This is a genomic window from Mammaliicoccus sp. C-M13, assembly GCF_022386845.1.
GTDB classification, from domain to species: Bacteria; Bacillota; Bacilli; order Staphylococcales; family Staphylococcaceae; genus Mammaliicoccus; species Mammaliicoccus lentus.
The window spans coordinates 57,672-115,342 of the sequence record NZ_JAJNHQ010000011.1; the positions used below are offsets into that span (position 1 = coordinate 57,672).

General features: G+C 32.2%; 56 protein-coding genes, 2 pseudogenes, 2 riboswitches and 1 other annotated feature (2 of these 61 cut by a window edge). Of the genes and pseudogenes, 31 read left to right on the forward strand and 27 right to left on the reverse strand.

Translation table 11 applies throughout. The features are described 5' to 3' along the window. The 3 genes in view from LQ615_RS09845 to LQ615_RS09855 are tightly spaced (each overlapping or abutting the next) and all read right to left on the reverse strand, a layout consistent with a single transcriptional unit that may run on beyond the window. Nucleotides 1–492, reverse strand: partial view of a bifunctional homocysteine S-methyltransferase/methylenetetrahydrofolate reductase gene (locus LQ615_RS09845; RefSeq protein ID WP_218707036.1) — the beginning only. It extends 1,347 nt beyond the left edge of the window; the window shows 492 of its 1,839 coding nt (coding positions 1–492); its start codon is at nucleotides 490–492; the stop codon falls past the left edge of the window. Continuing rightward, the gene (metC, locus tag LQ615_RS09850) at nucleotides 449–1,621 is read right to left on the reverse strand and encodes a cystathionine beta-lyase MetC (RefSeq protein WP_239703883.1); all 1,173 of its coding nucleotides are present in this window, start codon (nucleotides 1,619–1,621) and stop codon (nucleotides 449–451) included. The genes LQ615_RS09845 and metC overlap by 44 nt, the downstream gene beginning before the upstream one ends. After that, the gene (locus LQ615_RS09855) at nucleotides 1,618–2,724 is read right to left on the reverse strand and encodes a PLP-dependent transferase (RefSeq protein WP_239703884.1); all 1,107 of its coding nucleotides are present in this window, start codon (nucleotides 2,722–2,724) and stop codon (nucleotides 1,618–1,620) included. The genes metC and LQ615_RS09855 overlap by 4 nt, the downstream gene beginning before the upstream one ends. Nucleotides 2,725–2,796: 72 nt before the next feature. Then, nucleotides 2,797–3,111, reverse strand: a binding site (T-box leader). Between the two features lie 181 nt (nucleotides 3,112–3,292). On the opposite strand from LQ615_RS09855, the gene LQ615_RS09860 reads away from it, so the two are divergent. The 7 genes from LQ615_RS09860 (at nucleotide 3,293) to rpsR (ending at nucleotide 7,619) form a co-directional block, all read left to right on the forward strand. Further along, nucleotides 3,293–4,126, forward strand: a complete 834-nt coding sequence (locus LQ615_RS09860; protein WP_070044817.1) for a ParB/RepB/Spo0J family partition protein — start codon at nucleotides 3,293–3,295, stop codon at nucleotides 4,124–4,126. Nucleotides 4,127–4,138: 12 nt separating this feature from the next. Beyond that, entirely contained in the window at nucleotides 4,139–5,023 is an 885-nt protein-coding gene (locus LQ615_RS09865; RefSeq protein WP_016999200.1) for a mechanosensitive ion channel family protein, read from the forward strand. Nucleotides 5,024–5,046: 23 nt separating this feature from the next. Further along, complete coding sequence (locus LQ615_RS09870; protein ID WP_016999201.1) at nucleotides 5,047–5,244, forward strand: DUF951 domain-containing protein; 198 nt, start codon at nucleotides 5,047–5,049, stop codon at nucleotides 5,242–5,244. A gap of 1 nt (nucleotide 5,245) precedes the next feature. Continuing rightward, a complete protein-coding gene (gene ychF, locus LQ615_RS09875) occupies nucleotides 5,246–6,346 on the forward strand; it encodes a redox-regulated ATPase YchF (protein WP_016999202.1) in 1,101 nt (366 codons plus the stop codon). Nucleotides 6,347–6,464: 118 nt separating this feature from the next. After that, nucleotides 6,465–6,758, forward strand: a complete 294-nt coding sequence (gene rpsF, locus LQ615_RS09880; RefSeq protein ID WP_016999203.1) for a 30S ribosomal protein S6 — start codon at nucleotides 6,465–6,467, stop codon at nucleotides 6,756–6,758. 30 nt (nucleotides 6,759–6,788) lie between these two features. Next, the gene (gene ssb, locus LQ615_RS09885) at nucleotides 6,789–7,322 is read left to right on the forward strand and encodes a single-stranded DNA-binding protein (RefSeq protein ID WP_016999204.1); all 534 of its coding nucleotides are present in this window, start codon (nucleotides 6,789–6,791) and stop codon (nucleotides 7,320–7,322) included. Nucleotides 7,323–7,376: 54 nt separating this feature from the next. Then, entirely contained in the window at nucleotides 7,377–7,619 is a 243-nt protein-coding gene (rpsR, locus tag LQ615_RS09890; RefSeq protein WP_016999205.1) for a 30S ribosomal protein S18, read from the forward strand. Nucleotides 7,620–7,845: 226 nt separating this feature from the next. Here the strand turns inward: rpsR and LQ615_RS09895 are convergent. Beyond that, nucleotides 7,846–8,745, reverse strand: a pseudogene (locus LQ615_RS09895) (Abi family protein). A gap of 251 nt (nucleotides 8,746–8,996) precedes the next feature. Between LQ615_RS09895 and LQ615_RS09900 the strand changes: the two are divergent. Then, nucleotides 8,997–9,836: a DUF2785 domain-containing protein gene (locus tag LQ615_RS09900; RefSeq protein WP_239703885.1), complete on the forward strand. Its 840-nt coding sequence runs from the start codon at nucleotides 8,997–8,999 to the stop codon at nucleotides 9,834–9,836. A gap of 20 nt (nucleotides 9,837–9,856) precedes the next feature. Here the strand turns inward: LQ615_RS09900 and LQ615_RS09905 are convergent, their stop codons facing one another. The 7 genes from LQ615_RS09905 to LQ615_RS09935 all read right to left on the reverse strand — a co-directional run bounded on the left by LQ615_RS09905 (nucleotide 9,857) and on the right by LQ615_RS09935 (nucleotide 15,275). Continuing rightward, the gene (locus LQ615_RS09905) at nucleotides 9,857–10,237 is read right to left on the reverse strand and encodes a YbgA family protein (RefSeq protein ID WP_064211272.1); all 381 of its coding nucleotides are present in this window, start codon (nucleotides 10,235–10,237) and stop codon (nucleotides 9,857–9,859) included. A gap of 53 nt (nucleotides 10,238–10,290) precedes the next feature. After that, nucleotides 10,291–10,764 (reverse strand): pyrimidine dimer DNA glycosylase/endonuclease V, encoded by a 474-nt coding sequence (locus tag LQ615_RS09910; protein ID WP_064211273.1) that lies wholly within the window; start codon nucleotides 10,762–10,764, stop codon nucleotides 10,291–10,293. A 211-nt stretch (nucleotides 10,765–10,975) separates the two neighbouring features. Further along, the gene (locus LQ615_RS09915) at nucleotides 10,976–11,764 is read right to left on the reverse strand and encodes a hypothetical protein (protein WP_239703886.1); all 789 of its coding nucleotides are present in this window, start codon (nucleotides 11,762–11,764) and stop codon (nucleotides 10,976–10,978) included. Nucleotides 11,765–11,890: 126 nt separating this feature from the next. After that, nucleotides 11,891–12,793 (reverse strand): type I pantothenate kinase, encoded by a 903-nt coding sequence (gene coaA / locus LQ615_RS09920; protein WP_016999210.1) that lies wholly within the window; start codon nucleotides 12,791–12,793, stop codon nucleotides 11,891–11,893. Between the two features lie 80 nt (nucleotides 12,794–12,873). Next, complete coding sequence (locus LQ615_RS09925; protein WP_214269661.1) at nucleotides 12,874–13,224, reverse strand: hypothetical protein; 351 nt, start codon at nucleotides 13,222–13,224, stop codon at nucleotides 12,874–12,876. A gap of 184 nt (nucleotides 13,225–13,408) precedes the next feature. Continuing rightward, nucleotides 13,409–14,221, reverse strand: a complete 813-nt coding sequence (locus LQ615_RS09930) for an alpha/beta hydrolase (protein ID WP_239703887.1) — start codon at nucleotides 14,219–14,221, stop codon at nucleotides 13,409–13,411. 181 nt (nucleotides 14,222–14,402) lie between these two features. Next, the gene (locus LQ615_RS09935; protein ID WP_239703888.1) at nucleotides 14,403–15,275 is read right to left on the reverse strand and encodes a hypothetical protein; all 873 of its coding nucleotides are present in this window, start codon (nucleotides 15,273–15,275) and stop codon (nucleotides 14,403–14,405) included. 202 nt (nucleotides 15,276–15,477) lie between these two features. On the opposite strand from LQ615_RS09935, the gene LQ615_RS09940 reads away from it, so the two are divergent. Then, on the forward strand, nucleotides 15,478–16,995 hold the full coding sequence (locus LQ615_RS09940) for a DASS family sodium-coupled anion symporter (protein WP_239713571.1): 1,518 nt from the start codon (nucleotides 15,478–15,480) through the stop codon (nucleotides 16,993–16,995). A gap of 127 nt (nucleotides 16,996–17,122) precedes the next feature. On the opposite strand, the gene LQ615_RS09945 is transcribed toward LQ615_RS09940, so the two are convergent. Both LQ615_RS09945 and LQ615_RS09950 read right to left on the reverse strand, forming a co-directional pair. Next, nucleotides 17,123–18,463, reverse strand: coding sequence for a sodium-dependent transporter (locus tag LQ615_RS09945; RefSeq protein WP_016999215.1), 1,341 nt, complete (start codon nucleotides 18,461–18,463; stop codon nucleotides 17,123–17,125). A gap of 221 nt (nucleotides 18,464–18,684) precedes the next feature. Then, nucleotides 18,685–19,344, reverse strand: a complete 660-nt coding sequence (locus tag LQ615_RS09950) for a nitroreductase family protein (RefSeq protein WP_239703890.1) — start codon at nucleotides 19,342–19,344, stop codon at nucleotides 18,685–18,687. A 95-nt stretch (nucleotides 19,345–19,439) separates the two neighbouring features. Here LQ615_RS09950 and LQ615_RS09955 point away from each other — a divergent pair, with 95 nt between their 5' ends. Beyond that, nucleotides 19,440–20,477: an NAD(P)H-dependent flavin oxidoreductase gene (locus LQ615_RS09955; protein ID WP_239703891.1), complete on the forward strand. Its 1,038-nt coding sequence runs from the start codon at nucleotides 19,440–19,442 to the stop codon at nucleotides 20,475–20,477. A gap of 173 nt (nucleotides 20,478–20,650) precedes the next feature. On the opposite strand, the gene LQ615_RS09960 is transcribed toward LQ615_RS09955, so the two are convergent. Together LQ615_RS09960 and LQ615_RS09965 are read right to left on the reverse strand one after the other, a co-directional pair. Next, on the reverse strand, nucleotides 20,651–21,307 hold the full coding sequence (locus LQ615_RS09960) for a GNAT family N-acetyltransferase (RefSeq protein WP_218729232.1): 657 nt from the start codon (nucleotides 21,305–21,307) through the stop codon (nucleotides 20,651–20,653). Between the two features lie 148 nt (nucleotides 21,308–21,455). Continuing rightward, nucleotides 21,456–22,796 carry a YsnF/AvaK domain-containing protein gene (locus tag LQ615_RS09965; RefSeq protein WP_239703892.1) on the reverse strand — a complete coding sequence of 447 codons (1,341 nt, stop codon included), beginning with the start codon at nucleotides 22,794–22,796 and terminating at the stop codon, nucleotides 21,456–21,458. Between the two features lie 256 nt (nucleotides 22,797–23,052). Then, a riboswitch (purine riboswitch) is annotated at nucleotides 23,053–23,155 on the forward strand. A 107-nt stretch (nucleotides 23,156–23,262) separates the two neighbouring features. On the opposite strand from LQ615_RS09965, the gene xpt reads away from it, so the two are divergent. The 4 genes from xpt to guaA are packed head-to-tail and all read left to right on the forward strand — an operon-like array spanning nucleotide 23,263 to nucleotide 28,176. Beyond that, entirely contained in the window at nucleotides 23,263–23,838 is a 576-nt protein-coding gene (gene xpt / locus LQ615_RS09970; protein ID WP_070044839.1) for a xanthine phosphoribosyltransferase, read from the forward strand. 1 nt (nucleotide 23,839) lies between these two features. Then, nucleotides 23,840–25,108 (forward strand): nucleobase:cation symporter-2 family protein, encoded by a 1,269-nt coding sequence (locus LQ615_RS09975; RefSeq protein ID WP_239713573.1) that lies wholly within the window; start codon nucleotides 23,840–23,842, stop codon nucleotides 25,106–25,108. A gap of 34 nt (nucleotides 25,109–25,142) precedes the next feature. After that, the gene (gene guaB, locus LQ615_RS09980; RefSeq protein ID WP_239703893.1) at nucleotides 25,143–26,612 is read left to right on the forward strand and encodes an IMP dehydrogenase; all 1,470 of its coding nucleotides are present in this window, start codon (nucleotides 25,143–25,145) and stop codon (nucleotides 26,610–26,612) included. A gap of 19 nt (nucleotides 26,613–26,631) precedes the next feature. Then, nucleotides 26,632–28,176 (forward strand): glutamine-hydrolyzing GMP synthase, encoded by a 1,545-nt coding sequence (gene guaA / locus LQ615_RS09985; protein ID WP_103268551.1) that lies wholly within the window; start codon nucleotides 26,632–26,634, stop codon nucleotides 28,174–28,176. A 79-nt stretch (nucleotides 28,177–28,255) separates the two neighbouring features. On the opposite strand, the pseudogene LQ615_RS09990 reads toward guaA, so the two are convergent. After that, nucleotides 28,256–29,361, reverse strand: a pseudogene (locus LQ615_RS09990) (Gfo/Idh/MocA family protein). Between the two features lie 279 nt (nucleotides 29,362–29,640). On the opposite strand from LQ615_RS09990, the gene LQ615_RS09995 reads away from it, so the two are divergent. Continuing rightward, a complete protein-coding gene (locus LQ615_RS09995; RefSeq protein ID WP_016999224.1) occupies nucleotides 29,641–30,231 on the forward strand; it encodes a type 1 glutamine amidotransferase family protein in 591 nt (196 codons plus the stop codon). Nucleotides 30,232–30,300: 69 nt separating this feature from the next. On the opposite strand, the gene LQ615_RS10000 is transcribed toward LQ615_RS09995, so the two are convergent. Next, complete coding sequence (locus tag LQ615_RS10000; RefSeq protein WP_103268550.1) at nucleotides 30,301–31,527, reverse strand: hypothetical protein; 1,227 nt, start codon at nucleotides 31,525–31,527, stop codon at nucleotides 30,301–30,303. Nucleotides 31,528–31,848: 321 nt separating this feature from the next. Here LQ615_RS10000 and LQ615_RS10005 point away from each other — a divergent pair, with 321 nt between their 5' ends. Continuing rightward, nucleotides 31,849–32,487: a hypothetical protein gene (locus tag LQ615_RS10005; protein ID WP_103268549.1), complete on the forward strand. Its 639-nt coding sequence runs from the start codon at nucleotides 31,849–31,851 to the stop codon at nucleotides 32,485–32,487. Between the two features lie 68 nt (nucleotides 32,488–32,555). Here the strand turns inward: LQ615_RS10005 and LQ615_RS10010 are convergent, their stop codons facing one another. After that, a complete protein-coding gene (locus LQ615_RS10010; RefSeq protein ID WP_239703894.1) occupies nucleotides 32,556–33,089 on the reverse strand; it encodes a hypothetical protein in 534 nt (177 codons plus the stop codon). A gap of 132 nt (nucleotides 33,090–33,221) precedes the next feature. Beyond that, complete coding sequence (locus tag LQ615_RS10015) at nucleotides 33,222–34,835, reverse strand: BCCT family transporter (protein WP_239703895.1); 1,614 nt, start codon at nucleotides 34,833–34,835, stop codon at nucleotides 33,222–33,224. A 241-nt stretch (nucleotides 34,836–35,076) separates the two neighbouring features. Between LQ615_RS10015 and LQ615_RS10020 the strand changes: the two genes are divergently transcribed. Together LQ615_RS10020 and LQ615_RS10025 are read left to right on the forward strand one after the other, a co-directional pair. Then, on the forward strand, nucleotides 35,077–35,652 hold the full coding sequence (locus LQ615_RS10020; protein WP_016999229.1) for an ArsR/SmtB family transcription factor: 576 nt from the start codon (nucleotides 35,077–35,079) through the stop codon (nucleotides 35,650–35,652). Further along, entirely contained in the window at nucleotides 35,652–36,899 is a 1,248-nt protein-coding gene (locus tag LQ615_RS10025; protein WP_026023626.1) for an MFS transporter, read from the forward strand. Before LQ615_RS10020 ends, LQ615_RS10025 begins: the two co-directional genes overlap by 1 nt. A 19-nt stretch (nucleotides 36,900–36,918) precedes the next feature. Here the strand turns inward: LQ615_RS10025 and LQ615_RS10030 are convergent, their stop codons facing one another. Further along, complete coding sequence (locus tag LQ615_RS10030) at nucleotides 36,919–37,500, reverse strand: alpha/beta hydrolase (protein WP_218729853.1); 582 nt, start codon at nucleotides 37,498–37,500, stop codon at nucleotides 36,919–36,921. Between the two features lie 36 nt (nucleotides 37,501–37,536). On the opposite strand from LQ615_RS10030, the gene LQ615_RS10035 reads away from it, so the two are divergent. The 5 genes from LQ615_RS10035 (at nucleotide 37,537) to LQ615_RS10055 (ending at nucleotide 40,779) form a co-directional block, all read left to right on the forward strand. After that, nucleotides 37,537–38,508 (forward strand): VOC family protein, encoded by a 972-nt coding sequence (locus LQ615_RS10035; protein ID WP_016999232.1) that lies wholly within the window; start codon nucleotides 37,537–37,539, stop codon nucleotides 38,506–38,508. 15 nt (nucleotides 38,509–38,523) lie between these two features. Continuing rightward, complete coding sequence (locus LQ615_RS10040; RefSeq protein WP_147640572.1) at nucleotides 38,524–38,886, forward strand: hypothetical protein; 363 nt, start codon at nucleotides 38,524–38,526, stop codon at nucleotides 38,884–38,886. 228 nt (nucleotides 38,887–39,114) lie between these two features. Continuing rightward, on the forward strand, nucleotides 39,115–39,438 hold the full coding sequence (locus LQ615_RS10045; RefSeq protein ID WP_016999234.1) for a PadR family transcriptional regulator: 324 nt from the start codon (nucleotides 39,115–39,117) through the stop codon (nucleotides 39,436–39,438). After that, nucleotides 39,431–39,991: an HAAS signaling domain-containing protein gene (locus LQ615_RS10050; protein ID WP_016999235.1), complete on the forward strand. Its 561-nt coding sequence runs from the start codon at nucleotides 39,431–39,433 to the stop codon at nucleotides 39,989–39,991. Before LQ615_RS10045 ends, LQ615_RS10050 begins: the two co-directional genes overlap by 8 nt. Next, complete coding sequence (locus LQ615_RS10055; protein ID WP_064211293.1) at nucleotides 39,988–40,779, forward strand: DUF4097 family beta strand repeat-containing protein; 792 nt, start codon at nucleotides 39,988–39,990, stop codon at nucleotides 40,777–40,779. The genes LQ615_RS10050 and LQ615_RS10055 overlap by 4 nt, the downstream gene beginning before the upstream one ends. Nucleotides 40,780–40,894: 115 nt before the next feature. On the opposite strand, the gene LQ615_RS10060 is transcribed toward LQ615_RS10055, so the two are convergent. After that, entirely contained in the window at nucleotides 40,895–41,227 is a 333-nt protein-coding gene (locus tag LQ615_RS10060) for a helix-turn-helix domain-containing protein (RefSeq protein ID WP_016999237.1), read from the reverse strand. A gap of 138 nt (nucleotides 41,228–41,365) precedes the next feature. After that, nucleotides 41,366–41,464: riboswitch (guanidine-I (ykkC/yxkD leader) on the forward strand. Between the two features lie 50 nt (nucleotides 41,465–41,514). On the opposite strand from LQ615_RS10060, the gene LQ615_RS10065 reads away from it, so the two are divergent. After that, nucleotides 41,515–41,838 (forward strand): DMT family transporter, encoded by a 324-nt coding sequence (locus tag LQ615_RS10065; protein WP_016999238.1) that lies wholly within the window; start codon nucleotides 41,515–41,517, stop codon nucleotides 41,836–41,838. A gap of 1 nt (nucleotide 41,839) precedes the next feature. Further along, nucleotides 41,840–42,154 (forward strand): DMT family transporter, encoded by a 315-nt coding sequence (locus tag LQ615_RS10070; RefSeq protein ID WP_016999239.1) that lies wholly within the window; start codon nucleotides 41,840–41,842, stop codon nucleotides 42,152–42,154. Nucleotides 42,155–42,161: 7 nt separating this feature from the next. Here the strand turns inward: LQ615_RS10070 and LQ615_RS10075 are convergent, their stop codons facing one another. After that, nucleotides 42,162–42,614 (reverse strand): GNAT family N-acetyltransferase, encoded by a 453-nt coding sequence (locus LQ615_RS10075; protein ID WP_103268547.1) that lies wholly within the window; start codon nucleotides 42,612–42,614, stop codon nucleotides 42,162–42,164. Between the two features lie 107 nt (nucleotides 42,615–42,721). Between LQ615_RS10075 and LQ615_RS10080 the strand changes: the two genes are divergently transcribed. From LQ615_RS10080 to LQ615_RS10090, 3 genes are all read left to right on the forward strand, one after another. Continuing rightward, a complete protein-coding gene (locus LQ615_RS10080) occupies nucleotides 42,722–43,618 on the forward strand; it encodes a TIGR01777 family oxidoreductase (protein WP_147640573.1) in 897 nt (298 codons plus the stop codon). 127 nt (nucleotides 43,619–43,745) lie between these two features. After that, a complete protein-coding gene (gene rocD, locus LQ615_RS10085) occupies nucleotides 43,746–44,957 on the forward strand; it encodes an ornithine--oxo-acid transaminase (protein WP_016999242.1) in 1,212 nt (403 codons plus the stop codon). Nucleotides 44,958–45,064: 107 nt separating this feature from the next. Further along, nucleotides 45,065–46,135, forward strand: a complete 1,071-nt coding sequence (locus LQ615_RS10090) for an NAD/NADP-dependent octopine/nopaline dehydrogenase family protein (RefSeq protein ID WP_103268545.1) — start codon at nucleotides 45,065–45,067, stop codon at nucleotides 46,133–46,135. An 82-nt stretch (nucleotides 46,136–46,217) separates the two neighbouring features. Here LQ615_RS10090 and LQ615_RS10095 read toward each other — a convergent pair whose 3' ends face one another. Beyond that, nucleotides 46,218–47,381 carry an MFS transporter gene (locus LQ615_RS10095; RefSeq protein ID WP_103268544.1) on the reverse strand — a complete coding sequence of 388 codons (1,164 nt, stop codon included), beginning with the start codon at nucleotides 47,379–47,381 and terminating at the stop codon, nucleotides 46,218–46,220. 177 nt (nucleotides 47,382–47,558) lie between these two features. On the opposite strand from LQ615_RS10095, the gene LQ615_RS10100 reads away from it, so the two are divergent. Further along, entirely contained in the window at nucleotides 47,559–48,488 is a 930-nt protein-coding gene (locus LQ615_RS10100) for a VOC family protein (protein WP_103268543.1), read from the forward strand. 218 nt (nucleotides 48,489–48,706) lie between these two features. On the opposite strand, the gene LQ615_RS10105 is transcribed toward LQ615_RS10100, so the two are convergent. The 4 genes from LQ615_RS10105 to gltC form a co-directional block, all read right to left on the reverse strand. Further along, nucleotides 48,707–49,474: a YibE/F family protein gene (locus LQ615_RS10105; RefSeq protein WP_017000867.1), complete on the reverse strand. Its 768-nt coding sequence runs from the start codon at nucleotides 49,472–49,474 to the stop codon at nucleotides 48,707–48,709. Beyond that, a complete protein-coding gene (locus LQ615_RS10110; RefSeq protein ID WP_017000868.1) occupies nucleotides 49,474–50,589 on the reverse strand; it encodes a YibE/F family protein in 1,116 nt (371 codons plus the stop codon). The genes LQ615_RS10105 and LQ615_RS10110 overlap by 1 nt, the downstream gene beginning before the upstream one ends. A 71-nt stretch (nucleotides 50,590–50,660) precedes the next feature. Further along, complete coding sequence (locus LQ615_RS10115) at nucleotides 50,661–51,272, reverse strand: DNA-3-methyladenine glycosylase (protein ID WP_064204267.1); 612 nt, start codon at nucleotides 51,270–51,272, stop codon at nucleotides 50,661–50,663. Nucleotides 51,273–51,287: 15 nt separating this feature from the next. Further along, nucleotides 51,288–52,175: a glutamate biosynthesis transcriptional regulator GltC gene (gene gltC, locus LQ615_RS10120; protein WP_103268542.1), complete on the reverse strand. Its 888-nt coding sequence runs from the start codon at nucleotides 52,173–52,175 to the stop codon at nucleotides 51,288–51,290. A gap of 144 nt (nucleotides 52,176–52,319) precedes the next feature. Here gltC and gltB point away from each other — a divergent pair, with 144 nt between their 5' ends. Then, nucleotides 52,320–56,813, forward strand: coding sequence for a glutamate synthase large subunit (gene gltB / locus LQ615_RS10125; protein WP_103268541.1), 4,494 nt, complete (start codon nucleotides 52,320–52,322; stop codon nucleotides 56,811–56,813). Nucleotides 56,814–56,828: 15 nt separating this feature from the next. After that, nucleotides 56,829–57,671, forward strand: partial view of a glutamate synthase subunit beta gene (locus LQ615_RS10130; RefSeq protein ID WP_064211300.1) — the 5' portion only. The gene runs 615 nt beyond the window's last position; 843 of the gene's 1,458 nt are visible here — the first part of the coding sequence; it begins with the start codon at nucleotides 56,829–56,831; its stop codon lies off the right edge, out of view.

Consider the following 57,671-nt stretch of genomic DNA (forward strand, 5'->3'; position numbering starts at 1 on the left):
AATCGGTAAGTCATATTTTGCTCTAGTATCTTTTAATACAGCGAGTAATTCTTCTAAGTCGTAATATGTTTCAAAAAGTATGCCATCCACACCTTCATTTACTAAAGTCTCAATTTGTATTTCTGTATGGTATTGAATGGACTCAATGGATAAGTCACTTTTTCTTATGTTTCGAAAACCACCAACAGTTCCTAGTATGAATGTGTCTTCATTGCTTGCTCTTTTAGCGATGCGTACTGCTTCTTTGTGTATATCTTTGACGCGGTGCTCTAAATTATATATTTGCAATTTTTCAAAGTTAGCACCGTATGTGTTGGTTTGAATAACATCAGCTCCTGCTTCTATATAGGAGCGATGTATTTTTTCTATCTTTTTTGGATGTGTTAAGTTATAGCTTTCTGGACAAGTATCTAATCCTTCTGAATAAAGGATTGTACCCATTGCTCCGTCAGCTATTAAGATACGGTTCTTCAACGCCTCTTTCATCTTCATATATAGCCTCCTTTAATGCCCAATCGATATCTGTAATCAATTCTTTGACATCCTCTAATCCGACTGAGAGTCTGAACAAACCGTTAGTAATACCACGCTCTGCTCTAATTTCTTCTGGTATTGCAGCGTGACTCATTGTAGCAGGATGAGAAAGTATCGTTTCGACACCACCTAAACTAACTGAAACAAGTGGAATATTGAGATGATCTACAAATGACTGTGCTTTTGACTCGTCTTTAAGTCTAAATCCAATAACAGCACCACCATTTTTAGCTTGTCTTAGGTGTGTGTCATTAGTAATTGGATAATAAACAGTTTCAATCACTTCATTTGTTATTAAATATCTATATATTTGTTCAGCATTATGAACACTTTGTTTAAATCGAATTGGTAATGTTTTTAAATGCTTCGCAAGTGTCCATGAATCGTACACACTTAGACCTGATCCTGTTCCATTTTGAATGAGATAAATATCTTCTTTTAATTTAGGATCATTCACGACAACTGCTCCTGCAATCAAATCACTATGGCCGCCTAAAAACTTAGTAGCAGAGTGAACAACGATGTCAGCGCCTAATTTAAGAGGTGACTGTCCAAGTGGTGTCATAAATGTGTTATCAACTGCCAATAGTGCATCGTTACGTCGTGCTATCTGTCCAACTCCATCAATATCTGTCACTTTAAATAGTGGATTGGAAGGTGTTTCAACGTAGATGAGCTTTGTATTAGGTTGAACTGCGTTTTCAACTTGGTTTAAATCAGTCTGGTCAACTGTTGTAAATTCGATTTTAAATTTTTTAAGAATTTGTTCGGTTAGTCTAAAAGTACCGCCGTATACATCATCTGGCAAAATAACATGGTCTCCAGGTTCTAATGTGAGAAACACTGCAGTGATAGCTGCAATTCCTGAACTAAAAGCAAATCCATACTGACCGTCTTCTAATTTAGCTAATTTTTCTTCTAGCAACTTTCTATTTGGATTTCCACTTCTTGCATAATCAAATTCTTGATTTTCACCTAGTGTATGTTGGTGAAATGTTGATGAATAATATAATGGTTGGTTACTTGATAAATGTTCATGTCCGCGAGTTGAGTCTAAAATTAATGAAGTTTCTTTTGAATAGCTCATAATGACACTCCTTCTTTTTTTGATTTTTTCAGAGCTTGAAGTATGTCTTGGTAGATGTCTTCGTAATCTTCAATTCCTATTGATAGACGAAGTAAGTATTCATCAATGCCACGTTTGTCTTTTTCTTCATCAGCCATATCAACATGCGTTTGCGTATACGGGAAAGTGATGAACGTTTCTGTACCACCTAGGCTTTCAGCAAAAATACATAAATCTATATTTTGTAAAAATCGATCTACGCTATAGTCTTGTTTCAATCTGATGCTTAACATGCCTGTTCTTCCTGAATAAAGAACTTCTTCTATGCTGTTTACTGATTGAAGTGACTCAGCTAATTTTCGAGCGTTTTCTGTAGCACGGTCTAATCTTAGATGTAAGGTTTTCAAACCACGTACTAGTAAATAACTATCGAACGGTGAAAGTGTAGCGCCGATCATATTGTGAAATTGTCCGAGTAATTCACCTAAGTTATCATCTGCTACTGTTACAACACCTGCTAATACATCATTGTGTCCGCTTATATATTTAGTAGCAGAATGTAAAACGATATCTGCACCATCTTTTAATGGAGCTGATAGATACGGTGTTAAAAATGTATTATCAATGATTGTTAAAATGTTATGTTCTTGGGCTATTGCATACAATGGATCTAAATCAACCGAGAACATTAAAGGGTTTGATATTGGTTCGATAAAGAATGCTCTAGTATTTTCAGTTAAAGAAGCATTTACTTCATCAATATTTGAAAAATCAATGTATTTAAATTTAATATTGTATTGTTTCTCATAAAATTCAAAAAGTCTAAATGTGCCACCATATAAATCAAAAGAAACAAGTATTTCATCATTTGGTTTAAATAAGTTACAAATCAATTGAATGCTAGCCATACCACTTGAAGTTGCAAATGAGTATTTTCCACCTTCAAGTTTTGCAAAAGCTTCTTCAAATTGTGAGCGAGTTGGGTTTTTAGTTCTTGTATAATCAAATCCAGTAGAACAACCTAATTTTTCGTGTTGATAAGCTGTAGAAAGATAAATTGGATTTGTTGTTGCTCCCGTTCGATCTTTTGTTAATGAAATTTGAGCGAGTTGAGTAGATTTCATAATTGCCTTCCTCCCTAATTAAATATAAAAATAAAAAAAGCTTCCGTCCTTTAAACCCGAAATGATTCGGATGTAAAGGACGAAAGCTTAGCTCGCGGTACCACCTTTGTTTGTAATGACATTGCTGACATCACCTCTATAAGTACGCCATCTCTTAATAAAATATACAGTGGCAGAAAAGGAATAGTACAAAAAATTTCCAGTACGCCATCAATATAAGAGATTTTAATACTGTATCGCTATAACGGGCGATCCCGTTGACACCTCAATATCGATGTCACCACTCCAAGGCCATTTTCAATCTTTCTTTCAATATTCCCTTTCAGCAAATAGGAACTCTCTGTTAATTGCAGTGCTAAGATTTACTTTCCTTTTTATCGTGCTTTTAATTATTATTTCGTTGTTGATATATTACACATTACTATGCGCTTATTTTTTTGTCAACAACTTTTCTGAATATTTTAATTTATCCGTTAATTTTTCTTTTGTGCATAAGGTGTTTAAAATTGTTATAATTTAGTGTGCATGTTTTACGTGAAACAAATTAAAGGATAGACGCGGTGATGAAATGAAAGAAAGAAATTATGAATTAACTCAAAAAATTTCTTATAACCATAGTAGTGATCAAATTATTGAAATTCCATTAGATAAATTAAGAAGAAATCCTTATCAACCACGACAGTTTTTTGATGAAGTAGCATTACAAGATTTAACCCAATCCATTTCACAGCATGGTGTGTTACAACCTATCGTCGTCAGAGAAACGATTAAAGGGTACGATATTGTTGTAGGTGAAAGGCGTTTTCGGGCTAGTCAATTAGCCGGTAAGCAGACTGTCCCAGCAATTATTAAAGACTTAACAGATGAAGAAATGCTAGAATTAGCCATTATCGAAAATCTGCAACGAGAAAATTTAAAACCTTTAGAAGAAGCGAAAAGTTATGCGACGATGATGGAAGAATTAAACTTGAGACAACAGCAAGTTGCTGATAGATTAGGTAAGTCACGATCATACATCGCAAATGTCTTAAGGCTACTTAATCTGCCACCAAGTGTTAAAAATATGATTAATGAAGATCAGTTATCTAGTGCACATGGAAGAACGCTACTAGGTTTAGAAAAAGAACATAACATTGTTGAGGTCGCCAAAAAAGTCATCAAAGAACATATGAGTGTTAGGGCGTTGGAAGAGCATGTGAAACTCTTAAATGAAAAAGGAAAACCAAAAAGTAAAGCTCATCAAAATAAGCCGCAATTTATTATGAAACATGAGTATCAATTAAAAGAAAAATTTGGAACTAATATTGATATTCATAAAACGAAAAAGTCTGGCAAGATATCACTTGAATTCAATTCAGAATCTGAGTATAAAAGAATAATAGAATTATTGTTAGAACAGTAAAGAGGTGCAAAATTGAAAAAAATAAACAACATCATCCATAAATTAATTGATCCATTTATGAACCCTGACAATTGGCAGAAATGGATAGAACAGATATTTATTGGCTTATTTTATATTATACTCGCGTTTATAATCATTAAAATATTGCATAAATTAATAGAAAAATTCTTCACTACTAAATATGGAACGAAGCGGGTAGGGAAGTCTAACAAACGTGCAAAAACAATGGTAAACTTATTACAGAATGTAGTTTCATACGTAGTTTGGTTTATTGTTGCTACAACTATCTTAAGTAATTTAGGGATTAGAGTAGAAAGTATCATTGCCGGAGCTGGAGTAGTCGGTTTAGCAATCGGTTTTGGTGCACAAGCATTAGTAAAAGATGTCATAACAGGATTCTTTATTATATTTGAAAATCAATTTGACGTCGGAGATTATGTAAAAATTAATACGACTGGGACAACAGTAGCAGAAGGTACTGTACAATCTATTGGTATGCGATCAACAAGAATCTTATCCTTTGAAGGAGATTTAACAATCTTACCAAATGGAACTATGAACGAAATAGTAAACTTCTCAATTCACAATGGTATGGCTATTGTAGAAATACCTGTTTCTATTAAAGAAGATCTAGATAAAGTAGAACAAAAATTAGAAGTGTTTTTACCAACTATAAAAGAAAAATATGCAATTTTTGTTAATGAACCTGAAATATTAGGAGTAGAAACTGTAACAGCAGGTGAAGCTACTATAAAAATTGCAGGAGAAACAGAACCAAACGCACATGGTACAGGTGCACGTATTTTAAGAAGAGAAATAAAATCATTCTTCGATAAAGAAGGCATACAATCACCAATACCAACGATGGTTTCATATAATCCAAATAATATTCAATAAATATCTAAAATGGAGGCTGTTTCATGATAAAATCATATGACTTAAATGATATTGTAGAAATGAAAAAACAACATGCATGTGGCGTCAATAGATTTAAAATCATAAGATTGGGAGCAGACGTTAGAATTAAATGTGAAGGTTGTTCACGTAGTATAATGTTACCAAGGCAAGAATTTGATAAAAAAATCAAAAAAATATTAGAAAAAGGACAAGGTGAATAAAATGGCATTAACAGCTGGTATCGTAGGTTTACCAAACGTTGGGAAATCTACATTATTTAACGCAATAACAAAGGCGGGAGCATTAGCGGCAAACTATCCTTTCGCTACAATTGATCCAAACGTTGGTATCGTAGAGGTGCCGGATCATCGTTTACAAGAATTAACTAAATTAGTTAAACCAAAGAAAACAGTACCAACTGCTTTTGAATTTACAGATATAGCAGGTATCGTTAAAGGTGCTTCTAAAGGTGAAGGATTAGGGAATAAATTCTTATCACACATCCGTGAAGTAGATGCTGTATGTCAAGTTGTACGTGCATTTGAAGATGAAAATGTTACGCACGTTTCAGGTAAAGTAGACCCAATCGATGACATAGAAGTTATTAATATGGAATTAGTGTTAGCTGACTTAGAGTCAGTAGAAAAACGCTATGAAAGAGTCGCGAAAATGGCGAAACAAAAAGATAAAGAAGCTGTTGCCGAAGAAAAAATATTAGCAAAAATTAAAGAAACATTAGAAAATAATGAACCAGTAAGAAGCATAGAGTTTACAGCCGAAGAAAAAACTATTTTAAAACACTTAAGCTTATTAACAGCAAAACCTATGTTATATGTAGCAAACGTAGCTGAAGATGAAGTAGCAAATCCTGAAGACAATGAATATGTGAAACAAATCAAAGAATACGCAGATAATGAAGGATCAGAAGTTATTGTTATTTCAGCGAAAATAGAAGAAGAACTTGCAACATTAGATGATGAAGACCGTGAAATGTTCTTAGAAGATTTAGGTGTAGAAGAAGCAGGTCTAGATAAATTAATACGAGCTTCATATAACCTATTAGGATTAGCAACATACTTTACAGCAGGTGAACAAGAAGTAAGAGCTTGGACATTTATAGAAGGTATGACAGCCCCACAATGTGCTGGAATTATTCATACAGACTTCGAAAGAGGATTTATTAGGGCAGAAACAGTAAGTTATGATGACTTATTAAGTAATAATGGCATGGTTGGAGCTAAAGAAGCGGGCAAAGTTAGACTTGAAGGTAAAGACTATTTAATGAAAGACGGAGACGTCGTTCACTTCAGATTTAACGTGTAAAAAATGATTGTAAAAAGTAATGCTGTGTGCTATAATTCTTGATTGTGAGTAATGAAAATTATTCCTTGCTTAATACAAAAGATATTAAGCCGCATAGACCACAAGGAGGTGTAAATTGATGAGAACATATGAAGTAATGTACGTAGTACGTCCAAATATCGAAGACGAAGCTAGAAAAGCTTTAGTTGAGCGTTTCAAAGGCGTTTTATCTTCAAACGGTTCAGAAATCATCGAAGAAAAGGATTGGGGTAAACGTCGTTTAGCTTATGAAATCCAAGACTTCGCAGAAGGTTTCTACAATATCGTTAGAATTAAGGCTGAAAATGATGAAGCAATCAATGAATTTGATCGTTTATCAAAAATCACTGGCGATATCATTCGTCACATTGTCGTACGCGAAGATGAAAAATAATTTTAATTTTTAAGATATGGGGGAGATTAAATGATTAATCGTGTTGTATTAGTCGGTCGGTTAACTAAAGATCCGGAATACAGAGTAACACCCTCAGGCGTTCAAGTTGCTACTTTTACTTTAGCTATTAATCGTACTTTTACGAATCAGCAAGGTGAAAGAGAAGCTGACTTTATCAACTGTGTCGTTTTTAGACGTCCCGCAGAGAATGTAAACAATTACTTATCTAAAGGTAGTCTTGCAGGTGTTGAAGGTCGTTTACAATCTCGTAGCTACGAGAACCAAGAAGGTCGTCGTGTTTATGTAACTGAAGTTGTTTGTGATAGCGTTCAATTCCTTGAACCTAAAGGCGCAAACCAACGTCAATCAGGTAATGATAACCAATCATACAACCAGAAAAATAATAACGAATTCCAAAACTATGGACAAGACTTTGGCGGTAACCAACAAGGCCAAAAAGCACCTTCAAATCAACAACAGTCAAATAATAATCAACAATCAAGTAACCCATTTGCAAATGCTAATGGACCAATTGATATCAGTGATGATGATTTGCCGTTCTAAACAGTTGATTTAAACGTTTATATATAAACTTAACGAGAAGGGAGGAACACAATCATGGCAGGTGGACCAAGAAGAGGTGGTCGTCGTCGTAAAAAAGTTTGCTATTTCACAGCAAATGGTATTACACATATCGACTACAAAGATACAGATTTACTTAAGAAATTTATCTCAGAAAGAGGTAAAATCTTACCACGTCGTGTAACAGGTACTTCAGCGAAATACCAACGTATGCTTACAATAGCTATTAAACGTTCACGTCACATGGCTTTATTACCATACGTTAAAGAAGAACAATAATATTTAATGTATACAAAACCCTCTAGCAATCAGGCTAGAGGGTTTTTTGTGTTCGGATTTATGGAAAAAAGGGCAACGTGTGAGAAAGTTGATATTTTAAGCATAAAAAAAGAGGCAACCTCTCGGTCAACCTCTTAAAACGGAAAGAACAAAGTTCTTTCATAATAAACAAGAGATTTTAAAAAGTATCTCTTGGAGACAATTGTCTCATTCCTTATATATAATACTAATTGTTCTTGACATAATAGTCAATCATTTTGTTGAGGGATAGAAAAAAATAAGAAAGGGATGGTACATTTCTATAATGCTTATATTTTCTATTTTTACGTTATTTGAATGCTAATAATTCATTTTTTCTATTGTTTTTAATACTATCACTACAATACTTCGAATGTAATATAAATAATGAGAGTATATCTATAATTGGTAATACTTTTAGATTGATTTCTGAGAGTCCTTGTTTTTGACCAAGTTTTTTTAGTTCTCTTTCAGTTTTTAATTTATATCTTGGGATTAAATTAAGCATTAAGGGCTGGCTATGGGCACATTTATTCCTAACATTTTTAGTGAATTTAATGAACTTACCAGCTTTTCGTAATTCATCGTCATTAGTTCTAGCGGAATAAAATTCTACAAATGCAGAAAATTGTCCGAAAGGCATTAATTCTAAACATACCCATACTGGAGGATCATTGTAGTATTTTTGAAAACTAGGCATAACTGTATTATCTCTTTTTATAACAGTAGTAAAAATTTTATTTAGATCGCCTTGATGATTATTGATAAAATCTTGCATAATTTGGTAACCATCTTCTTTATCATCATTAGTTATTTTTTCAAGAATATCAGTTTTTAGAGAATGTTCAATATCTAAACACATTGGTAATAACATGTAACGTAACCTCATATCTAAAGTTGCGAGATCTGATAGTGCGGAAAATTCAAAATTATAATTTCCACTACTATCTTTAGGTATGTTTTTTCTGAATGAAGATAGTTTAAAAAAGTATGTGTTATTTTTCAATATTTCTTTAGCTTCATTCTCTTTTATTTCGTTAAATAAAATACCTAAAGATTTTAATTTTTTGATTTGTTCTTCATAGTTTAACTTTGGCTTTCTACCCATTTCAACTTCTTATCCCCTCTAATTTATTCATCATATCTTCTGCCATTTTATCCGTAATATATGGCTACTGTTGCTTTATAATCACTATGCCTTACTCTATCTCGATTGCCAATAAGGCATTTTTCTATTATTAAGATAACTCTTAGATAATATTATATCTAAAATAAGAGCGCATCCTTTATAAATATTATAATATAATGGATTTATAAAGCTATAAAATATATAATTATTTTGTCGGGTGGGGATGAGAATTGGATATAAAAGAGGTATTAAAATTATTTGAAAGTAATTTGTTACATGAGAACATTTCAGATTCAGTGCTAAGTGAATTAATGAATAATGTAGGCAACACAGATTCTGATATTCGTGAAAAGACTACTGAAATAATTTGTTTATTAATTTTAAATAATAAATTAACTGATATTCAAATAGATAAAATATTGTATATGAGCTTGAGAAATTTAAATATAAACTTGGGTAATGATGATTCTGATAGTGTATTTTTAAGAAGTTTTAGTTCTTTAATACTTGCTTCTATAGTAGAAAATGATATTAAAAGTAAAACTTTTGAACGAGATACTTACAATAAAATTTTTAATGCAGCGATTTTTTATTATGAAAAAGAGCAAGATATTAGAGGTTATATACACAATAAAGGATGGGCGCATAGTATTGCACATGGGTCGGATTTAATAGTTGCTTGTATAAAATCTGATTTTTATTTAAAGAATTATAACAGTATGGTTATGAATTTGATTAGTAATAATCTCTTCAAGTTAACAAAAGATTCTCTACCATATATTGATGATGAAGATGAGAGGCAAGTATTCATAATTGAATCATTATTAGAAACAGGGTTCTCTGATATAGATTTAAGTAACTGGATAAATGATATTCAAGTTAAATTAAATCAATTAGACTATACTGGAGTAAAATATTATAGAGCTCAAAAAAATATAACTGATATGTTTAAAACTTTATATTTCAGATTAAAGTTTAACAACCAATGTGAAAGAACACGAATGACAATTGAATCAAAACTTGAAGAAATATTTCTTAAAACTTACTTTAAAGATATTGAGAAGAAGTAGAATAATAATAAATTATAACACTATATTTCTAATTCACTAATAATAGTCGAATTTAGAATATAGTTGGTTTGGTATTTTTCGCTTAAAAATTTTATAAAATGAAGCAATTCTTTTGGTTCTATATTGCCGTTAAGAAATTGATCTTTTAATAATAAATACGTTGTTTTTTCTTCTTTATCTGAGATTTTCTTGAAGTATCCCCACATATGGTCATACGTGTTTATTATAGAACCTTTAGTTGGCGTAATCTGTTTAGCTTTATTTATTTCACTTTCTATTTCGTCTAAAGTGACAGGTGATTTTAGCATTTCTCGAATGCTTAAATAGTATTTTTGACTGTGCCACATGACTTCATATTTATGCTTAGCCCATAATAATTCACTGTTTTTATTATTTTTCATAATGATTAACCACACCTCTTTTACCTGTAATTAAATCATTCATAATAATTCTCCTAAACATTAATCAAACAGTTGCATCTTGCCGGTATCTTGTCATTTTGCCATTTATAATATAATAATTTAATATATTCTTCGTAAGCTGTGTCTCCGTATATTTTATCATTACCATAGACGTAAATAGGAGGTAAGTTTTCATCAGAAAAATGACTACGATTTTTATCAATGATTAGTGCTAAATTTGATAAATCTTGTTTAAATGACTCTGATCTTTTTCCACCTCTACGAATATGTTCTTTATTCATCTCTTTTAACAATTGGAAAGTATCTATAATATAAGGATTACCATCATTATAAACATGTTGAACAATTGGATGGTGTATATACTTTGTGTTTCCTTCAATTAGTTCCATATGAGCCAAGCATACTCTAATAATTTGATATAGCTCCAGTATCTGTTTAGATAAGCGTCTATTGTCTAGATATTTTGCACTGACTTCATGATTCGGACTTACTCTAAATATTTGCATATTAATCACCTAATCTATAAATACCATTTTGAGACTTTTATTTCGTGGTATTTTTAAACTAATACCACAAAATTATAACTATTCGATACCCTATAATAATGGGAAAGAAACTTAATAGTGAATTTCATAGCTATTACACAAAAATATATAAGACGGAAGGACCTCTTGTGAAAGTTGGTAAATATGACTTTTTAGTTGGATAAAAGTATATTTATTTTTGCCGGTAGATATATTTGTCATATTTCCCCCAATTGTATTCAAGCTCCTGTTTGCTTATGATTTTATATGGATTAAATATAGTTTGGCCGTTTTTATTTAAGTAAAAATTATTTTCAATTTGATAAGCAGCATGGACGACTGCTTGCTCAGAAAAGTAAATTACTACATCTCCTACAGTACTAGAATTATCAGTTCTTACATAGCCTAGTTGTCTAAGAGTATGTAAAAATGAATCTCCTTTTATCCATTGATTTAAAATATTTCTAGATTTAGTAATCGCATATAATACTGTTGATAAACAATTCGAGCCCTGATATAAGGGGAATGTATCAACTAAAGATTCTATATGCTCTGGTAGTTTTATATGTATTTCATCAGATTTATTGTCTTGATAATCATGAATTTTTGTATTAAAAAATTCTTTTTTAGTATCAGAATTCATTGTTTTCCATTTGAAAGATGTAATTAATTTGTTATTAATAAAAAGTGGGTTATTAATTTTTTGTTGTTCGTCTATAAGAGTGTTCTGAGTAGCATTGCTTAAGGATTCAAACCATCCAGCGTATGCTTGAATCACATATTTATACTCATATAAGTTCCATATTTCGTATAAATTATTTGTTTTAATGTTAAACAAACTACTCTCTTTGAATTTTTCTTTAGAGGTTATTAAGATTGACTCATATTTAATTGGTAATGAAGTAACGAAAAATAAATCAAAATCGTTAAAGTAATGTTCTTCCCAGTACTTAATGGTTTGTGAATTGGGATATATATACATTTGCAACCTCCGATATTAGAAATATATAAAATCAATATATATAAATAATCGTATAAAAAAACAGCATTGTTTTATTTATACGATTAAGTATTGGTTTTATTATATATAATATTTTAATTTACTTATCTAAAATTTATTAAATCTTAAGTTTTCAATTACATGATTTTCACTCTTATACAATACGAGATCTGATCTGTTTTTAGTTGGTAAAATATTTTTTATTAAGTTCACTTCGTTTATATCTTCCCAAATTTCTGTAGCAATTTTGATTGCTTCTTCTTTAGGTAAATCACGGTATCTGTAGAAATGAGAATCTGGTTTTTGGAAGGCTTCTTCTTGTAGTAATAAGAAGCGATTGAGATACCATTTTTTCATGTTATCTATTGTTGAGTCTAAATAGATTTTATAGTCGATATAGTCGCTTACAAGTTCTTCTTCGTGTGGATTCACTTGGAATATGTTTACCCCTTCGATTATAAGGATATCTGGACAATCAACGTAATGATATTGTTCTTTAAGTCTGTCATATGTGATATGTGAATATGTGTATGTTGGTATATTTGGTTCATTTTCTTTTATTTGTTTTAAGTGATCAATAAGTATTTTTGTATCATAACTTTCAGGGAATCCTTTTTTAGAAAGTAAGTCTTTATCAATCAGTTCTTGTTTGGGCATAATATACCCATCTGTTGTGATAAGGTCGACTTTCCAATCAGGATTATATTCTTGGAGTAGGTGTAAGAGTAGTCTTGAAACGGTACTTTTACCTACTGATACGCCACCTGAGACACCAATTATAAATGGTGGTGTATTATTTTTGTTGAGTAATTTTGTATTGATGTTCTGTGAGTAGTCTTTGTGAAATTTAACTTTGTTTGTCAAAAAGTTAATTAACGGCAAATATACTTCGTCTATTTCTGTAGTAGTTAAATTATCATTTAAGCTGATGATTTCATCTAAGTTTAAATGACTGACATCCATGTTTAATTTGAAATCTGTGTTACGCCATTCTTCTTTTGTGAATTTCATAATTTTTTCCTCTACTTTAAGAATTTATCGATTTTTTTACAGTACTCGTATAGGTTAACATAAAATTTACAAAAATTAACCTATTTATTTTTTAAATCTGCATATATAAAAAATTGAGCAATCTTCATTGCGTGTATATGCTTTTGTAATCGTTTGTATGTCGAGCTTTCTTTATTGTGTTTGATTTGTGCTTTAGATGATTTGTTGATAATAGATTCTATCGGTGGTAAAGCTTCTTCTAGCTGGATTTTATCGTAATACTCAGTTGATGTTATGACACCTTTAGAAGTTTTCAAAGCTTGTATTCTGTTAATTAAAAGCGAGTGTTGAGATGTATTTTCATCAAATTTACCGAGCATCTTTTCGCAATTTGTAATAGTAGCGTTTATTGTATTTAAGGCTTCAGAGATTTCGGAAGTTGAGTAAGCCATCATAGATATCCTCGCTTTCCTTTATAGTAATTATATTTAGGATAAACGACATAGAATAAAAATCAAGTTAAAAAGACATAAAAACAGGCTAGGACATAAATAAATGTCCTAGCCTGATTCTTTATATTGGCAGTAGCTAATTAGAATACAAATGCACTTATATTAAGCTTTTTCATCTCTAGTCTTACGTCATTTGATTTCCTTCAATTATTCGATTTACAAGCGTTATTGTTCCGGCTCGTTGAAGGGGAGCGTGACCTGATTTTAAATTGTTGTAGAGGATAAATTTTATATTAGCACTATCTATATCATATCTGTCCAACATATTACAAAAAGGATTAAACTGATTTTTCATATCTGATGAGCATAACCTATTTTGTACATAATAGATTTCTGGAACATAGTTTTTTTGTCTAAACAAACTAGTAATAGATAACCTAATAGCATATTTCTTCTTGATTTCTTCTGTTGAATAGTCAGGAAATATAGATGTATAAAGCTTATTTACATTGGTTTGATCATATTTATCAACATAACATTGAGGATTGTTAACAATGGCTTTAGTATCTTTATGTAACGTGGCAAGATACATGGACATAAAACCTCCTGCTGATGAACCATAATAATAGGTGTTTTCAGGTTGGATACTTAGCGTATTTGCAATCATTTGGGCAATATCACTATAATCCATTAAATAATGTCTATCTTCGCTGCCAACACCCCAACCGATTCTCAAGTTATTATTATGAACAGTTCTATCATCAATAAAAATACAACTTGCATTAAAGTCTTCGTGCCATGAATATCTCATAAAAACTGGTGGCTTACTTTTATTAGGATCGATAGCACCGTTAGAGAAAATAATTAATTGTTCGTTGTTTTCTTTTAAATTCAAATGAATATAGAAGTCGATATTGTCTTTAAGAATTTTAACAGTTTGATTATTGTTTATTATCAAGTCATTGTACTTTATGTTTTCAAAATATAATGTTTCCACTTAATGGAGCACCCCTAATCGTATTTATCTGTGTATGATTAGCTTTTAATATATCAAAGTGGAAATTTGATTTACAATAAAAGCCCATAAATTTACAAAAACTTAACATAAGTCAAAATGATTTAGTAAATTTTGGAACAAAAAACCCAGAAGATATATGTCTTCTAGGTTTTTTAAAATATTATATATTGAATAATCTTTGGAAGAAACCTTTTTTCTTTGGTTCTTCTTTTGGAGATTCTTCTGATTGATTGCTTTCTGCTGTAAGTGGTACAACTGTTTCATCGTTTGAAGTTTCAGAAGTAGTAGACTCTTCTTTGTCATCTTTAGCTTCTTCTTTAACTTCTTCTTTTTCTGAAGACTCTTTAGCAGTTTCTGTAGTTTCTGTTTTAACTTCTTCAGATTGCTCAGATTTAGTTTCTGCTGAAGCTTGCTTATTATCGTCATCTTGTTCGTTGTTTTCTTTTGATGCTTCTGCAGCAGCTACAGTTACTTTAGAAGGTGTCTCATCTATATCTTCAGTTTTAACAGATTGAGTTGTAGTCGCTTCAACTTCTTCTTTAGGAGAAGTTTCAGTTTGAGTAGTTTCTTTCTCCGCTACGTTAGTATTCTCAGTTGGCTCACTATTTTGAGTTTCTTGTGGCGCTTGTAAAGCTAAAGTTTGTTCTAATTTTTGTTGTGTAATATGTACTTGTTGTAGCATTTCGCCTAACATTTGTCTTTCTCTACGCATATGTTGTACTTCAGTTCTTAATTCATCAATTAATTGTTGAAGTTCAGGCGTTTGTTGAGTAGGTTCATCTTTCACAAGAACTTGTAAGAAATCTTTTTCTTTTTCTAAAGTTTCAAAAGCTTGATCATAACTGTTAGTTTCTTTCACTTTTTCAGCAATTTCTTGGAATAATTCAATATCTTCTTCTTGGAAATCTGTAGCTTCTCTTCCACGATATTCCGTCTTAGAAAGCTGATAACCTCTATCTTCTAAGTGCTGTACAATTTTTCTAACTTGCTTTTCGCTAAGACCAACCTTAGCTGAGAATTCTTTTGTTAACATTTCTATGCCTCATCCTTTATATAACAGTGTTTTCTATAGGTCGGGTTGTCTGCCGACAGACAACCGTCACGCTTCCCTTAATACATTACATGTATTTGTGATAAAGTTCAAGTATTAGTTAAATAATTCGTTATATCCCAATAAGAAATATGTTACTATTTAGGAAAATAGAATAATAAACAATAAATTGGAGCTGTTGTCGATGTCAAAAAATGCAGAGAAAAAAGCTTTTAAACCAATTTGGATTATCATTAGTTTTATTGTACTAATCACAATATTATTATTACCAACACCTAGCGATTTACCTATTATGGCTAAGTGCGCACTGGCAATATTAGCTTTTGCCGTCATTATGTGGGTTACAGAAGCTGTTACATATCCAGTATCAGCTGTAATGATTGTTGGTCTTATTGTATTATTAACTGGTTTTAGTCCAGTTCAAGATTTAGCTGATTCATTAGGTAATCCCGCGGTGGATGGTAAAGCTGTTGAAGGAGATGCTTTATTAGGAACGAGTAATGCTTTAAAAATGGCCTTAAGCGGATTTTCAGGATCTGCAGTTGCGCTTGTTGCTGCAGCGCTTTTTCTCGCAACAGCCATGCAAGTGACAAACTTGCATAAACGTTTAGCATTGCAAGTTCTGTCAGTTGTAAGAAATAAAACTAATAGAATTGTTATTGGAGCTATAGTTGTTTCAATAATATTGGCATTCTTTGTTCCTTCAGCTACAGCACGAGCAGGCGCAGTCGTACCTATACTATTAGGTATGATTGCAGCATTCAATACGTCTAAAAACAGTAAGCTAGCTGCTTTACTGATTATAACGGCAGTCCATTCAGTATCAATATGGAATATTGGTATAAAGACTGCAGCAGCACAGAATATAGTCGCAATCGGATTTATAAATAAATCTATGGGGCAAGATATATCATGGGGCGAATGGTTCTTATATGCAGCACCATGGTCTATTATAATGTCAGTTGTCTTATACTTTGTGATGATTACAATTATTAAACCTGAAGAAAAGGAAATCGAAGGCGGGACAGAATTAGTTAAAAAACAATTAAAAGAACTAGGTCCTATATCAGCAAGAGAATGGCGACTCATCACTATTTCCGTTTTATTACTATTATTCTGGTCTACAGAAAAATTACTGCATCCTATAGACTCATCTTCCATTACAATCATCGCTTTAGCAATAATGCTTACACCTAAAATAGGAGTATTTACTTGGGAAGATGTCGAAAAGAAAATCCCTTGGGGAACTGTTATTGTATTTGGTATAGGAATATCTTTAGGAACTGTTTTATTAGAAACAACAGCAGCACAATGGTTAAGTGATAAAACATTCGGTTTGATGGGATTAAATCATATGCCTTTAATTGCAATCATTGCTTTAATATCACTATTTAATATTCTTATACATCTAGGGTTTGCGAGTGCAACGAGTCTTTCTTCAGCACTGATTCCTGTATTTATCGCTTTAACACAAACGCTAGATTTAGGAGATCAGTCGATTGGTTTCGTATTAATCCAACAATTTGTTATTAGTTTTGGTTTCTTATTACCAGTGAGTTCACCACAAAATATGCTCGCATATGGTACAGAGACATTCACAGTAAAAGATTTTATCAAAACAGGTGTACCAATTACCGTCATCGGGTATATATTAATAGTTATAATGAGTATGACTTATTGGAAATGGATAGGAATACTTTAAAATAAAAAGCATCTCACTTAACTGATTATTTCAGTTTGAAAGTGAGATGCTTATTTTTTATAAAATCGTGACAATTACACATTTTAGTTCCTGAAAATGACTATCTATTGATTTTAATATGTTCATCCTATAATAATTGTCCGATGAATACTGCGATGATAATAATTGGTAAAACAAATCTAACTAAGAAATACCAAGTGTTAACGAAGAGTCGTCCTTTTTTACTATCTTGCATATTCAACTCTTTCATAATAGTAGTTTTATCAAAAATGTGACCAACAAATATTGTGACACCGAAAGCTCCGATAGGCATTAAAATGTTAGCTACTAAATAATCCATGTTATCAAAGAATGTACCGACACCAAATGTTAAGTTTTGCAACAATCCATTTGATAAAGCGGAAGGTATTCCAAAAATAAACACAAGACCGCCAATAATATAAGCCCATTTCTTTCTATAATCATTATTGTTTTTTGTGATGTTTGATATATTTAATTCGAGCAATGATATTGATGATGTAATTGCTGCGAACAAGAACAATAATAAGAATAATAAATAGAATAATGAACCTAAAAACATTTGATCAAAAACTTGAGGTAATATGATGAACAATAATCCAGGACCTTGGTTTGGTTCTAGACCAAAAGCAAAAATAGCTGGGAATATTGCTAGTCCTGCTGCTATTGATACACCGATGTTCATCCATACAATTGCATTAGCACTTTTAACGATATTCGTTTTTCTGTCTAAGTATGAAGCGTATGTCATCATTCCGCATGTACCTAGTGATAAGGCAAAGAAGGATTGACCAAGAGCATATAACACACCTTCAGAGCTTAAATCAGCTATTTTAGGAGTAAGGAAATATTGGATACCCTCTAAAGCGCCGTCTAAAGTTACAGATCGAATGATAATGATTAAAAATGATAAAAACAATAGTGGCATCATGATTTTTGATGCTTTTTCTATGCCTTTTTCTACACCTTTACTAACAATAATAACGGTGATAAATATAAACGCAAATTGACTTGCTAATGCGAAGAGTGGATTTGAAATATAATCATTAAAGATATTTCCGTATTCGTTGGAATGCGTTAAACCAACGCTATCCAATAACGTCCTAATAATATATAAAATAATCCAACCGCCGATAACACTATAGAAAGAAAATAATACAAACACGGTTAAATTACCAAGCCAACCGATTAAATTGAAAGAAGACTTACCAGAAACTTTCTTGAATATATTTGTTGAGTAAGTCTTTCCATATCGTCCTAATATAAACTCACTTAATAGTAGTGGTAAACCAACTAGTAGTGTAAATATGATGAAGATGAATAAAAATGCACCCCCGCCATAAGTTCCAGCCATGTATGGGAATTTCCATACAGCACCTAATCCAATAGCTGATCCCGCACTTGCTAATATAAATCCAATATTAGAAGACCATTGTGATAAATTTTTCATAATAAACCTTCCTTTATATATAAAATACTTTAAAGCGTTAAAGCGTTCATGTAAAAAAGTCTTAGCGCAATAAATTCTACACTCTATTAAGTAATAAAGCAATATAAAAAATACCCTAAAAATTAGAATTTTATCTAACTTTTAGGGTTTGATTTGAATTAATATCTCATTAATGATGTTTTTATTTACGAAGACTAGTCCATATTTAAATAATTTAACAATTATTTTCCAACTATACCATCACTTTCGTCGTTCCATGCTATGATACTTTCTACTGGTAATCTACTTGACTCATGCGGAGCTTTAGCGCCTTTACCGATAGCAAGTAAATGAGCAGGTACATATCGTGAAGTATCGATATTTAAAGCTTCAAGTAAAGCCGTTTTGTCGAAACCACCAATTGGGTTAGTATCATAACCATGATCAGTAGCAATAAGCATAAGTTGCATAGAAGCTAGGTTTACATCCATTAAACCTTGTTCTTTGAAGTAGCTTTCATCTGCACCGCTTATTAAATTAGAAATTGTTTCAATGAAATAATCTTTAGAGTTTTCATCCATGTATCCAAGTTCTACGTTTTTCTCATAAATTTCACTAACGTAATCAGCATGTTTTAAGTCAGCTAATATGAGAATAATAGCACTTGAAGAGTGAAGTTGTCTTTGGTTGAATTGTACAAGGCTATCTAATTTTTGTTTAGTTTCTTCTGAATCTATAATAACAAATCTCCAAGGTTGTAAATTGATTGATGAAGGTGCTTCTGTAGCTAGCTCAATCATTTCTTCAATTTCTTCTCTAGGTATTTTAAAGTTAGGGTCGAATTCCTTAACTGATTTTCTTTTCTTTATAATTTCTGTCAATGTAAGTTTTGAATGTGACATTTTGATACTCCTTTTAGTAAGATGACATTATAATGAACTAAATAATGACAAAAATAAAGCAATCAGCTTATGGTTATTTTGAAAGGGGTAATGATATGAATAGAACTATCTTATTGAATGAATTAGGCGTGTCAGAACCAATATTTCTAGCAGGAATGGCTGGTGGTGTAACGACACCTAAGCTGGTTTCTGAAGTTTGTAACGCAGGTGGATTAGGTCAAATAGGGGCAGGTTATATGAATCCAGAATCATTATCAGACGATATTGATAAGGTACGAAAAATGACTGATAAACCGTTTGGCGTGAATTTATTTATCCCAGAATTTCCTGAAATTAATCAAGACAAAGTTGATCGAATGAATGCAATATTGAAACCAATAGAAGAAGAACTTCAATATGAACCAATTAAAGAAGTAAAGATTACAAATCAATTCGACGAAATGATAGATGTCATTATTGATAAAGAAGTAAAAGTTGCGAGTTTTACATTTGGCAAACCAACAGAAGCGCTTGTCAGCAAGTTGCACAGGCATAACATATTAGTATTAGGAACAGCCACTGAGTTGGAGGAAGCACTAGATTTAGTGAAGGTTGGTGTAGATGGAATTGTTTTACAAGGAAAGGAAGCAGGCGGGCATAGAGGCTCCTTTAAACAGTCATTACCAGATGACCTGCTTACAACAGAGCAATTATTTAATCTTGCAAAGGAATCTATAGATTTACCTCTAATAGTAGCAGGTGGAATAACAAACCCTGAACGTTCACAATTTTTCCTTCAAAAAGGCGCTACGGCTGTACAGTTAGGTACAGCATTTTTAACAACAGAAGAAAGCGGAGTGCCTAACATCCATAAAGAGAGTATATTGCGAGCTACTACTAAAGATATTGTTTTAACAAATACTTTTAGTGGTCGCTATGCTAATGGAATAAGAAATGCTTATATTGTCTATGCTGAAACATTTGAAAGAGCGATTTGTCCTTATCCAATTCAAAATATATTAACACAGCCTATGAGAGGGAAGTCTAAAAAAGAAGACAATCATGATTATATGAATTTGTGGTGTGGTAAAAATCCCGAGGGAGCTAAGAGAGAAAAAGCTCAAGACCTTATAAAGAGATATACAGAAAAATAAAAATCAGGGAGCGGGAAAGGCATCTCATTTTGTTAAAAAGATTTTGTATCCCCACCCCGGCAAGGATGACTAGATATGAAAAAAGCTTGATATAATCGTGTTTTCATACCAGTCAGCTACTGCCAATATGATAAAACAGGCTGAGACATTTATTTATGTCGCAGCCTGTAATTTTATAACCCCATTGAATCTAATAGTTCATATACAAATTCCCTGTCATTTTCGTTACCGTGTATATATTTATTAATATAACATGAACGTATACTTGGCATAATAACGTCTTTTTGAAGCGGTAAGTATTGTTTAACAAATAAATTGATTGGTGAAGGTGGTGAAGATTTTTGAGGATTTGGTTGAATATATGATATGTTTTGCAAAATTTCATAACCATGTCTATTGAAAAAGTTTTTGCGCATAATAGCTTGTTCTTTTCCTTCTTCAGAATCATATGATTCTTCACCGAATGACTCAAGCATAATCATGTTAGCATCTCTACCATGTACTTCTTGACCACACTTGTGTAATTCTTCTTCGATTTTTTCTAAAGTTTGTGCACCTACACGTCGATTTCGGTGTTCTGGGTGGGTCATTAAATAATTAATGAATGCAGAGTTAGTAGTTGATTCATAATGACCAGTTGATAGGCTAACAACCATATCATCTTTAAGACCAACTAAAAATATATAATGATTTTTGATATATTCAGATGTTAATGAATGTATGAACACATGACGATCTTCTCTGATTTCTACTTTGAAAATTTCCTCATACATATCTAATGCTTTTTTAAACAATGGATCATCTATTGATGTGACAACTTCAAAATTCATGTTAATAAACCCCTCGACTCAAGATTTAGTCATATTATAACATATCACACTAAAAATGCTTATACAGTGTTTTCTTATATTTTATATACGTAAAGTAGAGCCCGGGACAATTATTTATGCCCCGGACCCTTTTAATATTAATGATGTTTTATTGTTTATCATCATCAGTAGGATTATTAATATCTGCTTCTTCTCGTCTTACATTTTCTGAAACGTGTTCTGTGTCTTGTACTTTGTTTTTCTTGATTACAATTTCTTCAGACACTACGTTTTCTTTATCAACATTCACACGTTCTTCATGTAATGGTACGTGAATAGAATCATCCTCGTTTGATTCAAAGTCGCTATCTACTTTTTCATTTACTGGTCGACGCTCGATAGTAACTTCTTCTTTTTCTACAGGTACATCGAACTCTTCAGTTTCCTCAACTACATGTTTATCAACTGAAGCTTCACCAGTTTCAACGTTTTCTTTGTCGACGTTCACTCGCTCTTCATGTAGTCTAACAGCTTCTTCATCATCTGCCGTAGTATTTGTACTATCAGCAGCGTTTCTGTTTTCATTAGAAGTTAAGTCAGACTGTCGTGTTAAATCGTCATTAGCGTCTTGAGCATTTAAATTTTCTCTTTCATCATTTAAAGATGAACGCTCAGTTTCAACACTATCATCGTGAACTCTAGTGAACTCTGATTCATCTTCACGTGTTAAATCTCTTTGATCTTTTACATTATCAGCTTCACCATATGGTGGTTTTGAATCATTATTATTACGATTTTTAAGTTCTTCTAAATCTCTTTCGTTATCACTAGATAATGTTTCATTTTCATTTTGCTCTGATTGGTTTGCTGCATAACCTGCTGCACCTAAACCAGTAGTGCCCGCAAGAGTAGAAGCTGTAGAATGATCATCAACATCATCATGTGCTTCATTTTCTTCATCTATGCTGTTACCATAGCGATTGGTATCTTTATCATCTTGTAAATCGTCTGATTCATTGTTTACATCTTTTGATGAATTTGCAGAAGCAGCTCTAGCTCCGATACCGGCACCTGTTCCAGCTGAAACACCGCTATTACTATCTTCTTTTGAGAAAGGTTTAGTGTCATCGTAATGTTCGTTGCCTAATTGTGAATCTTTCGGATGGCTAGAATCAAAGTTCTCAGTTTCTTCAGTATTATCATTGTCGATATACAATAATATTTTTCCATCATTTAGAGCATTTTTATACTCATCTACATTTTCGTCAGGGACATTGATACCTGTAAGTACTCTTTCTTCTGCGCTTTCACCTGAGAATAATGCAGTGAGTTTATCACTAAATGATCCTCGAGAATTCTTTACTTTTACGTCTGTATATTCTAGTGAGTTATCTTCTAATCGATTTTCAGTTATAACTTGTAAGTCGCGTTCTCCTAATCCATCTGCTTTCAATTGGTCTATTCGTTGTAGTAATTCACTTTCTGTATTAAACTTTTCGATTTTACCCATACTTAAAACCTCCATAAATTTTGTAATGTGCAAAAACCATCAATCAGTGAATACTCTTATGATGTTTATAGATTAATTTAATATTGTTTTCATAAATACAATATAATTCACAAATACCCTTCTATGAGATAATCAAACAAAACAGGGTAAAAATTCTCATTATTTTAATTATTCTGTCTATTTAAAATGTGTTTAAATCCCGTGATAATAAGGTTTTTCCTATTGTAAAAATACTGATATTTTGTTATTATCAATGAATAATTTATTACTAAAAACTCATATAATCTGAAGAATATGGCTTTAGAAGTTTCTACCGCATTGCCTTAAACGATGCGACTATGAGTAAACGAATAACTCTGGAACCAGACTATCAATTTTGTGTGGTTTTATATTATTTTTTACTCATCTTACCTATATTTTAGGATTAAGGTGTGTTTTTTTTAATCTAAATGAGGAGGCGAGTAGTGTGAGGACACTACAGAATAGGGTTAAAGAAGATGGTGTAGTTATTGATGAAAAGATACTTAAAGTTGATTCATTTTTAAATCACCAAATTGATGCAAAACTTATGTACGAAGTAGGACAAGCAATTGTCGATCATTTTAAAGAGAAAAAAATAACAAAAGTGTTAACGATTGAAGCTTCAGGTATTGCGCCAGCTATTATGGCTTCTCTACATTTAGATGTGCCTTGTTTATTTGCCAAAAAAGCAAAACCTTCTACAATGACAAATGAATTTTATCACACAGATATTCATTCGTTCACAAAGAATACAACAAGTACAGTTGTTATTTCGAAACAATTTTTAGATGAAGATGATCATGTATTGATTATTGATGACTTTCTAGCGAATGGTGAAGCATCATTAGGCTTACACCGATTAGTTCAATCTGCAAATGCAACTACTACTGGAGTTGGAATTGTAATAGAAAAGAGTTTTCAACCGGGAAGAGAAAAATTACAATCAGAAGGATTAGACGTCTTATCATTGTGCCAAGTTGCATCTTTAGCAGGTAACAAAGTCAAATTGGTGGACGAATAAGATGAGAAATTTCATACTAAGTGTCCAACATTTATTAGCAATGTACGCTGGCGCAATTATGGTGCCTATTATTGTAGGTTCAGCATTAGATTTCATGCCCGAAGAAGTAGCGTATTTAGTAGCAATAGACATATTTATGTGTGGTGTAGCAACATTTCTACAAGTATATAAAGGAATTGGTATTGGACTGCCGGTCGTCTTAGGTTGTACATTTACCGCTGTTGCACCCATGATACTTGTCGGAAACACACACGGAATTAGTGTGTTATATGGTTCAATATTCTTATCAGGTATTATTGTTATTATAATGTCTCCATTCTTTTCATATTTAGTAAAATTATTCCCACCAGTTGTTACGGGTAGTGTTGTAACGATTATAGGAATAACACTTATGCCTGTTGCAATGAATTACTTAGCTGGCGGGGAAGGCGAAAAAAACTATGGAGATAGTAAAAATATATTTTTAGGTGTATTCACACTCGTTATCATTTTACTGATTCAACGATTGTCTAAAGGATTTATTAAATCAATTGCTATTTTATTAGGTTTATTAATCGGAACAGCAGTTGCATCATTTTACGGATTGGTAGATACTTCAGAGTTACATAAGTCAAATTGGTTAGAACTACCACGTCCATTTAGATTTAGTGGTTTCGAATTTGAGTTTGGAACAACAATAGTCTTTGTCATTATCGCAATCGTCAGTTTGATTGAATCCACAGGTGTGTATCATGCACTTAGTGAAATTACAAAACAACCTATTTCTAGAAAAGATTTATCTAAAGGTTATCGTGCAGAAGGTATAGCTATTGTAATAGGTGCTATATTTAACGCGTTTCCATATACAGCCTACTCTCAAAACGTTGGCTTAGTTTCTCTATCTGGAGCTAAGAAGAATCAAATCATGTATATGATGGTTGCACTACTCATTATATGTGGTTCTATTCCAAAGTTAGGTGCGTTAGCAAGTATGATTCCTTTCCCAGTGTTAGGTGGTGCAATGATCGCAATGTTTGGAATGGTTATGGCATACGGCGTGAAAATGCTAGGTGGCATAGATTTCAACAAACAGAACAATTTACTTGTGATTGCAGTATCAGTTGGGATAGGCGCAGGTATTACTGCAGTACCACAGGCATTAGAAACATTCGGTGAACAATATGCATGGTTAACTCAAAATGGTATTGTTTTAGGGACATTTGCAGCTATTATATTAAATTTATGTTTTAATGGGTTAAACAATCAACAAACCAGTGAAAATATGAAATAATGAAAATGAAAATAAATTAATGGAGGTTATATTCATGTGGGAAAATAAATTTCAAAAAGAAGGATTAACGTTTGATGATGTATTACTTGTACCAGCTAAGTCAGAAATATTACCTAGTGATGTTGATTTAAGTGTGAAATTATCTAAGAACATTAAATTGAACATTCCAATTATTTCAGCAGGTATGGATACAGTAACTGAAGCTAAAATGGCTATAGCTATGGCTAGACAAGGTGGTTTAGGTGTTGTTCATAAAAATATGTCTATTGAACAACAAGCTGATGAAGTTCAAAAAGTTAAGCGCTCAGAAAATGGTGTTATTACAAATCCATTTTACTTAACACCTGAAGAGCAAGTATATGCAGCTGAAGCATTAATGAGTAAATATCGTATTTCTGGTGTACCTATTGTAAATAACGAACAAGATATGAAACTTGTTGGTATCCTTACGAATCGTGATTTAAGATTTATAGAGAATTTCTCAATTAAAATTTCAGACGTTATGACAAAAGAAGATTTAATTACAGCTCCAGTAGATACAAACTTAGAACAAGCAGGAGAAATCTTACAAAAATATAAAATAGAAAAACTTCCATTAATTTCTGAAGAAGGTAGTCTAAAAGGCTTAATTACAATTAAAGATATCGAGAAAGTGATTGAGTTCCCATATGCTGCAAAAGATAGTGCAGGTCGTTTATTAGTAGCAGCAGCGTTAGGTATTGCTAAAGATACACCTATACGTGCACAAAAACTAGTCGAAGCGGGAGCAGATGCTTTAGTTATAGATACAGCGCACGGACACTCTAAAGGTGTATTAGAAGTTGTTAAAAACATAAGTGAAACATATCCTGATGTAACGATTATAGCAGGTAATGTAGCAACTCAAGAAGGTACTAAGGCATTGTATGAAGCGGGAGCAGACGTTGTTAAAGTTGGAATTGGACCAGGTTCAATTTGTACGACACGTGTTGTAGCTGGTGTAGGTGTTCCTCAAATTACAGCTATTTATGAATGTGCTACTGAAGCACGTAAACATGGTAAAGCTATCATTGCAGATGGCGGTATTAAGTTCTCAGGAGACATTGCTAAAGCATTAGCAGCAGGCGGTAACGCAGTAATGCTAGGTAGTCTTCTTGCAGGTACTGAAGAAAGCCCAGGACAAACTGAAATCTTCCAAGGTCGTCAATATAAAGTATATCGTGGTATGGGATCACTTGGTGCTATGGAACAAGGTTCTAAAGACCGTTACTTCCAAGAAGATACTACAGCTAAAAAATTCGTTCCAGAAGGTATTGAAGGTAGAATTGATTTCAAAGGACCTTTACAAGATACAATTTATCAACTAACTGGTGGTATTAAGAGCGGAATGGGTTATACTGGTTCTGCTAACTTAGAAGAACTAAGAGAAGAAGCTCAGTTTATTAGAATGACTGGCGCAGGACTTAAAGAATCACATCCACATGATGTTCATATAACTAAAGAAGCACCAAACTATTCATTTTAATTAAAGGAGCAGGACTATTATGGAAATGGCTTTTGAGCAAGAATTAATTCTTGTATTAGATTTTGGTAGTCAATATAATCAATTGATTACACGCCGTATAAGAGAAATGGGCGTATATAGTGAATTACACGACCATGAAATCTCAATGGAAGAAATTAAAAAAATGAATCCTAAAGGAATTATCCTTTCTGGAGGCCCGAATTCAGTATATGAAGAAGGATCTTTCACAGTAAATCCTGAAATTTTTGAATTAGGTATTCCAGTTCTAGGTATTTGTTATGGTATGCAATTAATGACAAAATTACTGGGCGGTTCAGTTGAAAGAGCAAGTGAACGTGAATATGGTAAAGCGACATTAAACGTAAAATCAGATGACGATTTATTCTTTAGCTTGCCTAATAGCCAAACTGTATGGATGAGTCACAGTGATAAAGTTATTGATATACCTGAAAACTTCGAAATCATTGCAGATAGCCCAAGTTGTCAAAATGCAGCTATAGAAGATAAATCAAGAAAGCTATATGGTGTTCAATTCCATCCAGAAGTAAGACATACAGAATACGGAAATGATTTATTAAGAAACTTCATTCGTCGTGTTTGTGAATGTACAGGGAACTGGACAATGGAAAACTTCGTAGATATTGAAACCGAAAAAATTAGAGAACAAGTTGGAGACCGTAAAGTACTATGTGCAATGAGTGGCGGAGTAGACTCTTCAGTAGTAGCTGTCTTGCTACATAAAGCAATCGGTGATCAACTTACATGTATTTTCGTAGACCATGGACTTCTTAGAAAAGGAGAAGGCGACATGGTTATGGAGAACTTTGGTGAAGGCTTCAATATGAACATCATCAGAGTAGATGCTAGAGATCGTTTCATGAAAAAATTAGATGGCGTTTCAGATCCAGAACAAAAACGTAAAATCATTGGTAACGAATTTGTGTACGTATTCGATGATGAAGCTTCTAAATTAGAAGGTGTAGACTACTTAGCACAAGGTACACTTTACACAGACATTATTGAATCAGGTACGAAAACTGCACAAACAATTAAATCACACCATAACGTTGGTGGATTACCAGAAGACATGCAGTTCCAATTAATCGAACCAATCAATACACTATTCAAAGATGAAGTGCGCGCATTAGGAATTGAATTAGGCATCCCAGAACACCTTGTATGGCGTCAACCATTCCCAGGACCAGGGTTAGGTATCCGTGTATTAGGAGAAATCACAGAAGACAAATTAGAAATCGTTAGAGAATCAGATGCGATCCTAAGAGAAGTCGTACGTGAAGAAGGTCTAGAAAGAGAAATTTGGCAATACTTCACAGTATTACCAGACATTCGTTCAGTAGGCGTTATGGGAGATTACCGCACATATGACTACACAGTAGGCATTCGTGCTGTAACTTCAATAGATGGAATGACGAGTGACTTCGCAAGAATAGACTGGGAAGTATTACAAAAAATATCAAGCCGTATCGTTAATGAAGTAGACCACGTAAACAGAGTAGTCTATGACATAACATCTAAGCCCCCAAGTACGATCGAGTGGGAATAAAAATTCAATAGAATATGGGATGATCCTTTCCCTTAATAAACCCTCCTGTCAAATGTTGATTTGACAGGAGGGTTTTATCTTAATTCGTAATTTCATCAAGTGAAACTTTGCGGTCTTCTTTTAATGAAAGTGTGCATGCATCTGCAGTTGCTATTGATTCTAGGGCTGCAACACCGTTAAGAAGGTTAACATATTCTTCTGTTACATCTCCTCCTTTAAGAACGTTGTGAAGATAAGACATTTCTTTATCAATACATGTTTGAAGCCATAATGGACATCTGACGCCTGGTTTACCATAAGCAATCGCACCATCCATACCACGACCTGTGTAAATGTCAGTTCTTTCATCGTCTTCTTGTTGCGTTTCATGTACTAAAAAGTGTGATTCTTTTTCACCTTTTATTCTTAGTGTGCCACCAGTATTATAAAGGTCAAGTTTGATAGCTCCTTTTGTTCCTTCGATAAGGACGTAGTGTTCTCCCCAACGAAAGGCATTTCCATATTCTAATAAAGCATATCGATTATCGTCATACTCTAAATTAATAATTAACATATCATCTTCATCACCGAAATTATCGCCTTTATGATAAACATTTCCGCCAACCATTGTAGCTTTCTGTGGTAGACCTCCCATAATAAACTGGATACAGTCTAATTCGTGAATATGATGATATAAATGGCCGCCTGATTGAGAACGTATTTTTTCCAAGAAACTTTTGATTGTTGTTCTTCCCAACCTGTACGAGTAGCATGACAATATAATACTTTTCCAATTTTGCCTTGTGGAACTAGTTCTTTTGCATAATGAACGCCATTAAAGAAATTCATAATATGTCCTGCCATGAAGATAACATTATTTTTTTCACAGGCATCTACCATAGCTCTACAATCTTCAAAATTTAAAGCTATTGGTTTTTCGCAAAAAACATGTTTACCATTTTCAGCAGCTTTAATAACTGGTTCACGATGAAGATAACTTGGAGATGCGACAATAACACAATCGATGTCATTGCGAGCTACTAAATCATCGAGACTTGAACACGTTTCAGCTTCTAATTCTTCAACTATTTCCTCTGCATGATTTGGATCAAATACTGCAATTACTTTAGCATCTTCAATTTTATTAATGGAGCGTGCTAAATCAGCTCCAAAATAACCTGTTCCTACAATCCCATAATTAATCATAAAGAAACTCCTCTCTGTTTAATCATCAATGCTATATGATAGGTATAGAACTACATTTTCATGTGCAGTTAATTTCGAGACCACGGAATCACTTCTCCTACTATGTAAAGCATACAATTACAAATACATTATTTCCATCAACGAAAAATAAAAACATCGACTAATTTAGATAAATCACTATTTCCTAGGAAATTATAAATTTAATTATTCATCTAATAATTTATTTTATCCCTTAAATTTTGTATGATTAAAACAGTAAAATAAAAGGAGTTTTCAATTATGAAAAAAGCATTGTTTCTTTTGTTAGATGGTTTTGCTGATTGGGAAGGTAGTTATTTGTCTTCGACTTTAAATCAAAGTGAATCTTGGTCTGTTAATACGATTTCAATTGAAGAGAAGGTAGTTTCTTTAGGAGGTTTTACTGTTTTAATTGATTATATAATTGGTGACGAACCTAAAAATTATGATCTTTTAATAATGATTGGTGCTAATTCTTGGGACAATGACAATCATAAACTATTAAAGTTTGTGCAAGAAACATTTAATAAAGGTATTCCTGTGGGAGCTATATGTGGTGCTGTTGATTACTTAGCGAAACATGGTTTCTTAAATGACTCAAGACATACTGGAAATACCGTTTATTTATGGGAAGATTATAATGAATATAATTCTAAGGATAATTTTATAGAAGAACAAGCAGTGAAAGATGGAAAATTAGTTACTGCAAATGGTACAGCTCCTATTGAATTTACAGAATTAGTATTAGAATTAATAGAATTTGCTAGCCCGAATAATATCGAAAAAAAGATTTATATGTATAGAAATGGCTTTTATAAATACAATGATAAATATGGAAATCCTTTTGTTTAAATTATCTTTATAACTAAATAAAAAACCCTAAAAATTCAGCTTTACTCCTGAATTTTTAGGGTCTATTTTCTATTTCTTAGTTTCAACTTTCACGAAATTTTCGCTCTTTAATTCGTTTATAAGGTCTTCTTGTTTTTCATTTGTGAAGTTATTCATAACTTCTGTTGTGGATTCATCTTTGATGAGGCGTTTGCCTTCTAGTGTGTAATTTTTATAGCCGTAACCTTTATATCTTGTCGTATCATCTGAATATTTGTCATGGTCTGTTATTTTGGCTGTAGTAAGTATTGTATATTTGTCCGGTTCTAACGTAGATGTTGGTGTTACTTTTTCTGATTCGTTATCATCTTCTTCATAACCGAAGCTATACTCATCTTCTTCAGATCCAATTTTGTAATAGCTACTTAATATTTCTGTTGATTTCTTATTGTATTTCGTACTTTTGTTGTCTTCTTTAATTTGTGTTTTTGTTTTGTCGATAATGTCATTAATGTTATCTATATCATCAACATCTGGTAAATCTTTAACTTCAACTTGATATGTTTTTGATCCTTTAAATGTTTTTGAACCACTGTCTTGTATATTACTTATTAATTCTTTTGGTAGTTCTAAATTTATTTTATCACCATTTTTCAAGTTGCCGTTGTTAGGGACGGTAAAATTATATGAGCTAATATCATAACCATCACTTTTATCATCTTTAGTAATTAAGTTTAATTTTCCAGAGTTGTTTAAACCAGTAAATTTCGTTTCAATATTAGAGAATATGTCTTTAGTTGTTACAGTTTTAGGTTTTTTAAGGCCTTTTGCTTTGAATGATTTTTTGAATTCTTTCACTTTAAGTTTGTAATCATCTGAAATACCCTTTTTTACAGATAATTTTACTGTCGTTTTATCACCATTAGATAAATTACTATCATTATATGTATCGAGCTCAACGCTATCGTATATTTTCTCTGCTTTTTCAAGTTTCTTTTGTTCTTCGTTATTGAAGTTCATAGGGTCTATATCATCTTCATCACCATTCTTTATCATATCAATGACTTCTTTATTTTTAAATTTGCTTTGTTTTAGCGATTGAACTAAAAGTTTACGTTCAATCTTTTCTTCTGAGCCTTCAGTTAGTGTAGCATTCCCACTTTTATCATACCCAGAAAATTCTACATCTACGTCTCCTTTTACATCTATCGCTTTATTTTTAACGACTAATGTAATAATAGTTGCCACAATAATAATAGCTATAATTGCAATAATAAGCCATTTGAATTTAAGTAAATAATGTTTAAATTGTTCCATATCAATTTCTCTCTCCATCCAATTATATACATAATATATATCGTTTTAAAGGGCTCAAAGTAAATCAGATTTAGAAAAACTTATTTTATGAATTGCTTTGTTTGTTATGGAATTTTTTAACAAATATATGTAATATAAAGTTAATATCATATTTGGATAGGTGAATTTTGCAGGGAGTGAAACGTTATAAAGAAGTTACTTTTAGCACTAGTTGCATTTATTGTAATAGGGGCTGCTATATATTTTTTTGTTAATTTAAAATTTGATAGAGACAATAAAATACATCACTATACTTCAAAAGATGGAATTGAGGGTGAATATATGATTTATCCTGTTTCAAACCCTAAAGGTGTATTAGTTTGGTTGCATGGTGACGGTGCTTATGAATTAAGTCATCCTGATTCAGAGTTGTATCTAGGTGGAAAACTTGGCGTTAAGAAGGTAGCTAAAGATAAGAATTTAACTTTAATTGTTCCTAAAACACCAGCCGATGACTATATTTGGTGGAAGAAGGGCGAAGAAAACTCAAAATATTTAATAGAACTTATCTCTTCTATACCCAATCATGATCATTTATGGATTGGAAGTTTTTCAGGTGGTTCAGAAATGACAACTTATTGGTTAATTGATCAATTACCAATGTTAAACGTTAAAGAAGGAGGAGCGGTTCTATTTGGTGGCGGGGGTTCGCCGAAAACAGAAGGTATAGCAAATCATGTAAAAAAAGATGAAATAGTATCAGGAACATTTCCATTAACTTGGATTGTTGGTGAAAATGACTATGGCCTTCAGACTGAAGATGATCCAATCAGTGCTATTGAAACAAGTAAAGAAGGTCAGTTATTCTATAAGGAACAAGGATGGAAGACAGAAAGAAAAGGATTAAAAGGATACGAGCATGTACTTTCTAAAGATGGTGAAGGTTTATATGGTTATTATCTAAAAGAATACATAAATTAGAATAATATTATAGAATGGGACTACGAAATTTTTTTAATAAAACGAAATTTCTGTCCCACTCCTTTATGTCACTTTATGTTGAGGATTTTTTCGATATCTTGAGTAGATTTCCATTCTTCTAAAGTAGAAGGATCAATATGTAGAAATATTCCATCTTCAGTGTTGATGTATTCTCCGTCTTGAGAACCTTTACCACCGAAGTAATAGGACTGATTATTTTTTTCGAAATAATCTTTAAGGGCTTGTTTTAAAGATTGTCTTAATTTAATTTCTTCTTTAACTTCATTATTGTCGTAATAATAATTATCGATTTTAGTCGAACCTGAAGTAATGCCATGGTGTTGGTTCATATATGCTATTTCTTCCCAACTAAAGTATAAGTATTCGCCCGTACTAAAGGAATATTGAGTAAGTGGAACAATAGAATCCTTCCATTTAATATTAATAAACTCAGTTAAATCTTCAATTTTTAGAATGTAGTTATCATTATAATCTTTCTTAACATTAGGAACACTATTAATCCAACTTACTACATCTTCTTCAGTATTGAATGCACCTATTAATTGAGTTGTTTCATCGTCTTGAAGAGATAATATATACACTATAATCGCCTCCTTTTTTCCTAATTTTACCACAGCAAAATAAATTTAAAAGGTAGAGGAACAGAAATCTACTTGTCATAAAAAAAGATCCCGAGACGAATTTTTATGTCTCGGAATCTTAAAATGTTTATATTATACAGGTCCATTATCATAATAAGTTTCTTTTTTAGAACTATCTCTTTTTTCATTCTCAAATGAATTTATATATTCTTGATAACGTCTTTTATTTGGTGTAATAGTCATACCTAAATACTTACGATCACCGTTAGCATCTTTATAGAATGCAATCACCATCAAAATAATTACAAAGCTAAATGGTAGAGCTGAAATAATTGCGGCGGATTGCAGAGCGTCTAGACCTGTATCGCCACCTGCTAATAACAATACATACGCAATAGCTGATAAAGAAACGCCCCATACAATTTTTACAAAACCTGATGGATTTAATCTACCGAAAGATGTTTGCATGCCTAAAACAAATGTTGCTGAATCTGCTGATGTAATAAAGAAGGATGCAATCAGAGCTAACGCTACAATTGATAGAACAAATCCAAACGGCAGTTCATTAAAAATACCAAATAATTGTGTTTCTGCAGGCAATTTAAATATAGCATTGTGTTCTTTTCCAGTTTCTATACCTGTAACACCGAATACAGTGAACCATATAATACTGATTACTACAGGTACTCCTAGGACACCACATACGAATTCACGAATAGAACGACCTTTAGAAATTCGAGCAATAAATAAACCAACGAATGGACTCCAACTCATCCACCAACCCCAGTAATATATCGTCCACGTTTGCAGCCATTTTTCTTTTTGCTCATTTAATGGTGCGACGTCTAAACTGTTATAAATAAGCGTGTTTAAATAATCACCAGTACCTGCTGTCATCATATTTAAAATTAATAATGTAGGGCCAACTATAAATAAAATAACGAGTAATATAGTTGCTAATATCATATTTAAATTACTTAAATATTGGATACCTTTACTTAAACCGCTCCAAGCACTATATAAGAACAGAACTGTTACAATGGCGATGATAATGCCTTGTACTAGTTTATTATTTGGCACATCAAATAAGTAATTTAAACCTGCATTAATTTGAATAGCACCTACACCTAGAGAGACAGCTACACCTATGATTGTAGCGAAGACAGATATAACATCTACTGTTGTACCTATAGGGCCTTCAACTTTATTACCTAAAATAGGACGTAATGTTCTAGATATAAGCCCGTTTTCACCTTTACGAAATTGAGAATAAGCTAAACATAAAGCAACGATTCCATATATTGCCCAAGGGTGAAATCCATAGTCCATAAAGGAACCTCTAAAAGCTTCTACCATTGCCTCTTTTGTTTCAGGTTTAGCTGTTGGAGGAGCGAGGTAATGAGCTATTGGTTCAGATGCCCCATAGAACACAAGACCAATACCCATACCTGCACTAAATAGCATAGCCAACCATGAAACTGTATGAAATTCAGGTTTGTCATCAGGCTTTCCAAGTTTTAATTTCCCGATAGGGCTAAAGACTAAGAAAATAGTAAAGCCTAAAATAACTGTATAAAGTAACATGTAATACCATCCGAAAGTAGTCGATACCCAAGCTGACATCATACCAGTGATTTCTCCGAATTGTTTTGGGAGAATAGCGCCGATTACTACAAGGAAACCAACAATACTTGCCGCATATACAAATACATTAGAAAATTGTTTTTCTTTATTGATAACATTCACTTCCCCTTTAAAAATAAAATACAGTTTTAAATCATACCATAGTGAGTAAGATATTCAACCGTGCATAGGGAGGTAGTGAACTTCCATGAAAGTGTTTATAAGTATTAAAAATTCTGTTGATTATGATTAGACCATACTTTGTACCAAATTTTGACTTACATGTATCATTAAAATATATACCCTTGTTTTAATTTATTTAATCGGTTAAAATAAGTTAACCGTAAAATATGGAGGGGAAATCATGGAATATAATAGATATGAAATTAATACTTTTGATGAACTGAAATGTATTTCTGATAAATTGAGAATGGAAATCTCAATGTTGCTTATTGAAAAAGAAATGACAGCAACTGAAATTGGCAAGAAACTAGAGATACCGAAAGCCAAAATTTTTTATCACCTTAAAGAATTAGAAAAGTATGAAATGGTTAAATTGAGTCGAAGCGAGGTTAAAGGGAGTAACGTGTATAAATATTATGTGGCGACGCATAATGGTTTTAAAGTGAATCCTCATTTATTGAATGTTTATCAAGAAGAAATTTCTAATTCTACTAAAGGTATGATGCTAGCGCAAATTAATAGAACAATTGATGTTTTGAATACTTATGGTTTAATTACTACTGATGAACAGTTAATTTCTAAGACGGTTCAAGCTAGGTGGTCTAAAGCGCAGTTTGAATCTTTTAATGAGCGACTAGATCAATTAATTGAAGATATTGATAAACAAGAAAAAGATGGCTCAGAACCTTTATATTATTTAAACATGGTAGGGTTTGAAGTTAGCGATAAAATTTTTAATCGTCAGGATAATGAATAATGCGGTCAGTCTTAAAACATCATTCGTTTATGCGCTTGATATTTGGGAGGTTACTAACAAATACTGCCGACAGTATTTATTTCATTACCACGATGTGGCTTATTTACGATATTACTAAAAGTTCAGCTATGACGGGATTATTGAGTAGTTTAATTGTAATACCAAGCTGTTTACAAATGTTTTATGGTCCTGTTATTGATCACTTTAATGTGAAGAAAATCCTCATTAATTCTCAGCTTGTGCAAGCAGTTTTGATTGGGTTTATTGCAGTTATGTTATTTTTCAACTATGAAAATGCAGTTATTATTATCATACTTGTAGTATCAGCTGCTCTATTAGGCGAAGTGTCTTATCCTATTAGTAATAAATTAGTCCCTTCGTTATTACCAAAAGATAAAATTGTAACCGGTAATGCCATGATGTCTTTTTCTAATCAAAGTATGGATTTAGTATTGAATACTGTTATATCTATTTTAATATCAGTGGTGAGCATTTATTCATTATATGTTATGAATACGATTGTGTTTGTTGTAGCAGCAATTGTGTATTCTACAATTAAAATAAAAGCAAACCAAAATATAACGAATCAATTCAGTTTCAAAGATTATAAGCAATCTTTAGTAGAAGGTATGTATATTGTTAGACATTCTTTGCTATGGATTTTTCAGATTGGTGCTTTTTCCGTTAATTTTGGTATTGGAATAGTTTATACAGCATTACCGGTCTTATCCCATTATTTAAATGAACCTGTATACTACGGATTATTCTTGTCAGCTATTTCATTAGGTATGGTTTCATCGACTTTAGTTGTAAGTTTTATTAAGAAATTTCCTTTCGGTAAAATCATGGTTATCACATTTTTAATGTCGGGTGTATGTTTGTTAGTAGGGTTTATTTTGCCCGTTTATCTATATATTGCTTTCTTTGCTGTCAGTTGGCTTTCAGTGGGATTAGCTAATATTTTATTTTTATCAGCTGGACAAGCAATTATTCCAGAATTTATGTTAGGACGCATTACATCCATTACTAGTAGTTTAGGTGTGATAGGTTTGCCATTGGGCAGCTTGATAGGAGGATTCTTATTAGAAGTGATTAATCCTATTTCCATGATTAGTTTAACAGGATGTTTCTTTATTATATTAGGCATCATTTGGTTATTGCATCCGCAACTATTTAAGTTAAAAGCGATTGACCATTTAACTTTGGAAGATTTTAATATTAAAATAAAAAATAATCCTCCAAATTAAAATTGGAAGATTATAATTGTTAAATTAAACTTTTTAATAACTCTATTTCTGGATCAACTAGCTCATGATCGCTATCTAATAGTTCGAAATGGACTTTTTTGAAGTAAGGTTTAAGTTGTTCTGCTAAACCTTTCACATCGCCTGGAAGCGCAAAATAATCGTTAGCACCAGCGGTAATAATTAAAGAAGTGTTATGATAATTTTTTGAAATGTTATAATTTAATTGAGCTGGATGTAATAGTAAAATTTGATCTACGTGTGCTAAAGATTGCTCGAGCAGACCAAGTATAAAGTTTGCTCCATTTGAGTACCCTAAAAATATGACTTTATCATATGAATGTTCGTAAATGAAATGGTTCCAAAATTGTATGAATGATTTTGTACGATGATTGAAATCATCTCTATCAAGTTGATTGTTTTTCAGTGGTGCAAAAAAACGTCTTTCTATGCCTTCACCAACGTTGCCTAAAAAGCTAAGTGTATGAACATCTGGCATTATTTCACCGGAAATAGGTAGCAGCTGATATTGATTGCCCCCAGTACCGTGAAACAGTACAATAAGCGTATTGTTATTTTGATTTTCTTGTAAGAAGTATTCCATAAAATCTCCTCCATAAATTTGAAAGGGGTGTCGTGTATGAATCACCATTCAATTATACACCATGTATCCATTATAAATAATGACGCAGAACAATCTTTTAATTTCTATCGTAATATATTAGGTCTTAATTTGCTAATGAAGACTGTAAATCAAGAAAATTATGAAATGTATCATATATTTTTTGCAGATAAATACGGACGTCCTGGGACTGAAGTAACCTTATTTGAAATGAAAGAGGGAACTAATAATCATTTCGGTACGAATGCGTTTGATAGATTATTATTTAAAGTGCCTTCAAAAGAATCTTTAAAATACTGGGAAAGACGCTTCGATGAACTTGACGTTTGTCACTATGGTTTAGAAATTTACACTGACCGCAGTCTTATTCGCTTCGAAGGTCCAGACGAGACACCACTAGGTTTAATCGTTATGTCTGAACAAGAGAATTTAGATGATTATTACACAGATGAAAAAGGTATAATACCTATAGAGCATCAAATTATTGCATTGGATTCTGTACATATGCGAACAAAGTATCCTGAGGCAAGTAAACAATTTTTCCAAAAATTATACAACTGGGAAGCGTATGAACGTACTACATTTTTCGATACTCAATTACCCGTTGAGATATTGCATAACAATAATCATAATATGTATCATGAAATACATATTGTTCATGATGCATTTAATAAACTTGAAGAACAAGGATTTGGGGGTATTCATCATGTAGCTATCTCAGCAAATGATGAGGAAGCACTTGTTCAAATTGAAAAGACATTAGATAAATTGAATATGAAACACTCATCAATAAAAAATAGAGGTTTCTTTAAATCTATTTATTACAGAGATCCTAACCAAGTGCTTTTTGAAGTTGCAACAATGAAACTCAATATCGACGAAGTGAAGTTCGAACAAAAATCTTTCGAAGAAATACCACTTTATTTGCCGGAACATTTAGAAGAAAAACGTACATTTATTGAAAAACAACTTAGAAAATCAAAATTTTAAATGAGGTGATTTTAATTGAATTCAGTAATTGAAAATATTAAATTTAAGCCACTTCGATTTACATTTACGTTTGTATTACCAGCTATTTTAATCATAGTATGTTTAGCCATATTTAAAACATCAACATTCACTTTATGGATGGGCGCGGTCTGGATTATACAATTTTTCCTAAACTTTAATCTATTTATATCGAGTGAAGTTTTAAATGATAAACTTAATAACATAATTAAAGAAAAAGGAATTACAAAAGAACAACTATTTGATATAACTGGTTTAACTAAATATGAAGTGACTGAAAGAAATGGTTATTATGACTTTTATTTCTCAGGATCTAAAAAGAAAAAATATTTAAAAATGCTTAAAAATTATAATGCTTAAATACATAGTATTTGATTTGAAAATCCTTGTTCAAGATAATTCTCCTAATCCGTTAGATGTTAACTTTCGGATTAGGAGAATTTATTTTTATATAGCATTTTTAATTTTTGATATAAATATATCTAGACTATTTATTGTTCAGTACCTTGCATTGTTTAATAGTGTGTGGTATATTTTTTGCAACAGCTATTATACATTGTTTAGTACTGAATAATGTGGGGGAAAATTATGAATATACAATTTAAAAAAGGTGCACTTGAATTTATAGTATTACTTATTATCAAAGGTGAAGACCAATATGGGTATTCATTAATTCAAAAAATAACACCTAGAATCATGATATCTGAAGGAACGGTTTATCCATTACTTAGACGTTTAGTTAAAGACGATTATTTAACGACTTATTACAAACCTTCAACTGAAGGACCAGCTAGAAAATATTATAAAATAACGGATTTAGGAATTGAGAGGTTAGAAAGTTTGTTAGATGAATGGAAGAGCTTTACAGAAGCGGTAGATTTATTTTTAGAGGAGAGTGAAATTGATGAATAAAAAGACATATTTAAACACGTTAAATAAACATTTGAAGAATATTTCTGATGAGGAACGTGCCGATATTCTAGATGAATATGAAACTCATTTTATTAGTGGTATCGAAGACGGACAAACTGAAGATATGATTGCTAAAGAGCTAGGACATCCTAAAGAAATTGCTAAAGAGCTCAATGCGACATTAGCACTTGATAGAGCAGAAACAAATAATAAAGTGGGTAACGTATGGCAAGCCATTATATCTGTGATGGGACTAGGAATATTAAATTTCTTTGTTATTTTAATTCCATTTGTCATTATTATTTCTATTTTATTTAGTTTTATCGTGACAACATTATCTTTATTAATTACACCAGCAATGTTGATTGTAAAAGGGCTTTACAATGGATTTGATGCAATACAATCAATTGACGTTTATGTCGTCATAACTAGTTTTGGTTTAGGTTTAATGATATTTACAGTCACTTATTTATTAACGAAATGGTCGTATAAATTGTTTGTAAAATATTTAAGATGGAATATTTCTATCGTTAAAGGAAGTGCTAAATCATGAAGAAAACATTATGGATATTATTTGGTGCTGGATTAATTTTGTTTATAGTATTTGGCACTATGACGTTAATAGAAGGTCAAAAATCAGCAAAGAACATGAGTGAAGAAACGCTTATTAATGAAACTTACCAAAGTGAGATAAAGAATATCAAAGTAAATGGAAAAGATGCAGCCGTAAAAATTAAAAAAGGTAACCAATTTAAAGTGAAATCAGTTGGAAGCAAAGATGATTTCCAAGTAAGCTCAAAGGTTAGAGGCGATACTTTAGATATTAATGTTAAAAATCAATTTGACATAATAAATTTTGATTTATTTAAAAACATGCATACACAAATTGAAGTTACAGTACCAGAAGAATTAAATAGCTTAAATGTAAAAACAGATACAGGGAAATTAAGCGTTAAAGATATTAAATCTCAAACTTCAACATTTAAAGTAGATACAGGTATGATAGATATTTCAAATTCACAATTGGGAAATTTAAAAGTGGATTCAGATACTGGAAAAATTTCAACGCATAATATAGATTTTGAAAGTGGCAAATTAGAAGCAGACACAGGAACAATTAAAATGAATGGTGTACCAGCTGATAAACCACTTAATATTAAGACAGACACAGGTGCTATTAAACTAATATATAATGAAGCACCAAAGAATACATTTTTAGATATCGAACAAGACGTCGGTAATGCTAAAATCAATCAACCAGAATTGAAAAATAAAAAAGTAGGATCTGGAGATAATTTAGTGAAAATTACGAGCGATGTGGGTTCTATTCAAATAGATTAATCAAATATTTTAGAAGCACTTAGGACATAATTCCCAATTCAAAATAAACAAGCATATCACTTAACTAATATTTTAGATAAAAGTGATATGCTTATTTTTATAAAATCATTATAAATTATTTTGAAGAAATATCTTTTATTAAATGATAAACTTCTCTTTTCTTCTCTTTACTTAAAGATCTTAATAATTGTATAGATTCATTAATGAGCATGGAGTCTTCTTCGTCTTCATAAGCTTCAGGGACATTGACCCACCCCATGATATACGCAGGTGTTGTTGAAAGAGCGATAGCTAATTTTTCGACCATTTTTGGCGTTAGTTTAGAAGTCTGTCCCGTTTCATAACGAGAAATTGTAGACTGGTTTACATCAGCTAGTTTAGCTAATTTATATGTCGTAAATCCAAGTTCTTCCCTTCTTTGTTTAATACGATATCCTGTATGATTCAATGATTTCACCTCAATTACTTTAAATCATAGTCTGTTATATATATTATATATGATTTGTGTTGTTATTTGTTAATTTGTGATACGAATTATACTTTCATTGACCAGTCAAAATCTATTTGCTATAATTCAAATTAATTTAATAAAGCTTTCTAGGGTTCCGTAACACAATGTTAGCCTGGACCGAGAGAAAGCCACAAGTTAATGCTTGTGACACGGAAGGATAAAAGCCTGGGAGACTTATTTTTAATATAAGTTTCTCGGGCTTTTTAATTTGAGGAGGAATCATAATGAATTGGTTAAAAATTATCATTGGTGCAGTATTTGAGGTGGTCTGGGTAGTTGGTTTAACACATTCAAGTAACGTATTAGAATGGATTGTTACTTTAATAGCTATTGTAATTAGTTTCTATTTATTAATAACAGCTTCAAAAGCATTACCTGTTGGAACATCGTATGCAGTTTATGTTGGTTTAGGTGCTACGGGTGTCACAATTGTTGATTTTGTATTTTTCGGACAGCCAGTCGTTATTGGCAAAATCATTTTAATCATCACACTTATTATCGGTGTAGTAGGTCTTAAATTAGTTACACCAGAAGGGGAGGAAAGTTAAAATGGCTTGGTTAATATTAATTATGGCAGGTTTATTTGAAATGTTAGGCGTACTCTTCATTAATATTTACTCAAAAAGAAATAACGTTAAATCTTTATTAGGTCTCATGTTATTCTTTGGCTTAAGCTTTATTTGTTTAACAATCGCAATGAAAAGTATTTCGATGAGTACGAGTTATGCTGTTTGGACAGGCATTGGTGCTGTCGGTGGTGCACTATTAGGAATTATATTCTACGGTGAATCCAAAAATATAAAAAGAATTTTATTTATCGGAATCATACTAGCGAGTACAATCGGTTTAAAATTAATTAGTTAACGTTATTTTATAAATCATAATTTATTTCCATCCATTCAGGTGCTTCTTCAAATCCTAATTTTTTATAAACGGGTTTACCTAAAGGAGAAGCAGCTAAAAATATTTTTTTAATGTCACGCGCTTCAGCATCTTTAATGAGTAAAGAAATAATTTGTTGTGCGATGCCATGACCTCTAAAGTTAGGATGTGTGTATATATTAGTTACGTATGCACGTTCTCCTGATTGGTTTATGTATGAAGGAGGAAATGGATAATAAATAATTGCGCCCGTAGCAATTACTTCTTCATTTTCGACTGCTAAAAGCTGATAAAGAGATTCGTCTGTTATGACATTTGTAAAAAATGTTTCTAAATCATGATCAATATCTATAATGGGGTTTGAGCCTTCATCTATTAATTGTTGTTTTCTTAGTTTTACAATTATATTTAAGTCATCAATCGTTGCTTTTCTTATATGCATGATAACTACTCCTTGTCGTTTATTTATTATGGGTCATTTTTTGATTTAAGGGTATAGTACCATTATAGATGAACAAATAAAACAACTTAAATTAAAGTAGGGATAAAATGAAAAGAATACTCATAACAGGTGGCACAGGTTTAGTAGGAAGTGAACTAGTTGATTATTATTTGGCAAATAACGATGAGGTCTATGTTCTAACGAGAAGTGATAGAGATTCTAACAATACATCTTTATATTATATTAATTGGTCGAAAGAAAATTGGGAAAAAGCAATACCGAAAATAGATGTTGTAATCAATTTAGCCGGAGCTAGTTTAATGAACCGTTGGACAGAGGATTATAAAGAAACTATTATGAATAGCCGTATAGAATCAACGAATCGTTTGTTTAAATTTTTTGAGGCACAAGACTATGCACCAGAAGTATTATTTAACGCGAGCGCAGTTGGTTATTATCCACCTTCCAAAGTTGTATCTTATGACGAATATGATCAATTCTTATCTCATGACTTCTTATCTACAGTCGTTGAAAGATGGGAAGAAACAGCATTATTATTTAAAGAATTAGGAACAAGAGTCGTTATCGGTAGATTTGGTATCATTCTTTCTAATAAGGGAGGAGCTTTGACTACAATGGTTAAGCCTTATAAATTCTTTGTTGGCGGTTCTTTAGGTTCAGGAGAACAGTGGATGAGCTGGATACATCTTGAAGACTTAAAAGAGGCCATAACAACTTTAATTAATAATAAAGATAAACAAGGTGTGTATAATATTTGTAGTCCAAACCCTGTGCGTCAAAAAGTGTTAGGAAAAACAATTGCTCAAACTATAAATAGACCGCATTTCTTGCCAGGACCAAAATTTGCTTTAAGGGCGGTCTTAGGTGAACAATCGACAATGATATTAGATGTACAAAGAGTATTTCCTAAGAAATTATTGGAGATGCGTTTTCCATTTAAATATCCAGAAATTGATGAAGCAATCAAAGACTTATTAAATTAAATAGATTAAATTATTAAAAGAGAAGTGAAAAACTTCTCTTTTTGTTTTGACTTATTCTCCGATAATATGTATCATATATGAATAATAATACGAAATATAGAATATTTATTATGAAGGTGGATGTTAAATGAATAATTATATTGAACTAACTGAAAAGTATAGCCCGAATAACTATAGCCCTTTAAATATTGTTTTGACAGAAGGTAAAGGTGCATATGTTAAAGATTCAGAAGGTAATACATATATTGATTGTGTGTCAGGTTTCTCTGTATTAAATCAAGGACATTGTCATCCAAAAATCATTCAAGCATTCTTGGAACAAAGCCAAAAGATTACGATGACTTCAAGAGCTTTATATAGTGATAATTTAGGCGTTTGGGAAGAAAAAGTATGCAAACTGACGAATAAAAATAAAGTCTTGCCGATGAATACTGGAACTGAAGCGGTAGAAACAGCGATTAAAGTTGCGACAAAATGGTCACAAGATGTGAAAGGTTTAAATGCGCATGATGCTGAAATTATAGCAATGGAAGGTAACTTTCATGGTAGAACAATAGGCTCATTATCTTTATCATCAAATGATCAATATAAAGAAGGGTTTGGTGAGCTAGCTGGCAATATAAAATATAGTGAATTTGGAAACATTGAGGATTTATCTTCTAAAATCACATCTCAAACTGCAGCTATTATATTAGAACCAATACAAGGTGAAGGTGGCGTCAATATTCCACCAAAGAACTTTATTAAAGAAGTTAAAGAATTATGTGATGAACATAATATATTATTAATAGCTGATGAAATTCAAGTCGGATTAGGCAGAACTGGTAAGATGTTAGCAATTGAGTGGGAAGACGTTGAAGCGGATATAATATTACTCGGAAAAGCTTTAGGTGGTGGCTTTTATCCAATATCAGCAATAGCTGCTAATGATGATATTATGCAAGTTCTGACACCTGGAACACATGGATCGACTTTTGGTGGTAATCCATTAGCTTGCGCGGTTTCAATAGCATCATTAGATGTGTTAATCGATGAGTCTCTACCAGAGCGCTCTGTAGAATTAGGAGATAAATTATTAAAGGGTCTCCAAGAAATTAAAAGTCCAATTATTAAAGAAGTAAGGGGCCGTGGTTTATTTATGGGAATAGAACTCAATGAAAATGCACAAGAAATAGTATCAGAAATTAATCAACAAGGTGTTTTATGTAAAGAAACGCAAGGAAATATTATTCGTTTGGCACCTCCATTAGTTATTGAAGATAAAGATATTGATACCATCATTAACGTTATAACTGGTGTTATAGAGCGTGTATCAACGAAAGAATTAAATGAAAAATAAAATTTTTAAACGTTTTTAGTTAATAATTGTAATCATTATGTTAAAATTTCTTGGGTATTTATAAAATAAGCAATTATTTATGATGCTAAAAGAAAGGAGTTTTAAAAATGAAAATTGCAATTGTTGGCTCAGGTAATGGTGCAGTAACAGCTGCTTTAGATATGATAGATAAAGGTCACGAGGTTAAATTATATTGCCGAAATCAGTCTATAAATAAATTTGATAAAGCTTTTGAAAAAGGTGGATTTGAATTTAATAATGAAGGCGATAGTAAGTTTATAAAATTCACGAATATTAGTGATGATATTGAATATGTATTGAAAGATGCAGAATTAATTCAAATGATTATACCATCATCATTTATAGAACATTATGCTAAAACGATGGCGCCTTTTGTTAAAGAGAATCAATTAATACTCTTTAATATGGCAGCAGCAATGGGATCTATTAGGTTTATTAATGTATTAGAATCTAAGCATATTGATTTTAGACCACAATTTGCTGAAGTTAACACATTAACGTATGCTACGCGTGTTAATTATGATACTGCAGAAGTAAACTTATCTTTAAATGTGAAAAAAGTTCACTTTTCAACATATTATAAAACTTATTTAAATGAAAGCTTTAAATTAGTAGAGAAGTTATACCCTTATGTTGTTAAAGAAGAAAGTTTATGGAAAACAAACCTAGAAAACGGTAACCCAGAAGTACATCCTGGACCAACTTTATTAAACGTTGGTCGAATAGATTACTCAAAAGATTTCTCATTGTATTCAGAAGGTATTACACCTCATACGTTAAAATTACTTCATGCTGTAGAATTAGAAAGATTGGCACTCGGAAGAAAATTAGGGTTTGAGTTAAATACTGCTAAAGGTGCTCGTATTGAAAGAGGTTATTTATCAATAGAAGACGAAAACGTCCCTCTTAATAAATTATTTAATGACAGTCCTGTCTTTTCTCAAATACATGGACCAAATTCAGTAGACAATCGCTATCTTACAGAAGATATTGCATACGGATTAGTACTTTGGTCAAGTTTAGGGAAAGTTATCGGCGTAGAGACACCTAATATAGATGCAATTATCGCTATTGCATCAACAATTCTAGAAAGAGAATTCTTTGAAGAAGGTCTAACAGTAGAAGAACTTGGACTAGAAAAGCTAGGTTTAGCATAAAGCAAAAAGTGTTAACAATAAAAAAGAGTAAAGACATTTACACACTGTAGATGTCTTTACTTTTTTTGTATTAATAAATTATTTAAGTTGTGCTATCTCTAAATAGAGAACGGCTAATGAACACAGCTATAAAGGTTAAGAGTAGTGACAATATACCAATGCCTAACCATTCTAAATGTACATAGATATAACCGCCTAATATTGTTAATAAACTTGAGCCTACATAGTATCCTAGTAAATATAATGTAGACGCATGAGATTTGCTTGATTCTGTAAGTGTCGCTATATAACTACTTTGAATAGAATGTGCACCAAAGAATCCAAATGTCATTGCTGCTAAACCTACAATATCAATAGGTAAGTATGTGATGAATGTTAAGGCAATTCCTACAATCATAATGGTAATGGCAAGTGCGTAAGCTTTTTTAACACCAAGTTTAATACTTAATTTACCGAAATTGATAGAGCTATATGTACCAATTAAATAAAGTATAAATATAAAAGCAATAGTGGATTCGCTTAAAGAGAATGGAGGTTGTTCAAATCTAACAGTAATATAACTGTAAATTGTCACGAATGTACCCATTAATAAAAATGATAATGACATTGTTTTTAAAACTGCTGGAATTTTTAATAATTTAATGTATTTAAGCAAATGTTGTTTAGGGGAAATCCAGTTCGGAGTTTGGACTTTTGATACAGGTAATAAAGAGACCATCAAAATAGCAAAAATTAAATTAATTACGCTTAATGCACCAATTGCAATTTGCCAATTGAATAGATCAGTTAAAATACCGACAACGACACGTCCAGACATACCACCAAACGTTGTGCCTGCAACATATAAACCCATAACCTTACTTACACGGTCTTTATGAACTTCATCAGCAATATATGCCATGGCAGTAGAAGGAACGCCACTAAGTACTAAACCCATTAATCCTCGAATCACTAAGAAAACTTCAAATTGCTTAACAAATACACTAATCAAAGAAAGTATACTCACTAATAATACAGAGATAGACATCATACGTTTTTTTTCAATGTTGTTTAACATTGGAACGATAACTAATCCGACACCTAGCATAAAAGTAGAAATAGAAAGTGTTAAGCTCACATCAGATAACGAAACATCAAAATAGTGACTTAAGCCATTAAATATCGGTTGAGTTACATATAAACTGGAAAAAATAATAAAACCAGCTAATAACAAAGAAATTGATCTCTTTTTCTGTTCACTTGTCATGACGCATCTCTCCTTATTTTTTAATCATACATTTAAAAAAATGATTTTTCGAAAAATATGCATATTAAGACTACCCTCTCACTGAGTCCACTGCGAACGGTGTATAAAGTGAGTTGTATTTTTGTGCATGGATAATGAAACAGTTATAATGTACTTAAATATATAGGAGGTACAATTATGGTAGAAATATTAAGGCATCATCATATTTCAATGTTAACGAAAGATGCGAAGTTAAATAAAGATTTCTATGTAAACAAACTTGGTTTACGATTGTATTTAAAGACAGTCAATCAAGATGATACATCTATGTACCATTTATTTTATGGAGATGAAGTTGGCACACCTGGAACGTCATTAACATTTTTTGAGTTAAAGTCGATGGGTCAAACTTACAAAGGTACGAATAGTATATCTAGAATAGGATTGCTTGTACCTAGTGAAGAAAGTTTAAGTTATTGGAAAGAGCGCTTTGAAGAAATGGACGTCGACCATGATGCGATTGGCATTTACAATGGGCTTATGGCACTGCATTTTCGTGACCATGAAGGTCTAGAAATGGTATTGTTACCGAACGGTGATAGAAGGACGCCTCAAGATTGGCGTAATAATAGTTATTCAGATGTTCCGAAAGAACACCAGATTATGGGCATGGGGCCAATAGAATTTAAAATGGACCAAGTTACTGATATGAAAAACTTCTTGGAAAATGATTTAAACTTTGATGTCGCTGATTCCGAAAGTGAATTGCTTTATACAAGAGATCAAGAAGGATTGTATAGTGATATCGTACTAGTTGAAGAACAAGGAAAAAGAGGAAAACCGGGTAAAGGTAGTATTCACCACCTTGCTTTATCAGTCGCGGATGAAGAAGAGTTAAAGAAAGTAAAAGAGCTATTAGATAGTAAGAATGTCGTACATTCCGGCATAATAGATAGAGATTTCTTCAAAAGCTTGTACTACAGACATTCACATATATTAATTGAATTTGCTACAGAAGGACCGGGTGTCCCATACGATGATATTGATCAACTAGGAGAAAAATTAGATTTACCAAATTTCTTAGAGTCTAAGAGAGAAGAAATTGAATCAAATTTAGAGCCTATTTAATTAGAAAAGAATTCAGAAGATAAATGTTCTTGAGAACGAACAAAATCGAAAGTTTTATAAAAAATGAGGCTGGGACATAAATACTTGTCTCAGCCTCTTTTATTATAATGGCAGTAGCTGACTGGATTGAAAATGCGCTTATATCAAGCTTTTTCCAACCCTAGTCCCACTCCCATTATTTTGAGTAAGGAGTTTATTTTCGAACTTTTTTACATACTCTAATGTTCATTTAATTTATTGCGTCTTTTTATTAATTGTACTGTGATGATAGACGTTATAGGAATAGCGATACTGACTGCTATACCACCTAATAATATTGAAATGATTTCAGCTGCAAATATTTTAGCGTTTATAATTTCTCCAAATGTATAATTTAATTTTCCAAACCAAAAGAACAATGTAATTTGTCCGCCTATATAAGCAAAATATATTGTGTTTGTTGTTGTTGATAATATATCTCTACCTATAGTAAGTCCAGATTTAAAGAGTTGTTTTAAAGATATATTTGGTTGTGCTTCATATAGCTCGTACATAGGAGAACTGATAGAAATTGTTAAATCTATTACAGCTGCAATTACAGCTAAAACGATGGTAAAGACCATTAATTGTGCATAGTTAATACCGATATTCATCGAAAAGATATAAGTTTCATCTTGTTCTTCTTCTGTGAAACCTTGCAACATAGATATATCTACAATAAAGTATATTAATCCTATGAGAATGAGCGTTGTTATTATTGTAGCTAAAAATGCTGATTGTGTTTTTGTATTATATTCATTGATATAGAACAAATTGATGCATGCTATTAATAAACAAAAGATGATAAGCACGATAAAGATTGGTGCTTTATAGATAATAAGTAATATTGCGATAAATAATGTGAATATGTTTAAGAATAATGTTATAAATGAACGGAATCCTGTTTTGCCTCCAACTAAAATCATTAAAATGAGAAGGATAACAGCTAAAATGAAAGTAGTATCCATTATTTAGCCTCCTCTCTCTGCATAAATAACATCACGATAAAAATCGTAATAGGAATCGTGATGACAATACCTATCCCGCCCATCAAAGCTCTTGAAATTTCAAGGGACCAATTCATCGATAGTGTATACGTTACAGTATTGTTGTTTTTAAAATAAAGTATAACCATTGGGATACTTCCGGATAAATATGCAAAGAATAGTATGTTGGTCATTGTACCCATAATATCTTTACCTATATTGATACCAGATTGCTTTAACCGCTTCATAGATATTGTAGGATGTTGCGCCTTTATTTCATATAACGAACTTGTGAGTGTGATGGCAACATCCATAACGGCTCCTAAAGAACCGATTAAGATGGAAGCTAAGAATATTTGTGTTGGTTGAATTGTTAAAAAGCTCATCGTTTCATATTTGATGCCATTGCTGTTTGTTAAAGTCATAATCAGTTGAGAAATTCCTATACTGATAAAAGTGCCGAGCAATGTTGAAAGAATTGCAACGAATGTCTTTTTTGAAAAACCACTGACTAAAAGTAACGAAATGATAGTAGAAAAAATAACGGTTATAGCCATTAAAATAAAGAAATGCTGATTATCATTTTTCATGAAATAATTAATCATTATTAAAATGACAGATACATTTATAAACAACGAGATAATTGAATAAAGGCCAGATTTTCTACCAACCATGAGTAAAGTGAATAAAAATAATCCGGTCATAAACACGACAGACGTATCTCGTTTTAAGCCTTTAATAATTGCAGAGCTTTCTTCACCAGTGTATGAGATGAGAACTTCATCACCTTTACGGTACTTTTCAGAGTCAGTAAGTGAGTCTGTGTATTTATGAGGTACGGTTAATGTTTTGCCTTTATATTTTCCATTAACAATTTTTAATTTTATGTTTTCGGTATGTACGATATCTTTGTTTTTATTTTGGTCAACTGTATTTTTACTTTTTTGATCCGTAATATTTGTGATGTGGCCAATAGGTGTCTTATAAAATTGCGCGTTATATTTTGTGAAGATTAAAGCCCCTATTAATAATACGATGAAAGCTAATATCGCTATATTGAAAGGTTTCTTTAAACTCGTTTTGAATTGCTGTTTCATATCATTGCACCATCACTTTTAATTTGTATTGAATAACGTATAGTATACGTATGAAAAAATGTGAATTCAAACTATTTCCATGTTTGTTCTATTGGTAATGTATCACGCTTTCTCGCTCTCGAAATATAAGGATGCCCCGCAACAGTAAATCTTAAATGTTTTTCTGTCCATTCACCTTTGTTAGGTACGCCAATGCGAGCAGATGTATCGATGTTTTTAGGGTACTTTCGATTCATCGTATCGATTTTAAGACTGCCCGCTCCAATTTTTGTGCCATCTAGTGATTTAGATATTTGCATAGCTTGTGTGAATTTCCCAGGTCCATTTGTAAGTTCCACACCCGTCTTGTGATTACGGTTGATTTCCATTTGTTCTATGCCATTTTCAGGTTCTATAGCTCTTAATAACACACCTTGAGGTTCACCTTCAGTTTGTGTAACGAAGTTGATGAGCAACTGTTTGTGCATACTATGAGCATAAATTGTGCCACCTTCACAATATAGCGATTTGACACTCTTTGTATTTTTCCCGTTAAAGGAATGTGCAGCTTGATCGTGAATACCTACATATGCCTCTGTTTCTACAATATAACCTGTGTAAGTTAAGTCTTCAGTTTCATGAATCAGTCTTACCCCTAGTAAGTCCTGAGCAATCTCTTCGGTTGTTCTATTAATAAAGTCCATTGATTTAATTACCTCCTAATGATAAGTCGTTTGTCTATGAAGTAAAGTCTGAGCAAAATTGACGAATGCATTTAATTGCGCATGTTGGTTGTTCTGTTGATAGACGATATAAATTGTTCTTTTCAGTTCTGTGTGCGTAAGAGGTATTTTAACAAGGTGTTCATCCTCTATACCACCACTTAAATAATCAGCGATAATTAAAACACCTTTCTCAGCTAGTAGTGTTTGTTTTAATAAAGTTGGATTTGAAATTCGATATACTTTTTGTGAAGCATGCTTCCTTATAAGTTGTGCGATTTGATCCGGCAGTGTGTTGTAATAATAAATATATTGATGACTGAGTTGAGACAATGGTGGTTTCGGGTTCATAGATAAATCATTGTTGTTATGAACATATAAATTATAAGTTTCTTCAAACAAAGTGTTTTTAATAGTGTTTTTATTATTCATCATTTTAGGTGTTAGTTCACAAAGTGCGATGTCTATTTGATGAGCGTTTAGAGCTTCTTCAATTTCTATAGGTGTCATAAGCATCGGTCTTATTTCTATATTATGTTCTTGTTCAAACGATTTAATAATTGCAGGTAAGGCTTGTGCAACATAGCTTTCAGTATAAGCTAGTCTAATAGCTCTCTTATCAGTCTGGTCTTGATGAATAAATAATTCAGTAGTTTCTTCTACTAAATCTAAAATTTGATTCGCGTAAGATAGTAGTAATTCACCACGTTCAGTTAATTTTACATTTCTACCTTCTCTTAAAAATAAAACTGTATTGAGTTCTTTTTCTAAATTTGCAATTTGTCTGCTAATAGCTGATTGAGCAATTTCTAATTCTAATGCAGCTTCTGAAATGTGTTCCCGTTGTGCGACTTCTCTAAAATATATTAACTGTTTAATTTCCACGCTTTCCACCTCTTAAATTTATATTATCTAATTTTTAGATATATTTCATCTATTTTATATATTGTTAAGATAAGTCACATTAAAGTATGATGTTAACTATAAATTAGAGAAGGTTCTGAAATTTTAAATTCGAGGTGATGTAGTATGTCATTAAAAAAAGATAGAAGACGACTTGGCCTATATGATTCAGCAGATGAGCATGATGCTTGTGGAATTGGTTTTTACGCCAATATGGATAATAAAAGGTCACATGATATTGTACTGAAATCAATTGAAATGCTTTGCAGATTAGATCATAGAGGTGGAGTTGGCGCTGATGGTATTACTGGCGATGGTGCTGGTATTATGACAGAAGTCCCTCACCTCTATTTTAAACAGAAGCTAAAGTTAAAATTACCATCTGAAGAACATTATGCAGTAGGGATGTTTTTTACAGATGAAAAGATTGCGGGTAGTATTCACGAAAAAAAGTTCAATGCTTTCTTTGAAGAAGAAGGCTTAAAAGTTATAACGTATCGAGACGTACCAGTAGATACTTCTGTATTAACTGATCATGTTGCAGAAACAATGCCAGCAATACAACAAGTTTTTGTTGAAAATAAAACGAGCGAACATTTTGATCGTTCGTTATTTATTGCTCGTAAACAAATTGAACGTTATGGTGAAGAGCAAAATTTAGATTTATACTTTGCAAGTTTATCTAGAAGAACGATTGTATATAAAGGTTGGTTGCGATCGGATCAAATTAAAGGATTATATGTCGATTTATTAGATGATGCATATGAATCAAAATTCGGTTCAGTTCATTCAAGATTTAGTACGAATACATTTCCGAGTTGGAAAAGAGCTCACCCTAATAGATTATTGATGCATAATGGTGAAATCAATACGATTAAAGGTAATGTGAATTGGATGAGAGCGCGCCAAGATAAATTAATAGAAACGATTTTTGGAGATGTTAAAGATAAAATTGGAGAAGTTTTAGACGAATCTGGTAGTGATTCTTCTATTGTAGATAATGCGCTTGAATTTTTAAGTTTAAGTATCCCACCAGAGCAAGCGGCTATGTTACTTATACCTGAACCATGGTTATACAACGAAACACAAGACCCTAAAATTAGAGCTTTCTACGAATATTACAGTTATTTGATGGAACCATGGGACGGACCAACGATGATTAGTTTTTGTGACGGTGATAAATTAGGAGCATTAACAGATAGAAATGGATTAAGACCAGGTCGATACACAATTACTGACTCAAATGAAATTATTTTCTCATCTGAAGTTGGAGTAATTGATGTTGATGAAGAGCATGTTCTATATAAAGGTCAATTAAACCCAGGAAAATTATTACTTGTTGATTTTAAAGAAAATAAAGTTATTGAAAATAACGAATTGAAACAAAGAATAGCAAGCGAATATCCTTATGAAGAATGGGTACGTCAACAAGATTTAAATATTAACGACGTCATAGCGACACCATCAAGAACAAGTCAAGATCAATTATTCCAATTACAAAGAAGGTTTGGTTATACAAAAGAAGAAATCAATAAATATATGACGGAGTTAGTTAGTGAGCGAAAAGACCCGATTGGTGCTATGGGATTTGATACACCAGTTGCAGTATTGAGTACACAACCTGAATCATTATTTAATTATTTTAAACAACACTTCGCACAAGTTACCAATCCACCAATTGATTCATATCGAGAAAAAATTGTAACGAGTGAAATGGTTTATTTAGGCAAAGAAGGTAATCTATTAGAACCCCATCAAGATAATACGAAACGTATACAGCTAAATCATCCTGTATTGTCTAAAGCACAACTTCAAAAAATCCAAAATAGTACTTATCAGACAAAATTTATTTCTACGGTATATGAAACATCGCTTGAAGATGCTTTAGACGAACTATCGCATAAAGTTTCACAAGCTGTAGCAAATGGTGCAGAAATAATAGTACTAGAAGATGAGTCGGTAAATGATTTAGAAAACCAATTTGCTATGCCGATGTTATTAGCAGTTAGTCATATTCATCAAAGTTTAATTAGAACTGGTCAGCGACTTGATACAAGTATCATTGCATATTCAGGTGAATGTCGAGAAGTCCATCATTTAGCTACTTTAATTGGATATGGCGCTAATGCAGTTGTTCCATATTTAGCACAGTATACAATAGAAGACTTAACAGAAACGGGTAGACTAACAGGTACTGTAGAGCAGAATATCGATGCGTATAGTCAAACGTTGTCAGCAGGATTGATTAAAGTAATGGCTAAGATGGGTATCTCGACTGTTCAAAGTTACCAAGGCGCTCAAATATTTGAAGCGATAGGTTTAGGCCAAGATGTGATCGATAAGTACTTTACAGGTACACCGTCTAAACTATCTGGGATTTCAATTGAAACGATAGACCAAGAAAATAAAGCGAGACAATCTGAAAATATTAAATATTTAAATTCTGGAAGTACGTTCCAATGGAGACTACAAGGTGACTATCATGCCTTTAACCCTAAAACTATTCATTTATTACAACATGCGTGTAGAGAAAATGATTACAAGATGTTTAAAGAATATTCAGAAGCGGCTGATAGTGAAAGAATGACTCATTTAAGAAACTTGCTTGAATTCAAAGAGAAAAAAGCAATCGATTTAAAAGAAGTAGAATCAGCAGATCAAATTGTAACAAGATTTAAAACAGGGGCAATGAGTTTTGGTTCAATATCTGAAGAAGCACATCAAACATTAGCAGAAGCAATGAACCGTATTGGTGGTCGTAGTAACAGTGGTGAAGGTGGAGAAAATCCAGAGCGTTACATCGTGAAACCGGATGGTACAAATTATATGAGTGCTATTAAACAAGTTGCATCTGGTAGGTTTGGTGTTACAAGCGATTACTTGCAACATTCTAAAGAAATTCAAATTAAGGTAGCGCAAGGTGCTAAACCAGGTGAAGGCGGACAATTGCCAGGCACTAAAGTTTATCCTTGGGTAGCTGAAGTTCGTGGTTCAACGCCTGGTGTAGGATTAATATCACCGCCGCCACATCATGATATTTATTCAATTGAAGATTTAGCACAGCTAATCCATGATTTAAAAAATGCAAATCGCAAATCAGATATTAGTGTGAAACTTGTTTCAAAATCAGGTGTAGGAACAATTGCTGCAGGTGTAGCAAAAGCTCATGCAGATAAAATTGTTATTAGTGGCTATGACGGCGGTACTGGTGCTTCACCTAAGACAAGTATTCAACATGCAGGTCTACCATGGGAAATCGGTTTATCGGAAACACATCAAACACTTATGTTAAATGGTTTACGTTCCCGTGTCACATTAGAAACAGACGGAAAATTAATGACTGGCCGCGATGTTGCATTAGCATGTGCATTAGGCGCTGAAGAATTTGCTTTCGCCACGGCACCGTTAGTAGTCCTTGGCTGTATTATGATGAGAGTTTGTCATAAAGATACGTGTCCAGTAGGGATTGCTACACAAAATGGAGAATTAAGAAAACTATTTACTGGAAAAGCAGACCATATAGTAAACTTTATGTATTTTATTGCCGAGGAAATAAGAGAAATTTTAGCTTCATTAGGCCTTAAGTCTATGGATGAGTTAGTAGGTCGAACAGATTTATTAGAAGTTTCGGAACGCTACTACACACACCCTAAAGCGAAAGAGCTAGATTTAGAGGCATTACTATTTGTTATCGAAGGAGATAAACATCGCATTATGGATCAAGATCACCAACTTGATAAAGGTTTTGATTTGTCTAAACTTTATGATGATGCTAAAGCTTCTATTGATTATGGTGAGAAATTTGTTGGAAGCTATAATATTAGAAATATTGAGCGTAATGTTGGTGTGATAACTGGTAGTTATATTACGGAAGTACATGGAGAACCTGGACTCCCAGAAGATACGATTTATGTCAAAACGTTTAAACATGCAGGACAAAGTTATGGTGCATTCACGCCTAAAGGTATGACTTTACATCATACTGGCGATGCGAATGACTATTTCGGAAAAGGGTTATCAGGCGCTAAACTTATTTTAAAGGCTCCAAACGAAGCAAGAGAAAATAATATTATTGTTGGTAATGTATGTTTTTATGGTGCAACGAGCGGTACAGCATACATTAATGGACGAGCTGGTGAACGTTTTTGCGTTAGAAATAGTGGTGTAAATGTGGTTGTAGAAGGCGTGGGTGACCATGGTCTAGAATACATGACTGGTGGACGTGTCGTGATTTTAGGTGATGTTGGACGTAACTTCGGTCAAGGTATGAGTGGTGGCGTGTGTTACGTTGCTCCATCTGACATAGATGCATTTAAAAGAACAAACGCACTTGACACGCTAGAATTTGAAACGTTAAAAGATAAAAGTGAAATTACTAATTTGAAATTAATGCTAGAGGATCATGTTAAATATACAGATAGTAAAAAGGCGAAAATCATGTTAGAAGATTTTGATTTAATCGCGGAGAAAGTTGTAAAAGTCATTCCCAAAGACTATAAATTGATGATGCAGAAAATTTCACAGTATAAACTAGAAAATGAAGAAGATGCACTGTTAAATGCGTTCTTTGATGATCGTAAATCTATAGGTGATGAAGAAGAATTAGCTTCTGTTTATTAAGAAGGAGGGCATAATATGGGTGAATTTAAAGGTTTTATGAAGTATCCTAAAAAGCAATTGGATGAGTTATCTTTAAAAGATAGAATTAATGGATATGAACCGTTCCAACAAAGATTTACTACAGAAGATGCTTCGACACAAGGCGCACGTTGTATGGACTGTGGAACGCCTTTTTGTCAAACAGGTTCATCATTTGGGAGAGATACGATAGGTTGTCCAATAGGTAATTATATTCCGGAATGGAATGACTTAGTATATAGAAAAGATTTCGAAGAAGCTTTTGAAAGATTGTCTGAAACTAATAACTTTCCTGAATTTACCGGACGTGTTTGTCCAGCGCCTTGTGAGTCATCTTGTGTGTTAGCAATAAATAATGATTCAGTAGCGATTAAAGGTATAGAACGTACAATTATAGATGAAGCATACGATATGGGGATCGTTAAACCGAAAGTTCCAAATACACGTTTAGAAGAAAAAGTCGCTATTATCGGAAGTGGACCTGCAGGCTTAACTGCAGCAGAAGAGTTAAATTTATTAGGGTATCAAGTCACGGTATATGAACGTAATCATAGACCAGGAGGACTATTAATGTATGGTATTCCAAGTATGAAATTGGATAAATCAGTTATTGAGCGCCGTATTAAATTGATGGAAGAAGCAGGTATTGTTTTTAAGACCGACATTAATGTAGGGAAAGACATCACGAAAGAAGAACTTAATGAGCAATATGATGCTATTATCGTTTGTACAGGGGCTCAAAAAGGTAGAGACTTACAATTAGAAGGACGTATGAGTTTTGGTATTCATTTCGCAATGGAATATTTAACTGAACAAACACAACTACAAATGGGAGAAATT

Coding starts and splice junctions, on each gene's coding strand:
- LQ615_RS10090 (WP_103268545.1), top strand. CDS start 45,065: ATGAAAATTGCAATTGTTGGCTCAGGTAATGGTGCAGTAACAGCTGCT.
- LQ615_RS09855 (WP_239703884.1), bottom strand. CDS start 2,724: ATGAAATCTACTCAACTCGCTCAAATTTCATTAACAAAAGATCGAACG.
- LQ615_RS10115 (WP_064204267.1), bottom strand. CDS start 51,272: ATGGACTTTATTAATAGAACAACCGAAGAGATTGCTCAGGACTTACTA.
- coaA (WP_016999210.1), bottom strand. CDS start 12,793: ATGAAATTCACAAAAGAAGAATGGCGTAACACAGATTTCAAATTAAAC.
- LQ615_RS10075 (WP_103268547.1), bottom strand. CDS start 42,614: ATGCATATAAGAAAAGCAACGATTGATGACTTAAATATAATTGTAAAA.
- LQ615_RS10080 (WP_147640573.1), top strand. CDS start 42,722: ATGAAAAGAATACTCATAACAGGTGGCACAGGTTTAGTAGGAAGTGAA.
- LQ615_RS09910 (WP_064211273.1), bottom strand. CDS start 10,764: ATGCAAATATTTAGAGTAAGTCCGAATCATGAAGTCAGTGCAAAATAT.
- LQ615_RS09945 (WP_016999215.1), bottom strand. CDS start 18,463: ATGAAAAATTTATCACAATGGTCTTCTAATATTGGATTTATATTAGCA.
- LQ615_RS10055 (WP_064211293.1), top strand. CDS start 39,988: ATGAAGAAAACATTATGGATATTATTTGGTGCTGGATTAATTTTGTTT.
- ssb (WP_016999204.1), top strand. CDS start 6,789: ATGATTAATCGTGTTGTATTAGTCGGTCGGTTAACTAAAGATCCGGAA.
- LQ615_RS10025 (WP_026023626.1), top strand. CDS start 35,652: ATGCGGTCAGTCTTAAAACATCATTCGTTTATGCGCTTGATATTTGGG.
- LQ615_RS10070 (WP_016999239.1), top strand. CDS start 41,840: ATGGCTTGGTTAATATTAATTATGGCAGGTTTATTTGAAATGTTAGGC.
- rocD (WP_016999242.1), top strand. CDS start 43,746: ATGAATAATTATATTGAACTAACTGAAAAGTATAGCCCGAATAACTAT.
- LQ615_RS10065 (WP_016999238.1), top strand. CDS start 41,515: ATGAATTGGTTAAAAATTATCATTGGTGCAGTATTTGAGGTGGTCTGG.
- LQ615_RS09940 (WP_239713571.1), top strand. CDS start 15,478: ATGTCAAAAAATGCAGAGAAAAAAGCTTTTAAACCAATTTGGATTATC.
- LQ615_RS09975 (WP_239713573.1), top strand. CDS start 23,840: ATGAGAAATTTCATACTAAGTGTCCAACATTTATTAGCAATGTACGCT.
- LQ615_RS09995 (WP_016999224.1), top strand. CDS start 29,641: ATGAAAAAAGCATTGTTTCTTTTGTTAGATGGTTTTGCTGATTGGGAA.
- LQ615_RS10020 (WP_016999229.1), top strand. CDS start 35,077: ATGGAATATAATAGATATGAAATTAATACTTTTGATGAACTGAAATGT.
- LQ615_RS09905 (WP_064211272.1), bottom strand. CDS start 10,237: ATGAAAAATAATAAAAACAGTGAATTATTATGGGCTAAGCATAAATAT.
- LQ615_RS09960 (WP_218729232.1), bottom strand. CDS start 21,307: ATGAATTTTGAAGTTGTCACATCAATAGATGATCCATTGTTTAAAAAA.
- LQ615_RS10110 (WP_017000868.1), bottom strand. CDS start 50,589: ATGAAACAGCAATTCAAAACGAGTTTAAAGAAACCTTTCAATATAGCG.
- LQ615_RS09870 (WP_016999201.1), top strand. CDS start 5,047: ATGATAAAATCATATGACTTAAATGATATTGTAGAAATGAAAAAACAA.
- LQ615_RS10000 (WP_103268550.1), bottom strand. CDS start 31,527: ATGGAACAATTTAAACATTATTTACTTAAATTCAAATGGCTTATTATT.
- LQ615_RS09860 (WP_070044817.1), top strand. CDS start 3,293: ATGAAAGAAAGAAATTATGAATTAACTCAAAAAATTTCTTATAACCAT.
- guaB (WP_239703893.1), top strand. CDS start 25,143: ATGTGGGAAAATAAATTTCAAAAAGAAGGATTAACGTTTGATGATGTA.
- LQ615_RS10045 (WP_016999234.1), top strand. CDS start 39,115: ATGAATATACAATTTAAAAAAGGTGCACTTGAATTTATAGTATTACTT.
- LQ615_RS10095 (WP_103268544.1), bottom strand. CDS start 47,381: ATGACAAGTGAACAGAAAAAGAGATCAATTTCTTTGTTATTAGCTGGT.
- LQ615_RS09925 (WP_214269661.1), bottom strand. CDS start 13,224: ATGGCTTACTCAACTTCCGAAATCTCTGAAGCCTTAAATACAATAAAC.
- rpsF (WP_016999203.1), top strand. CDS start 6,465: ATGAGAACATATGAAGTAATGTACGTAGTACGTCCAAATATCGAAGAC.
- metC (WP_239703883.1), bottom strand. CDS start 1,621: ATGAGCTATTCAAAAGAAACTTCATTAATTTTAGACTCAACTCGCGGA.
- LQ615_RS09950 (WP_239703890.1), bottom strand. CDS start 19,344: ATGTCACATTCAAAACTTACATTGACAGAAATTATAAAGAAAAGAAAA.
- LQ615_RS10005 (WP_103268549.1), top strand. CDS start 31,849: ATGATTTATCCTGTTTCAAACCCTAAAGGTGTATTAGTTTGGTTGCAT.
- LQ615_RS09955 (WP_239703891.1), top strand. CDS start 19,440: ATGAATAGAACTATCTTATTGAATGAATTAGGCGTGTCAGAACCAATA.
- guaA (WP_103268551.1), top strand. CDS start 26,632: ATGGAAATGGCTTTTGAGCAAGAATTAATTCTTGTATTAGATTTTGGT.
- gltB (WP_103268541.1), top strand. CDS start 52,320: ATGTCATTAAAAAAAGATAGAAGACGACTTGGCCTATATGATTCAGCA.
- LQ615_RS10035 (WP_016999232.1), top strand. CDS start 37,537: ATGAATCACCATTCAATTATACACCATGTATCCATTATAAATAATGAC.
- ychF (WP_016999202.1), top strand. CDS start 5,246: ATGGCATTAACAGCTGGTATCGTAGGTTTACCAAACGTTGGGAAATCT.
- LQ615_RS09935 (WP_239703888.1), bottom strand. CDS start 15,275: ATGTTAACAAAAGAATTCTCAGCTAAGGTTGGTCTTAGCGAAAAGCAA.
- LQ615_RS09915 (WP_239703886.1), bottom strand. CDS start 11,764: ATGTATATATATCCCAATTCACAAACCATTAAGTACTGGGAAGAACAT.
- LQ615_RS10050 (WP_016999235.1), top strand. CDS start 39,431: ATGAATAAAAAGACATATTTAAACACGTTAAATAAACATTTGAAGAAT.
- LQ615_RS10100 (WP_103268543.1), top strand. CDS start 47,559: ATGGTAGAAATATTAAGGCATCATCATATTTCAATGTTAACGAAAGAT.
- rpsR (WP_016999205.1), top strand. CDS start 7,377: ATGGCAGGTGGACCAAGAAGAGGTGGTCGTCGTCGTAAAAAAGTTTGC.
- LQ615_RS09965 (WP_239703892.1), bottom strand. CDS start 22,796: ATGGGTAAAATCGAAAAGTTTAATACAGAAAGTGAATTACTACAACGA.
- LQ615_RS10105 (WP_017000867.1), bottom strand. CDS start 49,474: ATGGATACTACTTTCATTTTAGCTGTTATCCTTCTCATTTTAATGATT.
- LQ615_RS10030 (WP_218729853.1), bottom strand. CDS start 37,500: ATGGAATACTTCTTACAAGAAAATCAAAATAACAATACGCTTATTGTA.